The following is a 57,671-nucleotide window of genomic DNA, read 5'->3' as shown; positions in this document are numbered from 1 at the left end:
GCTGTGGCATTATCCAAATATTGAGGCTCTTTCACAGCGTTTAGCTGAAGAAGTGCAAGAAGGTTCACCAGTTCAAGATACAAAGGTAGTAGCTTCTAATGCCAACACTGCACCCTCTGTTCTAGATTTAGGTGCTGAGGCTGTTCTTGACCCCACCATCCATCCTGGTGCTGCATCTAATGTACTTGTAGGTGAACCCAAAAACATCTTTTTGACTGGAGGAACAGGCTTTTTAGGAGCTTTTCTCATCCGGGAATTGCTACAGGAAACCAATGCGGATATCTATTGTTTAGTGCGTGCTGCTAATGCCGAAGAAGGCAAAAGCAAACTTCAAAAAAATCTGGAGCAGTATGCAATCTGGCAGGAAGAATTTAACTCCAGAATTATTCCGATTGTCGGTGATTTATCTCAGCCTTTATTAGGTATTGCTTCAGAACAATTTCAAATTTTAGCTGCCAATATTGATACTATCTATCATAGCGCTGCTTTGTTGAATTATGTTTTTCCATATTCAGCATTGAAGGCAGCCAATGTTTTAGGTACTCAAGAAGTTTTGAGATTGGCTTGTCAAATTAAAGTCAAGGCTGTACATTACGTTTCTAGTGTGGCTGTTTTTGAATCTACTGCTTATGCTGGCAAGGTTGTTAAAGAGCAGGATGATTTCAATCATTGGGAAGGTATTTATCTTGGTTACTCACAAACAAAATGGGTAGCGGAAAAGTTAGTTAAAATTGCTCGTGACCGGGGACTTCCTGTAACTATCCACAGACCACCACTAATTTCAGGTGATAGCAAAACAGGCATTTGTAACACACATGACTTTATCAACTTGATGACCAAGGGCTGTCTACAAATGGGATATTTCCCTGATGTAGATTATATGTTGGATATGTCACCTGTGGACTATGTAAGTAAAGCCATTGTTTATCTATCACGCCAGAAAGAATCCATAGGTAAGGCTTTCAACTTACAACATCCCCAACCCGCCGCTTTAAAAATACTAGTTGAGTGGATACGCTCTTTTGGTTATTCAGTTGAGATGATTCCTTACGAAAAATGGCAATCAGAGTTAATCAATAATGTCACTTCTGCTGACAATCCTTTGTACACTCTGCGACCATTTTTACTGGAACGCTGGTCTGATGAACAACTGACTATTCCTGATTTGTACTTACAAGCTAGAAGACCCCACATTAGCTGCCAAGATACTCTTCATGCACTCGCAGGTAGTTCTATTGCTTGTCCTCCAATTGACTCTCAATTGTTTATGACTTATACCGCCTACTTGATTCAAAGCGGCTTCTTGAATCTCGCTTAGTAATTCACAACTTGCGTAGGATGTGTTATGAACGTAACGCACTGTCCCGGATACTTTCGGTGTGTTACGGCTTCCATAATGCACCCTACAAAATAATTTTATTTAGTCCATGTTTTTTAAAACTCAGTACTACTGAACAGCCAATATTTCAGATGCCAGCAACAACTTATACACTAACAGCGGCAATATAATTGCCCTGTTTTTTTATGCTCAATCATGTAAATTTTTAGTATTCACCCCTTGACAGAAGTAATTGAGGATAGAATGGTTAGTGTCGGGCATAAAAGTTTGATTTTACCTGCTGGCTTTTGATCGCTCACAAAAGCCAAATGCTAGCAGTCTGAAATAACCAAACTTATTTAATGCCTAACTTCTTCGATGCATAAGTCCTAAATTTGCGTTTGGACTGCTACATCTATCCAATGCACTAAACAAGCATTTGAAAGGGTAATAACTCAAGATATTTCTTGTAGGTTGAGATATTACGCGTACTTAATTGTAGAGCGAGAATCACTGTAAATGCAACGCAGCTTGATCAAGTTGAATTCACCAATATTCTTACATGAACACAAAACATCAAAATCAGAACAGAAAAACTGCTTTTATTACTGGAGCAGCTGGTGGAATTGGCTACGAATTAGCATGTATTTTTGCTGCCCATAATTATAATCTTGTCTTAGTAGATAGAAACGGGCCAAAACTTGTAGAAATTGCAGTCAAATTTCAAAAAGAATTTGGAATTTTTGTCAAAACTATTGTTAAGGATTTATCTATATCAACGGCTCCTGAAGAAATTTTTACAGAGTTACAAAAAGCCGATATTAATGTTGATGTGCTGGTAAATAATGCCGGATTTGGTATCTACGGATTATTTCACGAAACAGACCTAGCTACTGAATTGGAAATGCTACAGGTAAATTTGGTGTGTCTCACCCATTTAACTAAGCTATTTGTGAAGCACATGGTTAAGCAAGGTGAAGGCAAGATATTAAATGTCGCTTCGGCTGCTGCCTTTCAACCTGGGCCTTTGATGGCGGTTTATTTTGCGACTAAAGCCTATATCTTATCTTTTTCAGAAGCGATCGCTAATGAATTAGAAGGTACAGGTGTCACTGTGACAGTTCTTTGCCCAGGCTCAACCGCATCCGCTTTTCACGAAAGAACCGGAATGGCTGACTCTAAGCTGCTCAAGGGTAAGAAAATGATGGATGCACGAACAGTAGCCGAAATTGGTTTTCACGCCTTAATGAAGGGCAAAACCATTGTTATCCCTGGTTTTATCAATAAACTACTGGCAAAAAGCGTCAGATTTGTCCCCAGAAACTTAGTGACAAAAATTGTGCGAAATATGCAGGAGGATAAGTAGGGTATGGGGCATAGAGTATTCACTAATGACAAATGACTAAGATTAATACTGCAAACATTTTAAATCCCAGCCAAAATCTGCCACCGCAACAGCAGCAACATAATTGTTAGCGGGTACTAGTTCAAAAAGGCTCCAGTCTTCAGATATCTCTAACTTGGCTGGTTCTGTGGGAGTTAGCGACACTTCAATTTGCTCTAACTGGGATAGTCCGTCTCCAGTTGCTTTTAAATAAGCTTCCTTACAAGTCCAGTAACGAAAAAATACCTCTTGCTGTTGGTTGGGAGATAGCGATCGCAACATCTCATATTCTCTCGGTAAAAAGAACCGTTTGGCAAGAGCTTCCAAGTCAGACATCGGGCGAATATATTCTAGGTCTACACCAATTGGGCGAGTACAATTCACCGCACACAAACCCAATTCTTGGGAGTGAGACAAGTTAAACGCCAGTCCACTATCGGCAAATGTATCTGCTAATACTGGTTTACCACGGTGTTGATAATTAAACTGAACTTGTGACGGCTTGATACCCAAATAGCGACCTAATATAGTTCGCAGACTACCACGACCAGCGATGAAATGCTGCCGATGCTTTGGAAAATAGAACCGTTCAGCACGAGCTATTTCGTCACTGGAAAGAGTTGCAGTTAAATTTTGTAGCTGTGATTCTGGTTGGTTAAGGTCTATGCGCCAGATATGAATCTCATCCTGTAATAGAGTTAAATCTGTTGGTGCAGGTTGCCAAATATCATTAGAACCGATCATTGGGTCAAAAAGTCAAGGGAGTTGTACTCTAATAGTTTGTTTAATTACGACGATTATTATGGGTGGATCTTTTTATGAGATTTTGCACCTCATTTACCTAAAATCTGCTGTATCTCTTCACTGGTAAATAGTTTATCTCCGAAAGTGTTAAATCTGGAACAAAAAAACCTTGCAAAAGCTTGTTAAAAACCTATTAGAACAACTTTTTTGGTGAGGATGAATGATTATTAATTTGCGGTACTTTGCCTTTTTTATACTACTACTGGCAGCGCTGCTATTAGCAATTAAGCAAATGAGCATTGCTTTAGATGAACTAGATATTGAACGCTTTACCCTCTGGACAGGTATTGCTTCTGTCATTGCTGGTTTACCAATGATATTGTGGTAGATTTCCAATCAACCCTTTCGGGGAATTAAAAATTAAGAATGAAAAATTAACATCCCCTTAAATAAATTTAGTTGCTTTGAAGTCAGGACGACGTATTTCTAGGCGATTCGCTTTTCCTCCAACCATTGTAAAACCCGATTCCATGCCCACCAAGGATCGGAATCCTTTACTTGACGTTGACACTCTTTGCTACTCAAATAGCCAACATGGCCGCCGTATTGAGTGAGGAACAAATCTATTGCGGGATTGCGATCGCACGCTTCTTGTAATTCCGGTATGATAGCTGGGTCGAAAAGTGGATCGTCAGCAGCATATAAAATCAAAGTTGGTTTCGAGATTTGCGGCAATATTTGTAAAGCACTACTCGCTTGGTAATATGCTTCCACAGAAGAAAAACCTAGCCGATTAATTACCAATTCATTGTCAAAACCCCAAATGCTATTTGCCCGTTCAATCGCTTCTGGATCAAGGCTTCCAGGATGGGCATCATGGATTCGCCATGCCAGTTTTTTTAAATTCTGTGCAATCCCCGCTTCCAAATATCTACCTAAGGGCTTTGTAACTAGATAAGATAGCGATCGCTGTGAATCCAAACTCGGACAAATCACCATACCACCGCCAATATCCCTATCTTCTAATCCTAAATCTTCATACTCCCTAATCACCTCACCAGCCACCTTCACCGCCCATAGCGCCAATTGCCCCCCTAAAGAAAACCCTGTAAACCAAAATTTCCCTGGACATCCCATTGCCTTTGCAGCGGCGGCGATGCGAACAAAATCTTCTCCCTCATACAAACCATCAGAGGTGAGAGCCGGGGACAACTCAGCTGTTTTGCCGTGGGCACGCCAATCGAATAACACCATCGCGTATCCTTGAGCGTAGGCTTTACGTCCTAGCACTTTCAAAAACCATTCCGTCTCTAACTCTCCAGTAATGCCATAAGTACCGATAATCGTGCTATGAGCGTTTTCTGGGATAGCAACCAAGCCAAAAATTGGCACACCTTGGCTACCAACAAAGATTTTCTCGTGATAAGACGGTTCTGGGTCTTTAGTAGTACTTTGCCAGTTACGTTTTCCCCACAAAGCAGTGTATACAGTCATCATCACACCGTTTTGTAAAAACCAAGACGGATTGTAGGGGGGAGTATAACACATCATAGACTATAAGATTTCGTGTAATTGAGTCTTGATTTCACAGTCATTTAATCTTAATATTTATGTAAGATTTAAAAACTTTTTCATCATTGATTCAAAAATCTTTGTATCTATCAAAGGTTGTTAATTATCCTTAATAAGTAGTAATAATTTTTTAAGAATGCCGAGGATTCTTGTCATAGACGATGACCCAGCGATTTCAGAACTAGTTGCCGTCAACTTAGAAATGGCTGGCTACGATGTTAGTCAAGCTGAAGACGGCATCAAAGGTCAAGCGCTGGCTCTCCAGCTACAACCAGACTTGATCATGCTCGATTTAATGTTGCCCAGAGTAGATGGGTTCACCGTTTGCCAACGCCTGCGCCGCGACGATCGCACCTCTGAGATTCCCGTGTTAATGTTGACGGCTTTGAGCCAAACTCAGGACAAGGTGGAAGGCTTTAATGCTGGCGCAGATGACTACCTCACTAAGCCTTTTGAAGTTGAAGAACTCCTAGCGCGGGTGCGGGCACTTTTGCGGCGGACTGACCGCATTCCCCAAGCCGCAAAGCATAGTGAAATTCTCAACTATGGCTCATTGACCCTCGTTCCCGAAAGATTTGAGGCAATATGGTTCAATGAGACAGTGAAATTGACTCACTTGGAATTTGAGTTACTTCACTGCTTACTGCAACGCCACGGTCAAACAGTTTCTCCCAGCGAAATCCTCAGAGAAGTTTGGGGCTACGATCCTGATGATGACATAGAAACGATTCGAGTCCATATTCGGCATTTAAGAACCAAGCTAGAACCAGATCCTCGTCATCCCCGCTATATTAAGACAGTTTATGGTGCTGGATACTGTCTTGAGTTACCCAGTATACCTCCATCAAATGAAGGGGCTTCAGTAACAGTGGTGGAGTGAAATTACACTAAATACCCTTAACTAAGCCACGATTTAGGCAATAACTTTCAGAAACTCTTATTCCTTACCGTTTAGTTAAGGTTATTGGTGAGATTTTTAGGTGTGTAGAGATGTTGCATTGCAATGTCTCTATAAAACATTATCGAGAATTTTTCAGACAAGAGTGAAAAGTCAGGTTAGTCCCAATACAGCACTTGTAGAGACGGCGATTTATCGCGTCTCAAAAACCCAAAATTGTTGTCAGTAGCCGCAATACAGTTCAGTTAAGAAAATAATCGTTGAGGCAGGCAGGGGAAGCAGGGGGAGAGAAAAATGCTTAACCCAAGCGTATTGAGGTTAGTCCTCTGGTTGACATCCAACGTGAAAAGTTAGTCAATCTGATGAGGGAACTCCAAGAAATAAATTATCCAATATTGTGGGGTGGGCAACATGAGCGCCCAGTTGATATGGCGGGCGAGACGCCCACCCCACAAGAGTCAATTGGATATTTTTTATTTGTCAGTCCCTAAGGCGAAGCAGAAAATTAAGGTGCTGTTTCTATGAAGAGTGCTGAGTACTTTTTCTTCACTCATTACTCATCACTCAGCACTCATTACTGTTTCGGTGAGTAAAATAGCAAATTTTGGTTTTCATGTCATCTTCTATAATTAATAGAACCTGCACACCTAATTTTAGGCATGAGACTGTGACCGAACCAGGAAGTTATAAAGATACTGTAAACCTACCCAAGACTAACTTTGATATGCGGGCAAACGCCATCAAGCGCGAGCCTGAAATCCAGAAATTTTGGGAAGAAAATAAAATTTACGATCGCCTCTTTGAAAATAACCCCGGCGAATTATTTATACTGCACGATGGGCCTCCCTACGCTAATGGCTCACTCCATATTGGTCATGCCTTAAATAAAATTCTCAAAGATATTATTAATCGCTACCAACTGCTAAAAGGTCGTAAAGTTCGCTACGTTCCTGGTTGGGATTGTCACGGATTGCCAATTGAGTTGAAAGTTTTGCAGAACATGAAGTCAGCAGAACGGCAAAACTTAACGCCTTTACAACTGCGGCAAAAAGCGAAAGAATTTGCCCTAGCGACGGTAGATAACCAGCGTCAAAATTTTAAACGCTACGGTATTTGGGGTGATTGGGACAATCCTTATCTAACTCTGAAGCCGGAATACGAAGCGGCTCAAATTGGCGTATTTGGTCAGATGTTCTTAAAAGGCTACATCTATCGCGGTTTGAAGCCGGTTCACTGGAGTCCCAGTTCTAAAACTGCTTTGGCGGAAGCTGAGTTGGAATATCCAGAAGGTCACGTTTCCCGCAGTATCTATGCAGCTTTCCCAATCACAAGTTTGGCGTCAGCTGTAAAACCACTGTTGGCGGAATATCAGTCAGATTTGGGTGTGGCTATTTGGACAACGACACCTTGGACGATTCCGGCGAATTTAGCAGTGGCGGTGAATGCGGATTTGAATTATGCAGTGGTAGAAGTTTCCCGCCCAGAAGCGGAGGCACAGAGTAATTTCAAATACCTGATTGTTGCTGCTGACTTAGTAGAACGTTTATCTTCAACCTTGGGAGTTGAGTTAACTCTAAAAGCCACGTTCAAGGGGAATGATTTAGAACATACTACTTACCGTCATCCGCTATTTGACCGGGAAAGTCCGATTGTTGTGGGCGGTGATTACATCACAACTGAGTCGGGTACTGGGTTAGTACATACTGCACCTGGTCATGGTCAAGAAGACTATATTGTTGGTCAGCGCTACGGTTTGCCCATCCTTGCACCAGTGGATGACAATGGCAATTTTACCGAAGAAGCGGGACAATTTGCGGGGTTAAATGTGCTGGGTGATGGAAATCAGGCAGTAATTGATGCATTAACGGCCGCTGGTTCTTTGTTGAAAGAAGAAGCATACCCCCACAAGTACCCTTATGATTGGCGGACGAAAAAACCAACAATTTTCCGCGCCACTGAACAATGGTTTGCTTCGGTGGAAGGATTTAGAGAAGAAGCACTAAAGGCGATCGCCACAGTAAAATGGATTCCAGCCCAAGGTGAAAATCGCATTACGCCAATGGTAGCGGAACGTTCCGATTGGTGTATCTCTCGTCAACGGGCTTGGGGTGTACCGATTCCCGTTTTCTACGACGAAGCCACGGGAGAACCACTGCTGAATGAGGAAATTATCAACCACGTTCAAGGAATCATCGCCAAAAAAGGTTCTGATGCTTGGTGGGAATTATCAGTTGAGGAATTATTACCAGAATCCTATCGTCAAAATGGCAAGTCTTACCGCAGAGGTACAGACACAATGGATGTATGGTTTGATTCTGGTTCATCTTGGGCTGCTGTCGCTCAACAGCGTTCAGAGTTACACTACCCTGCTGAGATATATTTGGAAGGTTCCGACCAACATCGTGGCTGGTTTCAATCAAGTTTGCTCACCAGTGTAGCGGTAAATGATATTGCACCTTACAAAACTGTGCTAACTCACGGCTTCGCTTTGGACGAACAAGGGCGAAAAATGAGTAAGTCAGAAGGTAATGTGGTTGACCCCAATACAATCATTGAAGGCGGGAAAAATCAAAAAGTAGAACCGGCCTACGGTGCAGATGTCTTGCGATTATGGGTATCATCGGTAGACTACTCCGGCGATGTCCGCATTGGGAAAAACATCATCAAGCAGATGAATGATGTTAGAGGCAAAATTCGCAATACAGCGCGGTTTTTGTTGGGTAGCTTAGATGATTTTGACCCGGAAAAAGATGCAGTCCCCTTCGAGGAATTGCCAGAACTTGACCGTTATATGCTGCACCGCATCACCGAAGTATTTGAGGAAGTAACGGAAGCTTTTGAGAGTTTCCAATTCTTCCGCTTCTTCCAAACAGTGCAGAATTTCTGCGTGGTGGATTTATCCAACTTCTATTTAGATGTTGCCAAAGATAGACTCTACATCAGCGCCCCGAATGCTTTCCGCCGTCGCAGTTGTCAAACAGTGCTGAAGATAGCAATAGATAATTTAGCTAGAGCGATCGCACCAGTATTATCCCACACTGCCGAAGATATCTGGCAATATCTCCCTTACAAAACACCTTACAAATCAGTGTTTGAAGCCGGTTGGATTCAGGTAGAGGAAAAATGGCGTAATCCTGAGTTAGCAGAATTTTGGCAAGCGCTGCGACAACTCCGCACCGATGTTAATAAGGTTTTAGAACAAGCCAGGATAGAAAAACTCATTGGTTCTTCCCTGGAAGCCAAAGCTTTGATTCATATACCTCACAAACAGTTAGGCGATGCTATCAAAGCCTTTAATCCTGTTAAAGGTAACGGGATTGACGAACTGCGGTATTTATTGCTGACTTCCCAGGTGGAATTATTAGATTGTGCTCAAGGGTTGCAAGGATTAGAATACACCGCGCAGACGGAAGACTGGGGAATTGGTGTGGTGAAAGCAGATGGTAAAAAGTGCGATCGCTGTTGGAACTACTCTACTCATGTGGGAGAATCAGCAGAACATCCCTTAATTTGCGAACGATGCGTTGCTGCCTTAGCTGGAGAATTCTAATAGACATCTCCAGAAAAGAAAAAAGACCCCTCTCCAAACCTCTCCCCGAAACGGAGAGAGGCTTTAAAACCCCACTTCCCTTGTAGGGAAGCAGGGAAGGGGTTAGGTCTGCGTGCAAATTTGTGGTCTCTAAATCTTTTCCGGAGATGTCTAATGAAGAGTGCTGAGTTCTTTAGCCCATACCTCGGCAAAGCAGGGCAAATTCCTACGTGCGAAAGTACTGAATATTCTTATTCACACTCACCATTCAGCACTGAGTATCGTAAATATACGTTAATTCGCCGAAATTCTCCCTATTTTTAACTAAATTTCTAGTCTTTCCCTCTCCAAATCGGAGAGGGATTATTTTACGTAGTCAAACGAGGGAGAGGTCTTTTCAGTCAGCGCTGGAAATAGATATTTTACGTAATACACATTATAGTCTTTTTGTAAAGTGCGTAAGTCCTAAGCATAATATACTTTAGAACAAAAAAATCTAGTATTTTTACTGAAGATGGCTACGTGTTTTAACTGTATCTTCTTTAAAGAAAGGGGAACCGCTAGATTATTAAGATAATATAAAGATATGGATTAATACGTAGAGTTTCGACTAGAACATCCATCAACTCAAAATTCAAGAGAGAAAAAGATATGTCAGATACAGTTGCTAAAGAATTGGCAGATTTTTTGCTGCAAATAGAACAGCGATCGCAGTTTCACGCAGGCTATCCATATAATTTAAGTTGTGACTACAGTGCGATCGGCAAGTTTTTCAATTTTCTGTTGAATAATGCTGGAGATCCTTATGTAGAGCCAGATTTTGGACTGCATTCTCGGAAGTTTGAGCAAGAAGTATTATCTTTTTTTGCTAACCTCTATAAAATTCCAGAAAATAAGTTTTGGGGTTATGTTACTGCTGGCGGAACTGAAGGTAATTTATATGGAATATTCTTAGCAAGGGAAATCTACCCTAATGGGATTCTTTACTCATCACAAGATTCTCATTACTCAATACCCAAAGCAGCCAAATTATTCCGCATCCAACATAATATTGTTAATTCGCAAATTAACGGAGAGATGAATTATGAACATTTTGAACAACTCATTAGCGAAAACCGCAATTGTCCGGCGATCATCAATTTAAATATTGGGACTACTGTCAAAGGTGCGATTGATAACTTAGACAAAGTTCTAGAAATTTTAGAGCGCAATCAGATAAAAGATTACTACATTCATTGCGATGCTGCACTTTCAGGATTAATATTACCTTTTCTAGATGGCGCTCCCCAAGTTAACTTTCAAAAACCCATAGATAGTGTAGCTATTTCTGCTAAATTCATTGGTTCTCCCGTGCCTTGCGGTGTTGTTTTAACTAAGAAAAAATGGGTAGAAAAAGTTGAAACAGCAATTGAATATATTGGTTCAACAGATACAACAATTCTAGGTTCTAGAAACGGTCACACACCTCTGATTCTCTGGTATGCAATCAAAACAAGAGGTTATCATGGATTAGCTAAAGAAGCAAAGACCTGTATTGATAACGCTCAATATCTTTTCCAACAACTTAAAATCAGAGAATACCCATGTATGCTCAATGATTTTTCCAATACCGTAGTGTTTCAAAAACCTTCTCAAAAGTTAATTAAAAAGTGGCAGTTAGCCACTTGTGAAAACTGGGTACACCTGATAGTCATGCAAAATATCAATCAGGACAAAATCGATATTTTTGTTAACGAACTTCTGTTAGAAGAAGGGTTAGTTAATAACGTAGAGAATTTCCAGCTACAAACAGCAGTACACTAATTAATGTAGATGTAGTTAAGCGACTTTATAGGTAGAGTATTCTGAATTCTGAATTTTGAATTCTGATTCATCTCTTCAAAAAGTTTTTTCCGCACAAGTTAGCAGCAAGTAGTATTTCTACTTCTGCACGTTCCATAGGTGGTAAGAAAAAATACCCTTGTCCATAGTCACATTGTAAAGCCTTCAATTGTGCTAATTGCTCTACAGTTTCTATCCCTTCTGCTGTTACAGACATATTCAAATTATGAGCTAATGTTACGATCGCTCGAATAATTTCTAAATTTTCTCCTCGACTACCTATACTGGTAACAAAGGAGCGATCGATCTTAAGAGTTTTGATTGGTAGACGGTGCAAATAACTCAAGGATGAATAACCAGTACCAAAATCATCCATGTGCATCTCGACATTCAGCGCTGTTAACTGAGAAAGTACAGTGATAGCCAATTCAAAATTATCCATCAGCAAGGTTTCAGTAATCTCCAATTTCAAACAGCATGGCTCCAGTCCAGTTTGCTGTAAAATGTGTTTCACCTCTTTAAACACATCTGGTTGCGTGATTTGTTTACCAGAAAAATTCACACTAATTGTCAGAGGTGTTGAGGTAGGAAATTGTTTATGCCATGTGTGCATTTGGTGACAAGCTTCATACAGTACCCATTGCCCGATACTTACAATCATTCCAGTTTCCTCAGCCAGAGGAATAAAATCTTGAGGAGAAATCAGTCCTCGTTCTGGATGATACCAACGTATCAGGGCCTCAAATCCAATAATTTTACCAGTTGTCAGTGAAACAATTGGTTGGTAATCAAGGCGAAATTCTTCTTGCTTGAGTAGCGCATGACGTAAAGCAGTTTCTAACTCCAAAAGCAAAGCTGCACCCTCGTGCATCTTGGGATCAAAAACCTCATAACGTGCCTTACCAAGTGATTTAGCGCAATACATTGCCACATCAGCATCGCGTAGAATCTGCGCTGCTTGCTCATAATCTGCTTTACTTAAAGCAATGCCAATACTAACATTAGTAAACACCCGATGCTCATTTAATTGAAATGGCAAAGCTAGCACCTTTTTAATTCGCTCGGCTACCTGTATGGCAGTACTAATATCCTCAATTTCTTCAATTAAGATTGTGAACTCATCTCCACCAAAACGGGCAACTATATCTCCGCCTCGCAAAACTGACTTTAGTCGATGAGAAATTGCAATCAAAAGTTGATTTCCTAGTAGATGTCCAAGGCTGTCATTAACAACTTTAAAGCGGTCTAGGTCTAAGAAAAGTACAGCAAATAAATAATCATTTTCCTGTTTACTATGTTCTATTGCCTGCTGCACCCGCTCCATAAACAATCGTTGATTAGGTAATCCAGTTAGCCCATCATGAAGACTATTATGCAGTAATTGTTCTTGTGCTTCTTGACGCTTGATAATGTCTTGTTGCAGTTGTTGATTAACTCTAATAAGTTCAATGGTGCGTTCTAGTACCAGCTGCTCAAGCTGATAACGATACTGGACTAATTCTTCCTCTGCTAGCTTTCGCTTCGTGATGTCACGGACGATCACAATATACTCCCGTAGCTGAGAATTAAATGGCTGTGAAATAGTCGATTCAACAATTCGTAAACCTTGGTTGATTTTTAAAGTTTGCTCACTTCTAATAGACCATTCATCCGGTTTACCGCGATAGCATATTAGAATTTGATTCAAATTTTGCCCAAGTAACTGCTGAACACTTGTTTGAAACAATTCTTCAGCAGCAGCATTTGTTTGAGAAATTGTACCGTCTTCATCTAAGACTAAAACTGTATCGGGAACAGTATCGAGAGTAGTAATAAATAGGTTTCTGGCTTGTTTGCGTGCTTCATCAATAGCAATGATTTGTGGTAAAGTTGTCCAGCAAGCGATCGCTACTCCTGTAAAAGAAAGCGTCACTAATAAAATCGCTAGTAAAGAGTTTTGAGGATTGTTAGAAAATCTATCTAAAAAGTCACGAATAATCCAACTGATAGTAGCAGTAGTACAAATTAATGACACTAAGACAATCACTTGTAATACTACAAAATCTGGGTTATTTCTAGTAGACCTAGTATCGTAACGCTGTGTCCACCAGTTCGGGTGTAATGGCGCAAATCTAAGGCGACGTAGCGCTAAATCTCCGCTCATCAGAATAATAGGTAATAATAAGCCCACTAAGAAATCTCTCCAATTCCAAGCTAAACCTCCCACTATTAGCACTACCGCTTCTACCAAGAAAAAACCCAGTGACCACCAAGGCCATAACACGTGGGGTTTACCGCGACACAGCCATAATCCCAGATGTAATCCCATAATTGACATGAGATAACATGTACCTGCCACTGTGACAAGTTGAGATACATTTCCCAAATTTAGACAAAGCAAACTGAGTATAAAGGTAACAAAAATTGCAGGACCAAGGACACCTTGACGAGAAACTAATGCAAATATGGGAGAAAGCTGTCGATCGAAGGCAAGTTGGTATAATATCCGAGGAGAGTTGGAAACTGCCGTAGCAGAACTTAGAAGGCAAGATATAGTAATCAGAAGTGTTACTAAAAAGGGAGCATATTCACCCCAAAAAGGCTTAGAAGCTGCCACCAGATTTAAGAATGTATCGTCACCTATTGTAGGATTTTGAGCCGAACACATTAATACCCAAGAACCACCTAAAAACACTGGAGGAATTAAGCAAGCAGCAACAGTTAAGAACTTTAAAGTTTTATATGGGTGGCGACTATCAGCAACAAAAGAAGAAGTAGTTTCACAAGCATAAATTGAATAGCTAGCTAAAAAAAACCACTTTGCCCATTCTTGAAAGCTCAAATTATGTGTGCTAGTTGAGATCAATTTAAAACTAGTAGATGAGAAGACTAACCATAATACGCCTTGAATACAAAATAATAATAGTAATAAAATCGCTGGGAATACAAAAAACAGATGCAGGAGAGCTAAAGCACGAGTACCACTGAAGGCTAAAATAAAAGGAATGGCTGTAAATAAAACTCTTAATAAAGTTTCTGGACAAGAAATACCTAATGTTTCAAAATTGACTTTAATTAGGTCGGTGAGAATAATCGCATACAATGCTGGTGCTGCTGCCCAGCTAAAAAAGTATCCTAAAGCTGCGTAACGGCCTAATATAGGAAATTTCTTTAATAACCTTGTGGTATAGTTTGGTGTTCCTCCAGCGATATCTGGCCAATGTCTACCTAAACTTTGTACCTGCAAGTTAAGTAAAAAGGAAATAATCGTGCCAAAAAACCAAACTAAGATAGCTTTTGGCCCTAACGCTGCATGAATGATGGGGGCAGTACCAATCCATCCAACATGACCTGTTAACCCAAAGCCCCAGGTTTCGAGATAACTCAGAGTCCGTGGTAGGCGTATTAGCAAATGCTGATTGTTCTCTACCCGCGCAGAATCGTTACTAACCATTAGTTTCTCAGTGAGTTTCTTAGTGAGATTTACTTACCTTTTCACTCAATAGCTGAATCTCACCAATTATAGCTTCCGTATAACTGCTGAACTTTAGAAAAGGATAAATTATTTGTCACTGAATTGTCGATTTTAGATTTTAGAATGACCCCATACCTACAAGAATTTTTTTTCAATAGAGAATTTTAAAATTGGGATTTGAGATTTGTTTCACGTAGCTTTTTCGCACCGAGTAAGTATAAATTCTCTTTCTTCAAAGCTTTATAAAAATCGAAATATTCAGATTTCCGACCTATTTAATAGATATATGGTGAAATTAATTATTATTTGCTGGAAACACTTGTATAAACGCTAGTTTTCACATTTCTACATTCATTTTCACTCATATTTATAATTTCTTGAAGAAGAATTCAGGAACGGAGCGGGAGACGCTCCGCCTCCGGTCAGAATCAAGATGCTACTCGAAAATACTCGCTATCGTTGCGCTATCTGCCAGTCGTACAAAATTTATTCTATTAGCGGATAGCTAAGGTTTAGCGCATTCTGACTTCTGACTACTGAATTATGTTCGATAAGTCGGAAATCGTGTAGATCATCAATGATTAAGTAGGGCTACAGCTTTTGCAACAACTCTTGAGTTAACTGAAAGAACGCTTTTGAACCTGCTGATTGGGGAGCATTTAAAACAGCTGGCATAAAACTATCAACAGCCTTAGCGACATTTACATCAACTGGTATTTGTACTTTGCAAATTTTTTCTACACCAAAATCTTCAACAACGCGGTGCATTACCTGTTTGTAGTATCTACCAGTGAGCAGGTTAGCGCTGGACATACTAAATACGATTCCCAGCATTTTTATATCTATTTTTGTTTCATGTCCATGACTGTCTTTTAATTGGGCAATCCGTCTTTCTAGCAGTTGAATACCCACAACAGATAATGGTTCTGGTTTAGCAGGAAGTATGTAGAAATCACTGGCAGCCAAAGCGCTACGAGTCAATAGATTATAGCCGGGGGCACAATCGAGCAGGATAAAATCATATTCTTGACGTACTGGTTTTAAGATGTTGTTAATCAAAACCCTTTCAAAGCGATTCCAAATCGTTTCAAAGTCTTGTTCACCCAAAGCAGTTGCTTGCTTATGCAGCATTTCTGAAACGACAAATTCATCATATAAATCAATATCCCCTGGTAACAAATCCAGTCCGGGAAGATTACAAACCGGGGATTGAATGATATCCTGAATGGTGAGTTTTGCTTGTGGGTCTGGATTGATAACTTCGTCTATCAGATACCTAAATGTCTTGCTTTGTTTACGGCGCTTGGCAAAATCTAAAGGCGACATCAAACTGAGTGTGGCGCTAATTTGGCTATCTAAATCAAGGACAAGCACCCGCTTGCCATGATTTTTAGCTAAACAGGTAGCTAAGTTGACGGTGAGGGTGGTTTTACCAACACCACCTTTCATATTTGCAGTAGCAATTACATATCCCATTGATTGAGTCCTCTATTGACGCATTCCCATCTAGGTAGCGTATACCTCTATTGAATAATTAAAACTTCCACTCAATTTAATATTTTTCGGCACTCAAAAGAGTGGTTGCAGTAAACTTTCTTTGATTGAAGTAATCAGATTATACCAGTGAGTGCCTTACTGGTGCTTGAGAGGCTGTTTGAAAAGTCTAATTTAATACTAGCTCTGGCGAATATAATTCGCGGCTACACAGACGAAACCCACCTCCGTGGGTTAAAGACATTGATTTTGTGTTAGTCCGTGGAGGCGGACAATGCCAGTGTAGTAGCGAATTATATTCGCCCAAAACTTTTCAAAGATCCTCTAAGGATGCTGTAGGTTTTTTAAACCCTCTAGAGGCGCAGAGTCAACGCAGAGGGACGCAGAGTTTTGCCAAAGAAAATCCGCTACAAATTGATGAAATGCTTTATCTAGTCTAGGTTGACGGTAGCTGAATAGTTGTTGCGAATAAGCTTTGTAAGCGATGTTGTTGAGCGCCAATTTGGTAGAGTAAATCGCCTTTTCCCAAAAGATAAGCTGCTGTTGTTTGTTTTCCTCCCAAGACTATAGTTGAGTCTGCTTCACTAGCGGTACGTAGAGCAACTCTTCCTGGCAGATTGGCGCGGATAATTGGGGTAACAACACTGGCTTCTGGACGTTGAGTAGCAATTATTAGATGAATTCCCGCAGCTCGCGCCATTGCTCCCAAACGTTTAATACTTAGTTCTAATGCTTTGCGAATTTCTTTTTCTGCCATAAAGTCGGCATATTCATCAAAAATGCAGACAATGCGAGGTAAAATCTTACTAGAGCGGAGATTATAAGTAGTTAAATCAGCACATCCAGCCTTTTCAAACTGCTGGTAACGAGATTCCATCTCTGTAACTAATTCTTCCATAAGTGCGATCGCGCGATCGCTATCTTTGACGACTGGCGAATACAACCAAGGCATTTTCTCAAACTCTGGAAAGGTAACTCGCTTGGGATCTACCAGGGCGATTTTGAGATGTTGCGGGGAATGACGATATAGTAAGCTGAGGAGGAGCGATCGCAGAAACTCACTCTTACCGCTACCAGTTGTACCACCAACCAAAAAGTGACAAGTATTCGGATCAGATAAATCAGCCTCTACTAGTTTCCCCTCAATACTTACCCCAATCGCAATTTTGACAGGTATTGTAGGAGGTAAGAATTGGTGTAGAATATACCCTTCAAAGCTAGCAATTTGTCTATCTGGACGGGGCAAATCAATACTGACATACCCAGCTTGTGGAGCAATCAAAGGCGGATTTACTAACCCTAGATGCACTTGCAAATCAGCTGATAATTTCAAAAGAGCGTTAATTTTCACGCCAAGATGGGGTTTAAGTTTCACTCGGATAAAAGCTGGCCCAACAGCAGCGCCGTGGTAGTCTACATTAATACCAAAAGATTGCAAAGTAGTGACCAACTCTTCACCAATAGCATCAGCATTAATAGATTCCCCTTGATTGCTTGTAGTGCCATTATTCGAGGAACTAGGTGGCTGATTTACAACAAGCGAAGGAAAAAAAGTTTGACACTTTTGCTGCTGAGGGCAAATTTTGCACAGATGAGGCTGGGTTGTAGATGGTGGTGGATTGGAATCAGGCGCTTCCCAAGTCAGCCATTGCTGCATCTGCTGTAATTTATAGGGAATCAACTGATGCACTGTATTTTCTAGCTGTTCCCAAGAATATTGATACTCTTTAAACTCTGGCAAAACACAGTAAACTGCTGAGTCAACAGGTACTTTTTTCTTTTGCCAAAGCATATAACTATAAAGAGAAACCTGAGCCAATTGTGCTGATGGGTCTACAGGCTGATAGGTTTTAAACTCAAGTACACACAGACGTTTAAGCTCAAAGTTATAGACTAAGCAATCAAACTCTCCTCCTACTCTTTGTTGTGTGCCATCAGGTAATTGAAAATAATGCTCAAGCTTACGTTCTTCTGCAACAAAAGTATTGCGAATAACTGCTTCGGGACTACAATAACGTCGATTTATTACAAGTAATTCTGCAAAGCGTCGGATTAATCCTTGCAATCCTTGCCAAACTTTGTATAGAGGTTGTGCTGTACTAGCATCTTTTTCAACAGATTTTTCTAGATAAGCAGAAAATTTAATTTCATAAAAAAGCTGTTGGAGATGAGAAGCAACTTCGTTGATATTTAATTGGGATGCAGTTGTTTTAAATATTTCTTGAAATCTTGGCTCAATCACAGCTAAATTTATAAAACTATCAGCTAATTGATGAAAAATATTACCAATTCCAACCTGATTTTCTGCTGGGGTAAATAAAGTATTTCCGCCAAATAGCTGATGTAAATAAAATAACCTTGGACACTCAAAAGCGACTCTAACCTTAGTAGCAGTTAAAGATGAGTTTACAGATTTTTGTGTTGATTGCGGTGAAGCATTAGGTATCATATTAAAAATATTACTTACTGAATTAGGGGTATAAATTTCTAATAAGCGGCGATGAACCGCAGCCAAATACACTGTATCCATTGCTGCATATTGTAGCTGCTTGCCACTAAGAGGACGCTTTCCCCAGTCACTTCTTCCTTCTTCTGTATCTACATTGGAAAAGTGGCAGATTTCTGTTGCTAAAGTTTTGAGTTTTAAGTTGGATGTTTGTAATGTTTTGAGGGTAATCTTTCTTGCTAACTTGAGAGTACAAGTAATATTTTGTGCAGAATTACCACCCAAGTACTTTAAATCAAAGCTTGCATTGTGAAATACTTTTTCAATTTGGGAACTGCTCATGATTTGGTTAACAAATAGTGCAGCCAAATCAGGTTTATCCAACACATCGATAATATAAGCAAACTCTCCTGTAGAATCTGTGGGTTCTGCTAATATCTGAATTAATGATAGTCTTGGATAATAAGTATTACAATCAGCTACTTCTGTATCTAGCCACAGCACTTTAGCCAAAGCGAATTTTGCAATTTGGGTCTGGATTTCAGCAGATTCTTTCAGGTAGTGCATTAGCTAAACGTCTATCAACAGTTATCTATTAGTGACCAAAGAAATTAATTGGTCTTGTAATTTGGCTTTTGGGTCAATAATTTTTACTTTCTTTTCCTGACACAATAAATCAATTAAGTGTTGAGTATCAGTTTCTTTTACAGAAGGAAATTGACTACCAGCCTCCTTAATTAAAGTTGGCACTCCCATAAAGCCTTGGGTTTTGACTAGATTTAATAAAAACTCTTTTACTAGTCTTAAATCTTGTTTACTATTTGCATTCCCATTATTTATTTCAGAGGGTTGTTTAGCAACAATTCCTAAATCTTGCAATAAAGTACATTTGTGCAAAATTTCAGACTCACGAATTAAAGATTGTAGTTTCTGCAAAGTAATAGTTTTACCTGCAACTACTAATTCTTGAGATAGCGCTGAATTAACCAAGCTATGATATGTTGCCAAGTAGTGAACTGAAGACACATTTGGTTTTATATGCTGATGGTTAGTATATGTAAAAATCTGTCTGTATATTTTATTTCCGGCAAGGTTTGGCTCTCCTACACTTGCAAGACGAATTAGTTGCAGTCTGTGACATAGATTTCTAGAAACCACTCTCTGGCAAGCATTCATTACATCATAAAATGGTCTCATTCCTGGATCTTCAGTCCAGACTAATCCTATCGTGTCTCTATTATCAGAATGTTGATAACTTAAGGAATAGCTGGCATAATTTCCACTTAAGAGTTTAGGCTTAATAGTCTGTACTTGCAATGCTTCCAAAGCTTCTTGTAACATCCGAATTAAATCAGGTGCAGCTAATAAGGTTATTTTGGTAATTTTGCACTGAACTTTTTTATATTCCTGCTGCCATAATAATTTTAATTCTGCTTCGATTGTACCTGGTGGTGGAGGTGGTGGTGGTGGCAGAGTCTCACCATCTAACCATTTTGGCTTTGGGGGTTGTTTATCTCTGAATAGCCATTCCTTATATTCTTGGAATAGTTGTTTCCCTAACGTTAGCACTAGACGAGGTGAGGCTTTACGACCGGGGAATGCTTTCTCTAGTATCTCTGTATTCAGAGGGTAAATTGGAGAATTAGGTAGAGAGTAAGCTTGATGGTGCAACTTATAAAGTCTAGAAGCTAATAGAGCTTCGGCTTCATCTAAAGTGATGCGTTTAAGAGGTACTTTTACACTAGCCCTATCCAAATCAGCAGGTTGAATTCGCTTGTAATTTTCATTCCAGGTACTAGTCCTGACGCTGATGATAATCAGGAAGCCTTGCCACTTGCCGTTATAAATCGTAGAGTTCACATTGAATAAAGCTTGTAGGTCAATAGAGCCATCTGACAAACGAGCAATGTTATCTAGTTGATCAAAACACAAAACAATGGGCTGAGTTTTACCAGAGATTTTACTAAAATTACCTAAAATACCTCGTGCCGTATCTTCATTATCAATAGATTTATTAATTTGTAACTTTTGCAGGCTTTCTTCATCTAGACCATCTCCTTTTAACCATTCACAGGCTAAAGAGTTTAAGTCTGGATTAGTTAGGTCATAAAGGACACCAAAAAATTCATTAGCGTTGTAAATTCCTCTAGTACCTATGTTTTTTTTGAGGATGTCAATAAATAATTTGCGATCAGCCTTAGAGGATGTTTTCGTTTTTCCAAATAAACCTTGTATTCTGTCAATAAAACCTCGTTGTTCACTTTGTAAGTCGTGGCCAATAGTAGACAGAAAGCTTTTGAGCCAAAGAATTAATTGGGAATTTGCTTGTCCTGCTGGAGCATTAACCAGGCTATCAACAGTATGACGTAAGATGTGTCTCCAGATATGGTCACTCTGAGGAAACGGCTCAATGTATACGAAGAAAGCTTCATTATTTAGCCTTTGTTTCAGCCGACCCATAAAATGAGTTTTGCCCACTCCAGCATCACCATAGAGAATCAGGGTACGGGTTTGATGGTCTTGATAAATCTGATCCAGAACACTTTTGATTTGAGTTAGTGCCTCTTGATGAATAGAGTCAACAGTAGTAAATTGCTCCTCCTCTTCCCAAAAGTTACCTGCTGCAAAGTTATCGAATGGGTTAAGCGATTGTTTAATAAGTTCGTCAATTGTTGACATACTGACATCTCTACTTTCTTTAAAGTTGGTCTGCTTATAATTTGGGAAAGACCACTAATTTACTGTGATGAAAAATAAGGAACCACCGCTTATTTGAGAAATTCCAGCATCAACTTGTTCAGTAGTATAATCGCGTGGCTCTGCCAATGTACTTAACTCAATTTGATTAGCTTCTTCAAGACGATATAGTACCTGGTCTAATTCATCCCGTGACAATGGCGGTTGTAATTTTTCCCGCAGATGGAAAATGGGCAAATAGTTCTCAGTACCCAATTCTCGGTCTAATTTCTCAATAATTTGTAAAATTTCTTCATCACTGATTTCTTTATCAACGATGTTGACGCTAGGTAGTGGAGTAGAAACTTCGTCTGCTTTCACCCGCAGAGTTTTCCTTAAAAAGCGGAGGTAATTACCCAGCAATTCTAAGCTGATGACGGGGTTAGAACCTTTATTCGGACTGTAATCATCCCGTAAATACTCGATTCCTCGTTCAGTCAGCCAAACTTCAGCTTTTGCCCTTTTAATGCTCTTTTCGGCTTCAATCAAACCCCTTTGGCTCAACCCTTCTAAGATCGCATCTCGTTCAGCAGCTTTTGGTGAGGTGATTTTGCTGGGGGCGATTTTGCCAGAAGCTTTACTGATCTTCTCCAGTACCTTCAGTTCTTTGTCTGCGATGGGCACTTCACCTGGATCTTTCAGTAGGGCTTGACCAGGCGGTAAAATTTTAACTGCGATAATCTCGCGGGTATAGTCTACCAGTTCGCGATCGCCCAATGCTTTACAAATTTTGTTTTTATCAGTTTTAAAAACATCGAAGGCACTAAGACTAAGACCTGCTCGATAATCGGTAAATCCCAATAACTTTAAGAGGAACTTTAACTCATTCGTTTCCATACGGTTAGACTTGCCTGTATATTACTTAGCAGTACTCTAGCTCAAAAAATTACACATATTCTTCATCGTAACTATAATTAGTGCCAATGAGTACGGCACACGGATATGTAGCGATCGCAATTGTCCAAATTTTTGCGTCCTTCTGGATAAAATCTTTGGGACAACCTGAAATCTTCGGGAGTTCTATAACCACGCCTTTTGATCCTTATCTTTGTGCTTGCCAATTTGCCAAAATAGAGCTGTAGGCTAGAATAACCACGCTTTAAGATAGCTTAATTGCCTACACTCACGAGCAAGGGTCGGCTGATTAATAAGTTAAGAGGAAGGGAGTATGGACAACAACAACTGGTTACAACAACTAATGATGGTCGGTCTTGGCACAACGTCTATAGTCGCAGAAAAACTACGGCAAGTCAGCGATGATTTAGTTAAAGATGGTAAGCTCAATCCTGAGCAAGCCAAGGCGGTAATAGATGATATTGCCCAGCAGTTAAAGTCGGAGCAGGGAAACTTCGATATCCAAATGCAGCGGCAAATGCGAAATATGATGCAGGATTTGGGAGTGGCTCGCCAGTCGGAAGTGGACGAACTGCGGGGTAGAATTGACCGTTTAGAGCGTCAATTGCGCGATTTAGAAAATAAGCTTTGGCGTTAAAATGCCCTTTCTGATTTAAACTAATTGTGTCCTGTTGGTAATGTTTTTGCCAGGATACTTAAGTAAGGAGAACTGATTTTGAAACCAATTTTCCTCAGCGTGGCGTTCATGCTGGTGTGTGTTGTGCTTTTATTTGTGGGGCAAGTAGGCAGTAAACAGAGTACTGCCATTGCTGCTGAGTTAACCCAAACTCCGCCAGCATCCACAGCTGTAACTGAAAACAATATCTTAATTGCGAGTAATACTATGTCAGATGCTAATGCTGTAACTACCCCCTCTGGATTAAAGTATGTGGAGTTAAAAGAGGGGACTGGGGCGACTCCTAAACCTGGACAAACGGTTGAAGTTCACTATGTCGGCACTCTAGAAGATGGTACTCAGTTTGATAGTTCACGCGATCGCGGTCAACCCTTCAGCTTTAAAATAGGCGTTGGACAGGTTATCAAAGGTTGGGACGAAGGAGTTAGCACCATTAAAGTCGGCGGTCGTCGTAAGTTAATCATCCCATCTGAGTTAGGCTATGGCGCTCGTGGTGCTGGTGGTGTGATTCCACCCAATGCAACTCTAATTTTTGATGTGGAATTGCTGGGAGTTAAATAGGGACTAGGGACTGGGGATTGGGTACTGGGGACAAGGAGGAATTATTAAAATAAGTTTCTATTCTCTCTGTTCTCAATGCCCAGTGTCCTATCAAATAAATCAAGTATTTCAGAGTATAGAAAATAGCTATTTGGTAAAAATACATCATTAATGAGTAAATCAGGCTCATTCATTGCTCAAATAATTATTTGGTATAGCTAAATTTTTAAATTTTGAAACTTTGTAAACTGTGGATTAAACAAAAGTTTCGCTGTCCCTGTAGGCCCGTTGCGGTGTTTAGCTATAATTACTTCTGCAATGCCGCGATCGGGAGTATCGGGAGAGTAGTATTCATCGCGGTACAGCATGATTACTAAATCCGCATCTTGTTCAATGGAATTGTGAACAATAATATTATTTGCAACAAAATTATGCAAACCTGGAACCGTAAGATCAAAGACTTCTTCCTCGCCGCTATATTCAATTGAAAGTATCTCGTCCCAATAAACATCACTTGTAGCAAGAGTAATCAGTTTAGATGATTGAACAACGTTGCCAACTTTTAAACATCTTTCTCGACTTAAATTTACTTTATAAAGGGTAGAGCCACAATAGGATATTCCAATGGAGGAATGTAATAGCCGTGTGGTCAAGCCAACAGATTGCATTGCAGGTACAACCTGTGTTTTCCAAACATCTTTGGGAATTATATCTCTGTTAGTGTTATGAATACACTTTTCAAGGTGTACAGCAATTTTTTCCAATGAACTTAGCTTATATTCTCCTACTGCTCCAACGTTTTGAATGAATAACTCAAGGTCAGGCTTGCCAGTGATTGTTACATGATATTGGTTTCTACCTTTGCCAACTTGAGGAACTGTCCTTAGTGTTGCATTAATACCAAGCCTTAATAAAAGTGTCTGTACATCAAAAGCTAGTCTCTCGCTACTGCTTGCATAAAATGCAATAGGTCTTGCCTTTTTTCCTGCAATTAAGTTGATACAACCATCTGTACTCCAAAGGTGTCTTAGAAAACACGCTATTAACTCTTGGGGTTGTGAGAACAATTCTTGAGGTACAAATTTTTCATAAGACCTTAAACCAAAAACACCGAGAGAGTCTAGCCATTTGGCTATTGGATTTCTTACACGATGAGTTAGATTCTGTGCTGCGGATAAATAAACTTGATACCACCCACGTTCAGGTGAAATTCTAGGAGCAATTGAATCTCCAAAAACTTCTGTTGCCAAGAAAGCAACATTCTGAGCTAAATCTATCTCTCTGGTAGTGTACTGTATGGCATGACGTGGCAATGTACAACCGTCGCCAATTAAATGCCCTAATAATGCAACTTCCGCATAAGTCATGGTTTGTTTACCAGAACTATGGATATGTCTTGGTAAACATAAATGTTGTTTAGGAGTTAATTCATCAAGTCTTTTCCAGCCATTAATTGTTAAAAACTTGTGATTACCTGTGGCACGGATTTTTCGACCCAATCGAGTTGTTAAAGTAAACAGAGGCTTTACACCGGTGCAAAAAGCATTGCTAACAATTGCTTTTTCTAGCTGCATTGTAGCTTCGTTCAACGCCCAAACTGCAAAACCAGATTTACCTGCTAATTCCTTAATTGGTACTTGCAATCCTGTATCTGCTAATGTCACCAGACTATCGCCTGCTAAACAACCGGATTCTCTCAAATCTGACAACATCGGACGCTTGTTAGTGCGTGCTTCCACCCCTCGACTCAACTGAGATAAAGCAATAACTGGTACAGATAATTCCCGCGCTAAACCTTTGAGTTGACGAGTGATTTTTGATAATTCTTGTACGCGATTATCGCCTGCTCCTTCCATCAATTGCAGGTAATCTATTACAATTAATCCTAATTCAGTTCCAATTTCAGCTTGTAGTCTTCTTGACTGACTACGCATTTGTGTGACTGTAATATTCGGCGTGTCGTCAATATAAATTGGCATCTCCGAAAGGATACCAATAGCACGGCTTAAAGGTTCCCACTGCGTTTGACTCAGGCGACCAGTTCGCAAATAACTACTTTCAATTTGCGCTTCGCTAGCTAATAGACGTTGCGTCAGTTGCTCTTTGGACATTTCCAAGCTGAAAAAAGCAACTGGTAATTTATAAGAAGCGGCAATATTATGAGCTAGGTTTAAGCAAAATGCTGTATTGTGAACACAAATATCATTGGCAACAAAGTTGTGTGTTTCTGGAATTGTTAAGTCATAAACTTGCTTGTTTCCTGCTGACTCAATGGCAACTATTTCATCCCAATAAACATCACTTGTTGCTAACTGTTGAAGTGGTAAATTATCTAAAGCTGTGGCTAGTATCCAAAGTCTTTCCCGCTTTAGGGCACGTTTGCCAACATGCATATTTGTATAGCCTTGAATACCTGCACGTCTAGCTAAATTACTCCAAGTTTCATTACCTTTCGCTACTGCTATTTGTTCCCAAATCTCTACAGGTATCAAGTCCCGATTAGTTTGATATCTTTTTTGAGATATTGCATCTGCGACTTTTGCGATCGCTTCTTCTTTACTAAAAATACCTATTTCTGCAATAAAAGTTTTGATAGATAAGGCATCAGTAATATCTAATTGCCATGCTGTTCTGCGGGTGTTATTATACTTGACAGACTGCTTTCTAAGAGAGGCAATGATGCCAAATCTTAGTAAAAGATGTTGGATTTGCCTTGCTAATTTATTGCTGACTGTTGCATACCCTAACTGTGATTGTCCACTAGTAAGGAGCGTAGCCCATCCATCTGTAGCAAAAAGACGATTAAGGAATAAGGCTATTTGCGATCGCTCTAATTTAAAAACTATGCTTGGGATAGTTTTAGAATGAGCATCTTTACCCCACAAACCTAATTCTTCTAACCAAAGTGTCAGCGAATTATTTCGAGATTTGCTCATGCAGGCAAATCCATGAGATACAAACTCTTCTGACTCTAATTGTAAAATTTTGCATAATGAACCAAAAGTTTCTAAATTTGGTACACACTCCCCTTGCTTCCAAGCACAAAGTAAAGTGGGACTGACTCCAACTAGTTGACTTATTTCTTTTCCTGTCAATAACTGCGATTGAATTGCTAGTTTAAAACTTTCAGCAAAAACTTGTCTTTGAATAGCAATAAATTCTAAATCTCCTCGAATACAAAGTGATGGTGTGCGTTTTCCTTGAGAAGTTTCCCAACGAACTATTAAACCACCAAAATCTGCAACTGCTTGCGAAAAATCTGCTTGCAGTAATGGATTACCATTTGTAAATCGGGGATTGGAGTTGGTTAATCCGCCATCGCCAATTAAATAAGCTAATAACTTAACTTCGCACTCACGAATGGTTTTTGTACCAAATACATCTATTTTTCGGGGAACAGCAATTTTATCACCGACTTTCAGATTTTCTAGTCTTTGCCAGCCTTTAATAGTTAAATAGGGATGCGTGATTGTGGTTTCAATAGTTCGCCCTAAGCGAGTAGTGACACGAAAAACTGGCTTGATACCATCATCTACAAATGCAGATGGTTGAGTAAAGGTAAATTTCCAATCATTGTTTAACGTCAATAATGAGCCATAACGTTGGTTATATAATTCTTCAATTGTGGCAATCTGTCCATCCCCAAGGATAATTTCTGAATCAAAACTTAGGCATTTTCCCATTGATGGGCGACCTGCGATAATAATCAAATCAGAACGCTGAAAGCCGCTGGTCATGGCATCTAAATCGTAAAATCCGCACGGAATTCCAGGTAAAGCGATGCCTTGATTTCTATCTTCAATATCCTGAAAATTATTAATTAGAGTATCAGAAATGTGAACTAAACCCGATTGGGGACGCTCTTGAGTAACGCCGAATACTTTCTGTTCTGCTTGATCTAAAACCTGTGGTAATTCGGTTTCTGTCTCGTAACCAAGATGTACAATTTCATTGCCAGCTTTAATTAACTGTCGCCGCAGGTATTTTTCCATCACCAACCCTGCTAAGGCGTCGATGTTAACGGCTGACACTGTGCGGTCTACCAGAGTTGCTAATTTATTTCTGCCACCAATGCGGGCTAGCATTTCATTGTCGGTTAGCCAACTGGTAACTGAGAGTAAATCTGTGGGTTTACCTTGGGTGTGGAGCCTCACAGCTGCCTGATAAATATCTTTGTGAGCGCTAATGTAAAAAGCTTCGGGAAGAAGGCGATCGCTAACTCGACTAATCGCTTCTGGATCTAGCAAAATACCACCCAAAATCGCTTCTTCCGCTTCTATATTTTGGGGTGGGAGGCGTAGTTTACCGCCGTAGGCATCGCTACCATCGCCTTGAAAACTCCGTTCTTCAGCCATAAACGATTTTAGTTTTGATATTTTGCTAGAGACGCGATTAATCGCGTCTGTACAGGAGTTAGGAGTTATTATCCACTTTTACTTCCCTTGCTCCCTCATCGCTCTCCTAAGTTAGCTAGCCACGACTTGAATATTGACTTGCGCCGCTACTTCAGAATGCAGCTTAATTTCAGCTTGATAAGTACCAAGGTGATTAATATCAGGGATAGTAATACCACGCCGATCAATTTCTTGACCGGTGGCTGCCTTAATTGCATCTACAACATCTTGGGTGGTGATAGTACCGAAAATTGCTTCGTTTTCACCAACTGGCTTGGCAATTGTCAAGCTGCCAACTTTTTCTAAAGATTCTTTTTGCTCAAGAGCTTGTTGTCTGAGTTCTAATTGCCGTTGACGCTCTTGTTCGCGACGGCGTTCTACTTGCTTGAGAATACCAGGAGTGGCATTGGTTGCCAATTTCTGAGGAATCAGATAGTTCCGAGCGTAGCCAGGAGCTACTTCTACTAAGTCGCCAGATTTGCCCAGCTTGCTGATATCCTGATTTAAAACTAACTGCACACGTTTCGCCATCGTTTTTCGTTTTTCCTGTAAAATCTGATTAATTTGGGTTTGGGCAGCATAGCTCACAATCTCAGTGCTGTATTCCAAGCTTTTTGGCCTAATACCCTAAAGCTTACAGATCGTAGCGAAAGAAAGGGTGCGATCGCAACTATTCGCCCTAGAAAGTTGGAGGATTAGGGACTGAGGTTAATCAGTGCTGAGTGCTGAGTAAGGGATGAGGGAGATGAGGGAGTGAGGGAGATGAGGGGACAAGGAGGTAAACAAAACTCTTAACTCCTAATTCTTAACTCTTAACTCCTAACTCTTAACTCCTAACTCTTAACTCCTAACTCTTAACTCCTAACTCTTAACTCCTAACGCCCAATGACTAAAAGTTATTTTTCATTTCCCGTATACGTGCAAAGGTTTCCACTCCGTCGCCACTCTTAACGGTTGATTGTAATGATGGCTGATCCCAACGTAAAAAGGGATTGGTTCGCTTCTCGACTCCTAATAGCGAGGGTATGGTGGCTTCTCCTCGACTACGGTAAGCCTTGACTTCATTGAAGCGTCTTTGTAAGTCGGCGTTGTCGCTATCCACAGTTAGGGCAAATTGCAGATTTTTTAAGGTGTATTCGTGGGCACACCAGATGTGTGTATCATCGGGTAGAGAACGCAGTTTGCTTAAAGAGTCCACCATTTGGGTCGGTGTTCCTTCAAACAAGCGACCACAACCACCAGAAAATAAGGTATCGCCGCAAAATAAATCACCTGTCTCACCAGCTTTTTCAGGGGGAAAGTAGTAAGCGATATGAGCGCGGGTATGTCCGGGGACGAAGATAACTTCAGCTATGCGGTCTGCAAACTGGACGCGATCGCTTTGTTGCAAAAACACCTGCTGTCCAGGAATTCTCCCACGATCTTCGGCTCCTCCGTAAACTATCAGTTGGGGAAATTCTTCTATTAATTGCTTATTACCACCCACATGATCGTTATGGTGATGAGTGTTAAAAATTGCTACCAACTCAGCTTTTAATTCTGCCAGTTTCTTTAATACTGGTTGAGATTCTGCTGGATCGACAACAGCAGCAATATTTTGTTTGCGATCGTGTAGCAAGAATATGTAGTTGTCTGAGAGTGCTTCCAGACGGATTACCTGCATTACCTCTGCCTCCCTTACAACATAAATGTTTGGTATTGAGTAGCAATCCTACATTCCAGTGAATAGTAATGCTACCTGCACAAGCTATATCAAGTATTTATACTTTGTTCATTATAGCTATATGCAATATTAACTATGATCATTATACAGCATAAAATTCTATCTACACAGTAATTATACTTAAAAAAGTGAAATTCAGATAAACTTACTCAGTGAAATTCCTCTGGGAATAGTCTCAAATACAAAGTTATATTTATTTCATTATTTTATTATTTTTTTAATAAAAAATAAATTGTTTAGTTCCTAATTTTGCTCATCTCTACTCTATCAGATTTAGTTAGAACTAAAACTAGAGTAAGATTTTTTGAGAATAAATACATTTTTAGTTTCCAAAGTAAACAATAATTGTTAATTTAATTTATGTCGACAGAAACTAGAGGATTTATTACAATTCTAACTGGTCTTTATTCTTTTCAAGACTGCATTCATTTTTTAGCAGCGATTAGGAAGTTTCATCAAGAGCCGATAATTATTTTAGTTGACCAAGTTCCGGTAGTTCTCTATCCGTTATTAAAGGCTTTCAAAAATGTAATTTTAAAGCCTGCCCCTACAAATGAAAATACTGTTTTAGCATCAAGGCAAGCCAAACTGGCTTTATATGCAGCCTCGGAGTTTGATAAAACGATTTACCTCGATTCAGATATTTGCTTACTTTCTGATATCAACGACGTATTTGAGTATTTAAATGAATATGATTTTCTGTTAACTGAAGATGTACAACCTTCTATTCTAAAAGCTACAAATTTACTACGTGGAAAGCAAGAAGACCTCTTACCAAATGTTTTGCCAATTTTACAATCTGTAGGCTTACCATTGCATGCAGATAGTGTCCAGTATAATGGCGGTTTTATGGCTTTTCGCAAAACAGAAGTAACCAAAATATTCTTTGAAGAATTTCAACGTTATTTTGAGATTGTCAAAAATAATCAAGATAAATTACTTCTAAAAGATCAAGGAGCCTTTGCATCTGCGATCGCATCTGTACAACCTCATAAAAAAGTCTTACCACCTACCTATAATTATCTCAGTAAGTGGCAGGATGATTATAATATTCAGGATCAAATTAAGGTTCTTCACTGTACCTATCCTTATCGACCTCAGTATGCTAAAAATATTACTCGTTCCTTATATACAAGGGTTTTTGACAGATTCGCTCAAGTATTTTTACCAAATCAAGTTACAAATCCTTGGCGCACTAAATAAAAATAAGTCTAAAAAACGTGAAAAATTTTTCCAAGATATCGCTGTTAGTTTCAGATTTATCAAGTGCAGCTATTTTGCGTGCATACTTGATAGCAACAGCCCTCAGAACTTTAGAATATGAAGTTGAAATTATGGGGTTTTTATTTGGAAATAACTTGTATCGAAATTTACCATCAGAATTAAAAGTTTATAATTTACCAGGCAAAAATTTCCCAGAGTTTTTTGGAGAGATTAGTAAATTTTTACCAAAGATTAATGGAGATATAGTTTATGCTATCAAACCACAAATAGCGAGTTTTGGAGTAGCTCTAATAAACAAAATATTTAGCAGAAAACCGTTAATTTTAGACATAGATGATTGGGAACTCAGTTGGTACGGTGGCGATGACTGGCATTATAGTCCCACACCTAAAAAATTAGCCAGGGAATTATTGAAACCAGACGGCGCACTCAGGAATCCTTATCATCCTTTGTATGTGAAATGGATGGAAGGATTAGTAAGTCATGCTGATGCTGTGACGGTGCATACTGAATTTTTGCAGCAGCGTTTTGGCGGTACATTTGTTCCTAATGGTAAAGATATTTCTTTATTCGATCCCACTCGATATGATGCTGAGTCCAGCAGAAATCGTTATGGTTTATCTGAATATCGTATTTTAATGTTTCCTGGTGCGCCAAGACCATACAAAGGTCTAGAAGATATTCTCATGGCACTGGATAAAATTAATCAACCAGACTTAAGACTAGTGATTGTAGGTGGTAGTCCCTATGATGATTACGATCGACAACTCCAACAAAAGTGGGGACGCTGGATTATTAAATTACCAAAGTATCCAGCTGATGTTATGCCTGATTTAGTAGCAGCGGCTCATATTGTGGTTGTTCCCCAGCGAAACACCCCAGAAACTCGCGCTCAATTTCCCCTGAAGTTGACAGATGGAATGGCAATGGCTAAACCTGTATTATCAACGCGTGTTGGAGATATTCCCAAAATTTTAGGTGATACTGGTTATTTAGTCGAACCTGCCTCTCCTGAACAACTTGCTGAACAAATTCAATTAATTTTTCAGAATTTAGAGTCAGCAAACCAGCAAGGTATCAAGGCAAGAGAAAGGTGTGTGGAACACTATAGCATAGAAGCGATGGCTTCCACCCTCAAGTTAGTAATTTCTCGGTTGTAAATCTTGATTGGGGATTAGGGATTAGAGATTGGGAACCCAATCAAATATCTTAATCATATTTTTTTCCCAGTCCCCAGTACCCAGTCCCGTATTTATTTGATGATTAGCTTTATTTAGCAAGTAATTTTGTGAATAATATTAATAAGTAAAAGTGTCATAAAAATATCCAATGTCTACCAGAAAACTACTACTAAGATTCGCTAAACCATATCCAGGGTTGATTTTGCTAACAATATTGTTAGGATTTTCTGGAGCTTTATTTAATGGGATCAGCACAGCTTTAATTGTGCCAGTGGTTTTAAAAATTGTGGGACAAAAAATAGATTTAAGTACGGCTCCCCCCATCTTAAAAAAGATTATGTCTCCCTTTGATAATACTCCAGAGCCTTACCAAGTAGGAGTAATGGCTGGAGCGATTATTTTCACAATTCTTTTAAAGAACTTAGCTAATTATGCCAGTTCCTTAGCATCAAGCTCTTTAAGTCGAAAGTTGACATCAGATATGCGCGAAAACGGCTTAAGGCTATTATTAGATGTTGATATAGATTATTATGCCAAGACAAAGGTTGGTGATTTAATCAATCGTCTTGGTGGAGAAGTTGGCAGGGCTGCTAGTGCTATAAGTAGTACGGTCAAGATAGTTATTGTAGGAATCACAATTTTAGTTTTTGTCGGATTATTGCTGTCAATATCTTGGCAGTTGACAATTATTGCAACGCTTTTGCTATCGTTAGTGACGTTAGTAAATCAGTATGCGATTTCTCGGTCTAAAAATTTTGGGAAGCAGCTGAGTGAGATGTCTAGAGCATACTCAATCTCTATACTAGAAACCCTGAATGGAATTCGACTAGTAAAAGCAACGGGAAATGAAGAAAAAGAATATCAACGGATTAAAAAATTAATTCGCGATCGCGAATCAGCAGATTTCAAATCTCAGGTTAATTCGGAAGCGATTACACCCCTGAGTGAGGTGATGGGCATTACAGCTATACTGCTGATTGTAATTTTGAGTAAAACCTTCTTTGCTAATCAAGTTTCTTCTCTTTCTACTGTACTTCTGACATATTTATTAGTGCTGCTGCGAGTACTGCCACTGATTTCTCAGTTAAATACTATTCGCAGCAACTTTGCCAGTACTGCCGCCAGCGTGGATGCTGCCAATGAGTTTTTAAGCCTGCACGATAAGCCGTTCATGGGCAAAGGGAAGCTTCCCTATACAAAATTAAAAGAAGGGGTGTCTTTTAATTCTCTTTGCTTTGCCTACCCTGGTCATGAGAAGTTGGTACTCAAAGATGTGAATTTATATTTACCGCACGGTACGACCTTAGCATTGGTAGGTGGTTCTGGTGCTGGTAAATCGACTTTAGCCGACCTTTTGCCCAGATTCTACGATCCGATCGCTGGCAGTATTAGCATTGACGGCATCGATTTGCGGGAGTTCGATCTTGTATCCATGCGAAAGCGGATGGGAATTGTCAGTCAAGATACCTTTCTTTTTAATGACTCGGTGCGAAATAACATCGCTTATGGACGAGCAGAGGCTACTGATGATGAAATTCTGACAGCAGCCAAGCGGGCCAATGCTTATGAGTTTATTAGCAAATTGCCTCAGGAATTTGAAACCTTAATTGGCGATCGCGGCGTCATGTTATCTGGTGGACAAAGGCAAAGATTAGCGATCGCCCGTGCCCTCCTGCAAAATCCCGAAATTCTGATTTTAGATGAAGCCACCAGCGCTTTAGATACGGTTTCCGAACGCTTAGTACAGGCTGCACTCGATGATCTAAGTCGCGATCGCACCACCCTAGTAATTGCTCACCGCCTTTCCACAGTCCAAAAAGCTCATCAAATAGCTGTATTAGATCAAGGACAGGTAGTAGAGATCGGAACCCATGAAGAACTTTTACAAAAGGGTGGCTACTACTCACGTTTGTACTCAATGCAATTTGCAGAACGTCCTGAAACTGCTGCCAAACACAATCAAAGCTTGCTCCGGATCTCTCACGAAATTCGGACGCAGATGAACTCGATGATTGGGTTCCTACGTTTATTACTTGATGATTTAGTAGACGATTCTCAAGAACGGCATGAATTAATTGAAGACTCTTATAAATCAGCCTTGAGAATTCTCAACACCATTGATGTTTTTGAGGATGTCATTAACTTGCAAATTCGGGGGCAAATGCTCTCAATTTCTGACCATAATCAAAATGTTATCAGTAACCATTATCAAGTTTTTAATCAAATCTCTGTTGAGTTTCGGACTTATCTTAACCTCATCCTTAGCTCTCTCCGCTCTCTAGCTGATAATTTGACATACACCACAGAAGAACAAAATGGATTAATTACTGAAAGTTATGAATCTGCTATATATCTGCTCGATAGTTTAGGAAAGTTTGAGGATAGTATTAATGTTTAAAATTCTGAAAAATCCTAATTTAAAAAAACACTATATTTTTTTCATCAGTGAAGAGTTGCCGCAGCCAGAGGCTCATCTAGTACAGTCTACAAATGCAGCTAATGCCGCCGCCAACTTGGGATACTCAACAGTTTTGGTGTACCCAGATAAAGGATCAAAAGCAATTAACCTAGTTAATCTAGCTCGTCCTTTTCAACCGAGACAAACACCCATAGAACTTATTAAGTATTACAATCTCCATGATAAATTAAAAGTTGCTCCCTTACCGATGCCTTGGCCTATTGACCATTTTCGGAGCAAATTTACTGACTCTAACACCATTGCCAGTAAGTATTATTTACCGTTTCACATACTTCCAACTACTAAACTTGTCCATAGTCGCAACTGGAACTTTGTCAAAGCTGCCATCAAAAATGGCGTTCCCGCAATTTATGAACATCACCACCACGAAGACAAGCCATTTGAGCCAGAAATTGTTACAAATCCGCTGTTACAAATTGCTGTCACCGTTGTAGACACCATCCGCGAAAGTATGATTAAAAATGGGATGCCACCAGAAAAAGTGATTAAGCTACACAATGGTTTTAATCGCTTATTTATGGAGAGACAACCGGAAAAAGCGGCAGAATGGCGTCAAAAACTCTTGCAAAACGACAGCCAAAAGTTGGTAGTTTATGCGGGAGCGCTACAGCAATTTAAAGGAATTGATGTACTAATTGATGTAGCTAAAGAAATGCCTAATGTGCAATTTGCCTGTGCAGGTGGTAAGCCAACAGAAGTCGAATATTATCAGCAATTGGCAAAAGAAAAGCAGGTTAATAATATTAAATTTTTGGGATATATTTTGCATAATGAGTTAGCATCTTTGCTACAAGCAGCCGATGTTTTAGCTCACCCCCATTGTTCGGGAAAAGCGGCAAGTTTTACATCTCCTTTAAAGCTGTTTGACTACTTCGCTTCTGGAACTCCTATTGTATCGACGGAGATTCCATCATTAGTTGAGTTTCAAGATACCCAAGCGATCGCTGCTTGGTGTGAACCAGATAACCCCAGCAAATTTACCGAAAGTCTGAAGCGGGTTTTAGAAACTCATCCCAGAAAAATAGAGGGTTATCCAGATAGTATCGAGTTTGTCAAACAGTTTTCTTGGGAAAATCGAGCGGCAAAAATTCTTAGTTATGTTGATAAATCTCTACTTCCCCATTTATCGCATAAGGAAGAATGAAGGAGGTTAAGTAAAATAGCTAATGACTAATAACTAAAATGACTATTACAACTGTTGGAATGATTAGCAGCTATCGAGGTTTAGAAACTAGAGCCGATTGGCTATGGCAACAAACCCCGCATCAATTTGGAACTTGGGGCAATATACAAATGCAAGCACTAGCAGAAAAACCAGATTTTCTGCTAATGTATCAATTTGATTTTCCCCAAGCATCGCCACAAAAATCTTGGTTAGATAGTTTTCGCAAACGCCAGCAAAAACCAGTAGTTAATATTAATTCTCTACTGCGTGGTGTGAGTAAAGAGCGGATTATTTATTTACTACGAGAACCGCCTTTAGATGAAATTGTAGAAATAACTAATTATAATTACCAACAATCCCAGAAGTATTGCGGCTACATTTCTGGGCCTGATGATTTTGCTCCCACCCCCGACTATATGCCTGCTATTTGGTATCACTCAAATTCATTTCAAGATTTGAATGAAATGCCACCGCCCCAAAAGGTTGCTCCATGTAGTTGGATTACTTCAGGAATTAGCCGCACTGCTAAACATCGTGAGCGTTTAGACTTTTTGCAGTCACTACAATCTAGTGGTATTAAGTTTGATTTGTATGGGCGTAACTTACCAGGATGGGCGAATAAATCGGGAGAGCTAGGTAACAAATGGTATGGCATGGCACCATATTATTACAATTTGGCAATTGAAAACTATGCTGATAATAATTGGTATGTAAGTGAGAAACTTTGGGATAGTTTGCTTGCTTGGTGTTTGCCAATTTATTATGGCGGTCCGGCAGCTGATAAATTATTGCCATCGGGTAGTTTTTTAAGATTGCCCAGTTTAGATGAAAAAGGCATTGCTTACATCAAAGAAGTGACAGCTACACCTGATGCTTGGTATGCTGCCAAAGATGCGATCGCAGAAGCACGTCAAATTATCTTACATAAACTAAACCTGCTTAACTGGTTATCAAACTTTGTCGATCAACACTCATAAATTATGAATGGTATTTGTACCCTTGGCAATGATTATGTTTTCGATCAGCTGGTAGCTTTGCTCAACAGTATTGATGTTATTTTGGGGACGGAAACTCCCGTTTGTATCTATCCTTTCGACGATCGGACACAGCGAATTGCTGATGAAATAGCTAAACGCCCTAATGTATTTCTTTACGATAATCAAGAATCAATCAACCGTTGGGATCAATTTATGCTCTCAGCAGCACCAGAACGATTGAATCGGAGTAAATCACGGTTGTATGGCGCTCACCGTCGTTTTTGTGCCTTTGATGGGCCATTCGATAAGTTTATTTATTTAGATGCAGACACTTTGGTGATGGACTCACTAGCAACAGTGTTTGAAAAGCTAGATACTTATGATTTTGTTGTTTACGATTTCCAATTTAAAGACGTTAGCAAAATATATAATGTTAATTCTCCAAAATTACTAGAAATTTTTGAGCAAAATCGCATCGATTCCGAAATATTTTGCTCAGGTTTTTATGGTGCAAAACGCGGAATATTTAACTCAGAACAAAGAGATTTACTAATATTCTATTTAAAAAATGGAGAGGCAGAAATTTTGTATGGCGGTGCTGGTGAACAACCACTACTCAACTACATGGTAATGAGGTCTAATCTTGCTATTTATAACTTTGCCCGCCAACTACCAGATAATGAAAAGACGGGATGTTCTGCCACATCTAAGCACTTTGAAGAACGAGAACACCTTCTTTATGACAAAGGTAATCGACTAACCTACCTTCATTACATTGGTATTCCTCCTAATATTAATCAAGCAGTCTGCGCTGGAGAAAATATTGATTTTCCCTATCGAGATTTATTTCTCTATTATCGTTACCTGCATGAGCCAGAGAAGCGTCCAGTATTTATAAATCCTCCTAGAAGTTACAATGACGCTCCAGTAACAAATTTACTTACAAGAGCTTTGCGAAAACTTAAGTTAATTAACCAAGGATAATTTATGAGTAGGGGCATTTATATAGTTGCCAATGATCGAGTTATTGATAATGCTATTGCTTTACTTAATAGCATTCGTTACTATGACCAAGAAGTTACCGTTTATCTCATACCTTTTAATGACAATTATCACAAAGTAGCAGAACAACTTGCTACCTTACACAACGTCCAAATTTTTCCAGATTTAGAACTTATTGATACATTTACCAAACGCATCGGAGAAATTTTTGATCGCGATTTCCTTGCCTTACCCAACAAAATGCGTAAATTAGTGGCGTGGTTTGGGCCTTTAGATGAATTTATTTATATTGATACGGATATTGTCGTTTTTGAAAAAATCGCCGACAATTTAGACAAACTTTCAGAAGTCGATTTCTTCTGTTGTGATTACCATCATGCTAATGACAAGCTGCGAAATATCTTTTCCCCATTTGTGAAAGAGCAGCAAATTTTTTCCGATGCCCAACTTCAAGATGTTTTCAACAGTGGTTTTTGGGCTTCGAGAAAAGGAATTATTACTGAACAACAGATGGATGAAACTTTGCGCGAGTGTGCAACACATCGCGAATATTTCGATTTTTCTGAAGGAGTTACAGACCAACCAATTTTAAATTATCTTGTTCTCAAACTAATTGCCAAACGTGGAAATCTCGTCAAAATTCCTGGGGGAGGCCCTGGTAGTTGGGCTGGTTCGCAAAATTTCCAACAGCGAGAATATGCTCTTTATGACCGAGGACAGAGACTAAAATATCTCCACTGGGCTGGTACACGGATGAAAACTGGAAGTCCTTATTGGCAATTATGGGAACACTATCGCTATCTCCATGAGGGTAAATTCGCTTTCATCCCCAAACTGACTCGCCGTTTATTTCCCTTTGTTGTTGCCCGCACTTAATATTTAGGAGTATCCCAATGATTGATGGCATTTACATCCTAGCCAATGATGTTGTCTACGACCAATTGATTGCGTTGCTCAACAGTATAGAAGCCAATGCCGGTAGGAAAATTCCTATTTGTATACTTCCATATAATAATCGCTTAGACAAGGTAAAAGCAGAGATTGCATCTAGAGATAATATCACTTTGTTTGAAGATGCTGATTCCATCGCTTATTGGGATAACTTTGCTACTCAGATATGGAAAAATTATCCTAGAGCGCAAAAAACTTGGCGAGAGTGGGGTTTTCCAGAACTCTATGAGTTACCAATGCACCGGAAATTTTGTGCTGTGGATGGCCCCTTTGATAGATTTATTTATTTTGATGCAGATACTTTGTTAATGGGGCCCGTAGATTATGTATATGAAAAATTAGATAATTATGATTGGGTAGTCAATGATTTTCAGTATAAGTCTGATTTGAAATTTATTTTTGATGGTTCACCAGAGCTTATGCAGCAAGTTTTTAAATCAGATAATTTGCAATCTAAAGTATTTTGTGCTGGTTGGTTTGCTACTAAGAAAAATGTTTTTTCTGCAACTGTCAGAGCCGAATTAATTGAAAAGTTAACGGCGGGTGAAGCTGATGTCATGGCTTTTTTAGCACCTGACCAATCTCTATTTAACTACATGGTATTGAGAAGTGGAATTTCTTATTATAATTTTGCTTTTTATGACTGCGAACAGGCAACTGGTAATCACTGGAGTTCTCAATTTGATGCAGTAGATAATATCCTCTACGACCAAGGACGGCGGCTGACTTATATACACTATATGAGTATCAGTACCTCAAACTTTACTCAACTTTGCGCTGGTGAAGATGCTAATATTCCATATCGAGATGTGTTTTTGTATTATAGGTATTTAAAATCGCCAGAACAAAGACCAAAAAGCTTTAGGTCTCAGAGTCCGCTAATACGTCTGAAAAAGACTACTACAAGTTTTTTCAATCAGAAAATCAATAATATTAAGCTTAACTATCGTAATTTAAAGGATAGAATTACTAAATAAGTAAGCTTGTTAGGCTGCTGACAAATGTAGGTCTACAAAATTTTATAGTTGTGCGTGCAGATGCGCGACAACTCATCTAAGAAAAAGAATCTAAATCTAAAGATTGCATCCCTTCACGTTCTATAAAAGTCATCATACTTCCCAACTGCAACCAAACTAATAAACAAGTAAAGAGACTAATTGGTAGACCGACTCCTAAAGCTAAAGAGGAGGGAAAGCCAAATATCTCCAAGCCTGAAGAGAGAAATAGGCAAGTACCGCCAGTTATGCCAACAAATGGTACAAATAATTGTTTCAGTGAGGAACGCGGTTTAGTATTTTCTATACGCTGGTTTGGCCATTTCTGCACAATGACTTTTAAAGTGCCAGATAATGCTAAACCAGATGTTAATGCTGTCAGAAAACCAACCAGTAAAAGAAAATAAGGCGGTTGCTCAGGGAAATAGTACATGAAAACTCCTGATTTATATTAAAGATTTTTTAGTTTTTATTTGTTGACTGGTTTTCAGCAAAAGATCCAAGTAATGTAGCTTTTGGGAGGATAGCCGCTGCGCCTTCTCTAGATAACTCTGTTAAAATACCGATCGCTACATTTAATAAACGATCTGGTTTTAAGTCATCTTTAACCAGGTTCCACAGACGTTGGACGTCTTCGGTGTGCAGGCGGTCATCTTCGGTGAGAGCAAGCACTAACTGTCGCCTCAGAAACTTGCCTTCTTCCGACATTAAGTATTGGAATCCCATCTGAGCTGTGGGCAATACATCAAAGTTGTTATCGGTACGAGCGATCGCAATTAAATTCTCTAACCGCTGCCACTGAAATTTACCATCTTTGAACAACACATTCAATAACCGCCGCCGTAATTCTGGTGATTCCCCTGTCAGCAACCGCCGCGCTATGTAGGGATAACCCACTTCCACAATTTTGAAATCTGGGTTGAGGCTTAGGGCAATACCTTCTTGAGTTACCAGGGAACGAATAATCAAAGCAAACTTCGCCGGGACTCGGAAAGGATATTCATACATCAGTTCCGAAAATTCATCGGTAATAGTTTTGAAGTTAAAATCCTTGACATTTTTACCAATAGCGTTTCCTAGCACTGCTTCTAATGCTGGCACTATCGGACAAATATTCGTGTCTGGAGTCAGAAACCCTAATTTTACAAAGTCTTCGGCTAAGTCGGTGTAGTCTTTATTCACCAAATGCACTAACGCATCCACCAGTGTTTCTTTGGTGCCTTCTTCCAACTGATCCATCATACCGAAGTCAATGTAAGCCATACGACCATCAGGCACGGCAAACAAGTTGCCAGGATGAGGGTCAGCATGAAAGAAGCCATATTCTAAAAGCTGTTGCAATCCTGAGGTAACGCCAATTTGGATAATTGCTTCTGGGTCTAAACCTATTTCGCGGATGTGTTGAGTATCCGTCAGCTTAAAGCCATCAATCCATTCCAGGGTTAAAACGTGGGTATTGGTATAACGCCAGTAAATGCCTGGAACTTTTACTTGCGGGTCGTTGCGGAAGTTGCTGGCAAATTTCTCGGCGTTGCGGCCTTCATTAATATAGTCAATTTCTTCAAATAACTTGATGCCAAACTCGTCCACAATTAAAGTCAGGTCATGGCCGAGATTTAAAGGCAACCAAGGAGCTAGCCAACTTGCCGCCCAACGCATCAGATATAGGTCGCGTGTGATTACCGGGTGTAAGTTGGGGCGTTGCACCTTGACGGCGACTTCTTCACCGCTAACTAGACGACCTCGGTATACTTGACCCAAGCTAGCAGCCGCTACTGGATTAGGTGAGAGTTCGCTAAAGCTTTCGTGAATAGGGCGGTCTAGCTCAGTTTCAATTATCTGGTAAGCGATCGCATTATCGAAAGGCGGTAACTGATCTTGTAACTTGATCAGTTCTTCTAAGAAGTCTTTGCGTATGAGGTCTGGTCTGGTCGAGAGGGCTTGACCAACTTTAATAAAAGTCGGGCCGAGGTTGGTGAGCAGTTCTCGCAACTGGATAGCTCGTTTACCCTTGTTCTGCTCAACTCGATCTTGCCATTCGTCCCACTTCAGATTGAATATAAATCCTGCAAAAGAGGAGATAATTCTCAGCAGTCGCCCCCAAGCTAACCAGGGGCGGTAACTATAGTAGCGAGCGATCGCATCTGGATTATAGAGTTTTAGCTGAGTAGGTTGATACTGACCCACGCCTTTTTTTGCCTTTTCAACTGAAAAATGTACAATGATTGTTTTTCTCTTGACTCACAAGTTAGTTGCAAGTTCAGGATAGCGGTAGTTTTTTATCTAAAACAACTAGAACTCTACCTTTTGGGATAGTGTTCGAGGCAATTTTACTATCTATATACTGCCTAGATTTGTTTATCTTTTTCTTAATTATACTTTATAAAACTACAACTAATTATCCAGCCTCTAGACGATTTTATCTTTTCTTAACTATCCTTTATATAAATATAGATATTTGTTTATGTATGCAAATAGAAGGAAGAGATGAGAACTCAGTAACCACTTACAACATTAAGATCCCCGACTTCTCACAGAAGTCGGGGATCTTGGTATTATGTTTATTTATACCCTGCGATTTAAGTGGAAAATACAATATTCAGTGTGTCCACAAGAAAAATTACAACGTTAAGTAAAAATTTAGTAATTGGTAGTGGTTTCGCCCCAATTACCAATTACCAATTAGCTACTTTTAATTATCATGTAGTGCTATTTAGATTTGGCCTCCAAGTTTTCTAAACGGCTTCTTAATTCCTGGTTTTGTTGTTTGAGTTGGTCGAAATCTTCACGCAATTGACGCAGGGTTTTTTCTGAACCAATGTTCTTTTGCACCTTGGAAATTTCTTCTTCAGCAGAACGACGTACACGCCCATCAGCGGTTTGTTCAGCTAGCGATCGCAAAATACCCACCGCTTTGGGTGTTTCCATTTGTCCTAATGATGCGGCTACGGCTATTTGGGTTAAAAAGAAGGTTTCTTTGGCTAGTTCTGTTAATTTTTCTAAAATACGTTCCAAATTAGCCGGACTTTGACCTACAGAAATCTTTCCCAAAGCGCGAATTGTCGCTAAACGTAGGGGTTGTGGTACACCGAGTTTGGTGTATTCGATGAGTAGATTTAAAGCTGCTTCTGAGGTTTTGAATTCAGCTAAACCAGCAACAGCCCCACTCCGTACAACTTCATTCCAACCTGCTTTTTCTTCTAAAACTGATTTCAGCAGCTTTAGTACCTTGTCTTCCTTGGGTTTGTCTTCCAAGTTTGCTGATGCGATCGCCCCAATTACACGAGAAGCAGCAGCTTCCACGTAATAGCTAGGATCGCCCTTTTGCAAGATTCCTCTCAAAAGTTTATAGCTTTCAGCAGTTTTTATTTGATTAAGTGCTTCCACTACAGATCGCCGCACGTAAGCATTTTTATCTTTTAACCCAGCGACTAAGGCATCAAAAGCTTGATCTAAATTGATTTTGGCTAGTTGCTTCGCCACTTCCACACGCACACCCCACAATGGGTCATTTTTGAGCGACTTAGACAATACAATGATTGCTTCCAAGCCGCCTTTTTTCGCCAAAGCTGTTGCTGCATAAATACGTGAAATCGGGTCAGGATCAAATTCTAACTGCGCTTTTAACTCCGCGATTGGATATTCCAAAGCTACTGTTTTTAGGTAATTATTTCCAACATCAAAGCTGATAAATTGGGGCTTATTTTCTAGGGGAAAATAGAAGCTTTGTTCGCGTTCATTCACGCGCACTCTGAAAGTGCTGAGTTTTCCTTTATTCCTAACTCCTAACTCCTCACTTTTCACTTCTTCTTGGGTATAGCCAAAACCAATAGGTATTTTTAAATCAAACAAATCCTTACTGCCATTTTTACCGTCAGCAGCTTGGGTTTGAGTTATTGTTATTTTTGCCAAATTGGCATCCCCATCCCAAGAGTAAGCTACTTTAAAATCGGGATGACCACCACGATAAACGTATTGGTCAAAGAGGAACGAAAGATTACGTCCGGTAGCTTTTTCAATCGCTCTGAGTAAGTCTATTGTCTCTACGGTTTTGTGGGCATTATCTTGGACAAATGTTTGAATTGCCTGCCAAAATAATTCATCTCCCAATTGGGCCCGAATCATGTGATAAACACAAGACCCTTTTTCATAAATGTGGCGATCGTAAAGTTCAATAGCTTCTCGGTAAACGTGCGTTACCATTGGCCTGCGATAACGGCTGCTATCTTCACTTAAGTAACGACGAGCTTCCAATAAACGATAGTAAGCTGCTTCTGGGAGACTATATTCCTGTTCTGTCCACATTACCTCAGAATAAGAAGCCATCCCTTCTTTAATCCAAGCATGAGACCAATGCTTAATCACCACCAAATCACCAAACCATTGGTGCGCGAGTTCGTGGACAACTAAAGCTTCGGTGTTACGGTTATCTAAGGCGGCGCGTTCATCCAGCAAACATCTATCTGTTAACAGGGTTGTGGAGGTGTTTTCCATCCCACCAAAGATGAAGTCATCGACGCAAACTTGGGCGTATTTCGGGAAAGGGTATGGATAACCATACTTTTGACTCAAAAATTCGATCATTCGGGGAGTTTTTTCCATGCTGCGTTTAGCATCTTCTTCCCGTCCCTTTTCTACATAGTAGGTGACTGGTTTACCCTTCCACTCATCCCGAATTTCAGCAAAATCACCTACTGCTAAAGTCATCAAGTAGGTAGGATGAACTTGTTGTTGTGACCAATGATAGATTTTGTAATCACCATCTTCTGTGGTGTCAATTAATTCGCCGTTGGAAATTGCCACGAGAGGGTTGGGAACACGGACGCGAATTTCCGAAGTAGATAGTTGTCCTGGATAGTCAAAACAGGGGAACCAAAAGCGAGAGTCTTCGTCTTCTCCCTGAGTCCAAACTTGAGTAGGCTTGTTTGGGTAGTGCTTGTCTGGTTGGATAAAGTAAATACCGCGTTGCGGTTTCACCACGGAGTAAGCGATCGCAATTAGCAAGCGTTTACCAACCTGGGTCGCCTCAGAAAGTTGAATTGAAAGCTGTTCCCCGTCATAGTCAAAATTTTGTGGCACTTCGTCCACCTGCACAGACTCGATATTCAGGTTGACAGCATCCAAAGTTAAACGATCAATGCCATTACGGATTGGTAAGAGGCGAATGCTACAACTGCCCTGATAGCTTTGCTTAGGAATATCCAAACTGAGATCGAGAAAAATATGCTCTACCTGTCCGGGGCGATCGGGGTTGTAGTGTGGTCTTGCTCCCGGTAACTCAAAAGGTTTGTGTCCGTTATTATCTGTATCAAAATAAGACTTCGACATTGATCCTTACTGACCTTGTAATCCTGAAAAGTCTGGCTTGGTTGGATGTTGTTAAGCTAAATAGCGGTATCTATATTTCCCAAATCAATAGGGCATTATGGAGGTGAGAATTCACCTTGGGGATTGGGGGATTGAAATGAATCTCACCCGAACTTCCGAAGATCGGCTAGCGATCCTGGGAATTTTTCCATATCCCTACCGCATTTATTTTTCCTGATGTTCTGCACTTTTTTGTCATTGAGTCAAGAGTCTCTTGCACCTCGATAAATTCTCATTAAGTACAAATACTCCTAATTATTCTTATAACTTAGGATAGCTTGCTGCTACTAATCAGGCTATTTTGTTTGAGAGGAACAGCATATCATTTGCGGATTTGCTCATCATCTCTTGGAATTATTTTTGAGAGTAATTCTTAGACTGCTAACTTATAGGACTACTAATTTTATCAGTAAATACCGATCAATGAGCGGAAAATATTAATAAATCCGAAAACTCTACAATGACACTTGTATAAATCTCGGTGACAATCTGAGCAAAAGAGGATAACAAAATGCCTGAAAGTAAATCAAAATTTCTCATTCCTGCTGTTGGTGCTGTTGTAGTTGTAGTAGGAAGTATAGTAGCTTATACGTATTTTAAAGGCGGCCCATCTGGAGGTAGTTCAGACGCTCTAGGTAGTGCTAAGGTAGTACCTTCAACAGCATTGATGGCAACTTATATTACTACTGACCCTGAAGCTTGGGCAAAATTACAGCAGTTTGGCACTCCAGAAGCACAAAAATTAGTGGCGAAAGGTCTGGAAGATTTCAATAAGCAAATGTTCAGTGACAGTAACGTTTCTTATGAAAAAGACATCAAGCCTTGGGCTGGTGGTGTGATGATTGCTGTACTGCCACCAAATCCTGTAAAACCGGCACAGTTAAATGTGCCCTCTGGCGCACCTAATGTACCAGCAAATTTACAGCAGGAAGCAAATATCCTGATAGTAATGGGAATCAAAGACAAACTCAGCGCGTTGAATTTTGCTAACAAATTGAAGTCAGAAAAAGGGGTGAAATTACAAGAATCTGACTATCAAGGTCAAAAAATTGTCGAAACTACCCAAAATGGCAAGCCGACATATAGCGTAGTTTTAAATAATAGTCAGCTGGTATTAGCCCCCGAAAAGCAAGCTGTAGAAAAAGCAATTGATACCTTTAAAGGACAGTCTTCTTTCGCGAGTAAAGAAGGTGCTAGCAGCATTCTGAAAGGAGTGGATGTTAAAAACAGCCTCGCCCAAATTTATGTACCAGACTATGCCGGAATGGTACAGCAATTAGTAGCTGCAAATCCGCAGGCAAAGCAATTACCCCCACAAACCTTGACGCAACTAAAGCAGATCAAATCTGTAGTAGCGGGTATTGGTGTTGATGATGCGGGAGTGCGGGTAAAAGCGATCGCTAATTTAGATCCGCAACTAAATAAATTTCAGTATCAATCAAGTCCTGGGAATATAGTCGGGCAATTTCCGACAGATACCTTTGCTTTGATTAGCGGTAATGGCATTAGCCGTAGCTGGGAAACGCTAGTAGAACAGTCAAAAGATTATCCAGAAATGAAGCAAGCTCTGGAACAAGCGCGAGGACAACTGAAACTCGTCAATATTGACCTGGATAAGGATGTTTTTGGCTGGATGAATGGGGAATTTGCCCTTGGTGCGATTCCATCAAATCAAGGGGTGTTAGCGAGTGTTGGTTTTGGTGGTGCTTTAGTATTTGATACTAGTGATCGCAAAACTGCCGAAGCCACCTTGACAAAATTGGATACCCTTGCCAAAACCCAACAAATCAACGTCGCCAATAGAAATATCGGTGGTAAAGACGTAACTGAATGGCAAATCCCCCGACAAGGAGCTTTATTGGCACATGGTTGGCTAGACCAAGATACTGTATTTGTAGCTCTTGGTGGCCCAATTGCTGACGCAATTAGCGATCGTAAAAATCCATCTCTTGATACTAGCGACACCTTCAAGGCCGTTACTGGTTCTTTGCAAAAGCCCAACGGCGGCTATTTCTACCTGGATATGGATAAAACTAAAACTGTGCCCCTGATCAATAGTTTTGTATCATCTAACGCCGATACCGTCACTATTCTGAGTTCTATTCGTGGCCTTGGTTTTACCGCCAATAGCCCTGATAAGTCTACCAGTCAATTAGAGATGTTGTTAGCTCTCAAGTCCACGGCAAAATAGGGCATTGGTCAATTCAATTTTGGATTTTAGATTTGAGATTTTGGTGAAGCAGCGCGGTCTTCTCCCAAAGGGAGAGGCTAACGCCAAGGGGGTTTCCCCCATGAGCGACTGCTGTTAGCGCAGCGTTAGCGAGGTACGAGCGTCACCCGTTCGCGCAGCGTCTCTCCTTGGGAGAAGGGATTAAATTTCAATCTAAAATCCAAAATCTCAAATCTAAAATTCTTGCTCCCCCATTCCCCATTCCCCATAATGTTTTTCAATTTGCATCTAGACTAGCCTCCAGCAACTATGTCATAAGTAGAAAAGGCTCTTAAATGCAAACTGATTTATGACTGCTGCTGTAAACACTAATCCTGGTTTAGCTTCCCGCTTGGTAAATGGCATACTGGCAATCCAGCCTTTAGCTAACCTAGCCAAGCATCAAGCTAGACAAATGATGATTAAACGTGCCGAAAGAATTGGTGTACCTTGGACGCAAGAAGTCAAAACACTACAGGCGCTTGATTGGAAGGACGATCTCGCTCAAGTAAAAAATCCTCAGCTTTCCTACCCCGATTACTACGTCACCTCATTTCATGCCTACGAAACTGGAAATCTCAGTTGGCAAGCCGCTTTTGAGGTAGAACCTGCTGCTTACGCTGTCCACGCGAAGATTTGGCAGGACGCTGAAGAAGCCCAAGGCGATCCTATGTTACGCCAGAGTTACCACAATATCCTGAAAAGTCAAATTTCCAACGAGCCGCAAGATATCTTAGATGTCGGGTGTAGTGTTGGCTTGAGTAGTTTTGCCCTACAAGCAGTTTATCCCCATGCCAAAATTACAGGCTTGGATTTGTCTCCTTACTTCTTAGCCGTTGCCAATTACCGCGCTGGGCAACGTCAAGCTAAAATTAACTGGCTTCATGCCCAAGCGGAATCTACCGGGCTACCTGATGCCTCTTTTGATTTAGTTTCCATTTTCCTGATGTGCCACGAATTACCCCAAGCGCCAACCCGACAGATTTTAGCTGAAATGCGGCGTGTGTTGCGTCCAAGTGGCTACTTGGCAATCATGGATATGAATCCCAAATCTGAAGTTTACAAGAAAATGCCAGCCTACATTTTGACTTTGCTCAAAAGTACTGAACCGTATTTAGATGAATATTTTGCTTTGGACATTGAGCAGGCTATTGTTGAGGCGGGTTTCCAAACTCCTACTATCACCAACAACACCCACCGTCACCGTACAGTGATTGCTCAGGTGAGTGGTTGATTTATCTCTAGTGTTGTGGGCAGTAATACCACCCTTGCTGCTGCTAGGCTACTACTACTGTCGGGTGCCATTTGCCCCACCTCTGTTAAAGTTACTGATGTTCTTTATCATCGGGGCAATATCTGGAATCTTAGCCCTCAGCCTCGAATGGGTTTTTGAAACTGTTGTAGCGAACTATTTTGTAGACTGGCAACAACGTTGGCTTCCTGATATAGCCTTGCGGCAGCTTGTGGAAGTAGGCACAATTGAAGAAGGCTGCAAGTTAGCTGCGGTTTTTATCCCAACCTACTATCTGCGACGCAAATATCGATTACTTCACTCTACGGTTTTCCTCTTCACCATAGCCGTTGCCCTTGGATTCACTGCCGAAGAGAACTGGATTTACCTTTTCCACGATACCGCATCAATTCTTGACCGGACTATTGGCACGCCAGTCCACGCTATGTTCTCTGCTCCTTGGGGATATGCTTTAGGAATTTATATTTCCTCTAATACTCGTTTAAATCGAGACAAGAAGTTTATTTTTAGGGCTTGGCTAAATTCTGTAATCTGCCATGCCCTAGTTAATGTCTTATCTAGTTCTTGGCGTTACTCACTACCCCTACGTTTCCTAAGTTATGGTTTATTTCCGTTTCTGTTGTGGATGTTTTGGCGACTAGAACAATTACTGCGAAAAGTGCAAGGTAAACCTGTAATTAACCTAATTTCAGACCATATACCTCAGCGCCGTTACTGGCAGAGAAGTTTAGTACTGTTTGCCCTGGTGCTTGGTGGAAATGCTATTTTTGGTCTGTTTCTCTTAGCCAGGACTGTTAGCCCTTTGAGTCCGTCAAAGCTTTTTGACAGTGATATTTTGTGGTTTATAGTTAGTCGCTCTTTACTAAATCTCTTTTTTGGAGTTTTAGCGTGGGGCATTTATCGCTATTTGCGACATTCCGCCCGTCGTCGGTATTTTTAAAATATGATTAAAAAAAGGCTAGGGGGTTTCTATGCAAACAACTCCAGTGCGTTGGACGACTGCTGACCTAGAGCTATTTGCTAGCGATCGCAGAAATCGCTATGAGATTATTGATGGAGAACTATTTGTGACTAAATCACCTAGCTGGGATCATCAATCAAGTTGTGGCAATATTGTTACAGTTCTTAACAATTGGTCAGATGAAACTGGTTTAGGTAAAGCTGCGATCGCACCTGGAATTATTTTCTCAGATTCGGACAATGTGATCCCTGATGTGGTGTGGGCAAGTCATGAACGCTTAAAAAACTTGCTAGATGAAGCTGGACACCTGACGGGCGCACCAGAGTTAGTTGTAGAAGTTCTGTCACCCGGCGAGAAAAACGAGAAACGTGACAGGGAAACAAAACTAAAGCTGTACTCGGTACAAGGGGTTCAAGAATATTGGATTTGCGATTCTATACAGAAGAAAGTTGAGGTTTATCGACGTGAACAGGCTGCATTAAAGTTAGCAGCTACTTTATTTAGTCAAGATGAATTGACAAGTCCTTTGCTGCCTGGTTTTAACTGCTTAGTTAGTAAACTTTTTTAACTGGGCATTGGGCATGGGGATAAATTCCCTATGTCCTATGCCTGATTTTCAATTAGCTAAACTCGTGCTAGTAGTGGCTGATTCACGGCTGGGCTGACTGACTCTGATTCTGACTCCGTGCAGTAGATTTCGCAGGAGTTATTGGGACTTTCAATCAGTTTTACTTTGTAAAGTTTAGCTCCCAATTCTTCAATCGGCGATCGCAGTAAATTACTAATGTAAAGTGCGATATTTTCAGCAGTGGGCACAACTTCGGCAAAGTAAGGAATGTCTTTGTTTAAAAAGGTGTGATCGAATGGCTCTACCACATAATCTTCCACCGCTTGATTCAGGGCACCTAAATCAATAATCATGCCAGTACGCGGGTCAATTTTCCCTTTGACAGTGATTTCTAAATGGTAGTTGTGTCCGTGACCATGAGGACGAGCGCACTTACCATAAACAAGCGTGTTTTCTTCGTTACTGAGATTAGGATGAGCTAGCCGATGGGCGGCGCTAAAGTGAGTACTGATGGTGAGGTAAGCTTCCATTGCGTTTCCCATATAATCTGCCCAAAGTTCAGGATGTTCAAATAACTGCACACGGACTAGAGGCAAGTGTGGTGCTAGTCGTTGCCAGATAATCCGTGCAATATTCTCAGTGGTGGGCAGAGTTTGTTGAAATTCTGCCCACGCATCGTTGAGATAGGAGAAGTCCAATTGATTGGTAACTTCCTGTTTAATTACGTGTTTCACATCAGACAAGTTCAGCACCATACCATATTCATCCAATTCCCCGGCTAGGGAGATGAACAAGACATAGTTATGTCCGTGTCCCGGAAATCTAGAGCCAGCACCAAATTTCTCAATATTCTCAGCTTCACTCAGTTCTGGCAACCAATAGCGATGACTTGCTGAAAACTGGGCGCGGCGATTAACAATACATGGCATGAGTACACTATGAGCAGAATTTAAAATTTCTTAACCTTTTTCTGTTTCCAGCATAAACTAATTTCTTAGTCATTAGTCATTGGTCATTAGTCATTGGTCATTAGTAATCCGGCGAAATTGATCCATACCAAATGCCCCATAACTATGTAACAGAAGCTTGTGCTTCACAGTGTAATCCCGTAGCTATACGGAATAGTTCTTGACCTGTGTGTAAATAACGCTCATCGTAATTTAAAGGAAAGTAACCTAATTCATCGAGTCCATCTGCTACTTGATTGAGGCTGTAGTAAAGATGAGCCGCCGTTCTTGCTAAACTAGGCGGATTCGGCAAGGAGCGAAAAGTAATTTGTGCCTGCTTGAGATCATCTCGACAGGCTTGTAAGTATTCCTGAAATTCATCTAACAACTCATCATCAAAGGGATCAGCGGCTAATTGATCCATTTGTTCTTCTAACGAATAAAGAATGTTACAAAGTAAGCGATTAACTGGTTGGTAAACTTGGCGCAGCCATACTTCAACTTGCTCATCAACATCCCGTCCAGTTTTTCGTCTTGTCTGGTAATGATTTTGCGCTGATGCTGTACGTTGTTGGCGATCGCTATTTAATTTTTGAGGGTCATCTTGCAGTTCTTGGTCATAATTGCGGCGATTTTGGTTATCGCCTAAGACCTCATAAGCTGCATTGATGCGGATAATTTGCTCGTGATCGGCTGTATCCTGATTACTGTCGGGATGAAATAACTTAACCAAGCGGCGATAAGCTTGCTTAATCTCCGCAAGGCTTGCACTTGGACTAACTTTGAGAGTTTCGTAATGGTTAGAAACGTGCTTAGAATTGACCATTAATTCAATGTAGCGTTAACTAACGCTAGCGGCTAACCTTGCATCCAGGTCTTGGAACAACGGTGTACTTAAATACCTCTCACCAAAACTGGGCTGAATCATCACAATTAAACGCCCTTTGTTTTCTTGACGTTGACCAAGACGAATTGCTGCACATAAGGCGGCTCCACTGGAAATACCAGATAGTAACCCTTCTTCTTTTGCCAAACGCCGACTGTAGGCGATCGCTTCTTCATCGGTGACAGTAATCACTTCATCAATCAATTTTATCTTTAACACTTGAGGAATAAACCCAGCGCCAATCCCCTGAATTTTGTGGGGGCCAGGTCGTCCCCCAGATAAAACTGGGCTATTGGCTGGTTCAACTGCGATCGCTTTAGAACTAGGCTTGCGTGCTTTAATCACTTCTGCAACACCACTGATCGTACCACCTGTGCCCACTCCCGCCACGATTATATCTACCTGTCCATCAGTATCTTCCCAGATTTCCTCTGCGGTTGTTTCCCGATGCACTTTTGCATTGGCTGGATTGCGGAACTGCTGCAACATATAAGTATTTGGCGTAGTATTAACCATTTGCTCCGCCCTCTGAATTGCTCCACTCATGCCTTCCATTCCTGGCGTTAGTTCTAGTTCTGCTCCATAAGCCCGCAACATTGCTCGTCGTTCCGCACTCATTGTCTCTGGCATTGTCAAAATTAATCGATAACCCTTAGCTGCTGCTGCCATTGCTAGGGCAATTCCTGTGTTTCCAGAGGTGGGTTCTACCAATATTGTCTTCCCAGGAGTAATTAGTCCGTCTTCCTCTGCGGCGTTAATCATACTCACCCCAATCCGGTCTTTGACTGATGCCGAGGGGTTCATACTTTCCAACTTCACCACAATTTCCGCAACACATCCTTCTGTTTGGGGAATGCGGTTCAACTGCACTAGAGGTGTACGACCAACCAGTTCTGTAATGTTACGAGCTATTCTCATAATTTAGTCCTTAGTTATTAGTTATTAAGTAAGTGGGTATTAATAATGAAAGGTTTGTAATCAGCGACTACAGCCCATTCTCAGGGGAAAAGTCGCTTCCTACGAGCTAATTTAATTATATTTACATCACGTAACATAGTTTGATTTATTCCTACCCACTTACTTTGTTATTAGTCATTAACAAATGACCAATTACTAAATGTAGTACATGATATCCAACTGCCGCCGCGAATCTCGTTTTTCACAAAGATCCTGGAGTGTATATTTTTGCAACACTGAATTTGCCGCGTGACTTGCTTCTTGCCAAATTTCTTCTATAACCGAACTGTCTAGCGTTTTGGGATTAATATTTTCTTGACCAGTACCCGCCTCCAAACCTTCTAAACATTCTAAAATCTCAAAAACGATGATTTTCCGTGGTTCTCGCGTTAACAGATAGCCACCTTTTGATCCGCGCTGACTCTTGACTATACCGCCACGCCTTAAGGTTGCTAGTAGCTGTTCTAGATAGCGATCGGGTATATTTTGTTGTGCTGCAATTTGTCGAATTTGCAGCGGTTCGCCGCTTTCGTAATGAGCGGCCATTTCTAATAGGGCGAGAATTGCGTATTCCGATTTACAAGATAGTTCCACAAGCAGCAATAAGTTAGGGGTTAGGAATTAGGAGTTAAGAGTTAGGAATCATTTAATTTGGATTTTAGATTTTTCCTTCAATCTAAAATCCAAGTTGCGCTGTAAGCGCACCAAAGGTGCGACCCAAAATCTAAAATTGCCAGAGTTAGGATATTAGAGTACTCCAAGTAAAAAAATGCCCAATTGTCATTGCGAATGGAGCGCAGTGGAATAAAGCAATCGCAAGGGTTGGGATTGCAACTCTGGGAGACGCTGTGCGTAGCAAGATCCCCGTAGAGGTACACTTTGCTCGCAATGACAAATTCTGGATCATTTATTTCGTGGAACACTCTTACACAAAATGTAACTTTATACTGCCAACTTCTATTAGAAAAGCCGACTCAGAAAAAGTTGCTCACGGCGTAAGTCACTTGTAGAGTGGGCATTACAATGACCACCCTACTCTGGTCTATTCATATAAAACCCGCCATAACTCCTAACTTTTTCTAGTATACTCCGGTTAACTACTGGGGATTATCCATTGCTGCACTGAAAATAAAAAGCCCCGCCATGAGGCGGGGACAAATAGATTTAAAAATTGTTAGTCGATAGTCAACACTCTAGAAGGTGAAAGTTGTTCTGAGTGTACCGATAATTGCATCGTCGTTAGCGCTGTTTTGACCAGGAGAAGTCAACCAGATTACACCAGGGGTAATGGAGATATTATCCGACACACGATACTTGTAGAAGCCTTCAAAGTGGTAGGGTATATCATTATTACCACCAAAACCTGGTCGGTTAAAGGAATAGGGTTCTGCACCAGCGAAGATACCTAGAACGTTACCTTTTTTACCGAAATCAGGTAAGGCTACTCCAAGACCATAGCTCCAAGCGTTATAATCATCATTTGCACCGAAGCCAGTGACCTCGTGGTAAGAGACGAAGCCACTAACTGATAGCTTGTCACTGGGTCTAAAGGCAGCCTCGACACCGTAGGAATTGCTGGAGCCTGCATTCAGTAAAGCGTTAGCTTGATTAGTACCTACTGCTGGTCCAATTCCGTTTCCGTTTACCGCAGTTGAGTTGAACAACGAACCACCACCAGCATTATACCCGTGGACGTAAGTAGCAGCTAAAGCCACGCGATCGCCAACACTAAAGTTCAACTGTCCTAAAGCAGCATAACTCCCGTTCGTCAGACCTGAATTAAGACCAGGATCATTAGCATTCGATGCCAAGTAACCCGCAGTGATTGAGCTATTTCCCAGAATGCCGCCACCTTTACCAAGGGGTACATTCAGCGCTATGCCTGCACCGCCACCAATCCGATAGATGGGACTTTCAGAAGCAAAGGTAGATAAAGCACCGTTACCGCCGTCAGTGTTGTCGAAAAAGTAAGGATTGTTGACAGCAGCATAATGGCTATGCTGTCCACCACTAGCTGCAATGTAAACGTTGGCTGGACCAATGGGAACTTCATAAGTCAAGCGATCTATACGGACAGCGTTGTTACCACTGCCGGCACCAACTTGAAATGTTTGTGTGCCTTCAGCAGTACCGATAGGATTATTAGCGTTGTCAAATTGTGTAAAGGCCGCTGCATTACCGGCTGCGAGACGTGTGTGCAAAACGTCTCTACCAGTGAAACTGGTTTGCAAGTCCAAACGTACCCGATCTTGGAAGACGGTATTATTGTTATCACCTGTCCTCCCGCCAAACACATCAGTAACACCAAAAATGGCTTCACCGACTAGTTTTGTGGTAGTGGAGAACTGATTAGCTTCCAATTCAGCAGTCCGCGCTTCTAGGGAATCTACGCGACCGCGTAGAGTTGCCAATTCTGCGGAAAATTCTTCTTGCAACCGTTGCAAGGTAGCTAAGTCTTGCTTAGTCACCAAGTCAGCTGTAGCTGTAGCAATTAATTCGTTAACCCGATCCAAACAGGCATTTAAACCAGCGGCAAATTCATAACGGGTTAAAGCACGATTACCGCGATAAGTAGCATTCGGATAACCTGCGATACAACCATAGCGCTCAACCAACGACTGTAATGCTTGGAATGCCCAGTCGGTAGGTTGTACGTCAGAAAATTGCGAAACTGATGTTACTTGAGACTGAGAGTTATTTTGGTTGCCTTCGTTACTGTAGCGATTAACTTGATCTATCGTTGTTTGAGCCAACATTTCTGGCTGTTGAGCAACTTCAGATACACCTAGTTGTTTAGCTGGTGATACTTGGGTGGTTGTGCTTGGAGCCGCCATTGCTGTTGTCGAAACTAACAATGTTGCTCCCAAAACTGCTGGGCTAACCACTAAGGATTTCCACAAGAGATTAGACATCTTTACTTTACTCCTCACACCTTGTTTGATAATTGGTTTCGTTGCACCTAATTCTCAAAAATGCAACATCTCATTGAAACCTGTGGATGAGGCATAGTTGCCACTACTACAATTTTAGTTTTTGCAAAGCTAATAAACGATTAACTTGGGGTTAAAAACTTATGTGATTAACTTATGCAAAAACATATCTTTATATCATAACATTATAAAACATCTGATCTAGATGGCAAGATTAGAGCGATCGCCTTAATAACTGTCACACCTACCGATCTAAATATCTAAGCTGGGAGTAGCGTTTAAGGCATTCGCTCCTACTTGGCTAAATTGCTGAAAGCTTTAGACACTGAGCAGCTTCTCATAAAAAATCACTACTTCTACTTAGCCTTAGCATAAAGCTCACCTCAGTTAGAAGACAGTGCCTTGGCTATACAACCATAGGCAAAGCCTTCTCACCGAAATAGTGCCTCGGCTTAGGTAACTCGGCTTAGAGTAAAAAAACTAAGGGACTGACAAATAAAAAAATATCCAATTAATTCTTGTGGGGGTGGGTGTCTCACCCACACTATGGACTGGGCGGGCAAGATGCCCACCCCACAATATTATCGGATAATTTATTTTTTAGAGTTCCCTAATAATCGCACTGGCTCAACCCTAGCTATCCGCTAACAGCACTCAGCACCCTGAATTAGTTGATTTGGGAAATCGCCCGCGCTACATCAAAGTCTGGTTGCGTCAACCCACCTGCATCATGTGTTGTGAGTATAATCTTCACTTTGTTGTAGGAAATCTCTATGTCTGGATGATGTCCGGCTGACTCAGCTGGCTCTACTAGTTTATTGACAAACTCAATTGCTTCAATAAAATCTTTGAATGTGCGGGTAATCTGCAATTTGGAGTCTTCAACAGTCCAATCTGTCAAAACCTTTGCCTGTTTTTGAATTTCCGCTTCGGTGAGTAGTTGTGCCATATCAAAAAATTCCTAATTAATTTGTTACATTTCGCATTTAACTCATCCCCCGGCTTGAAGCTGGGGGGAAATCGAAGTCATTAGTTATTAGTCATTAGTCATTGGTGCTAATGACTAATAACTAATGACTAAATCGGCGGGCGGCTATCCCGGACACCCCTCTTGTTGGGATGGGAATCCCAACAATTTTTGTTGAGAAAGGCAAACTTCTTTTATTCTCCACACAAAAAGTATAGGAGGATAGATTAGGACAGTAATATGTGTGTGCATATTTAAATCAGACTTGGTAGATAGACGCTATTACTCAAATCCGATCAGTCCCCAAAGTTTGATGTAAGATATTCGTCTTTAAAAAAACTTAAATGTGTTGGCTTTACCTGCACTCTAAGAGAGGCTGTGCCAACGATAAAGCTTAATGACTACCACAGCCATCTCCATCTAAGTTTTCAAAAGCAACCAGTAAAAGTCACCCATAAAAAAACTATCCGCCCTGATTTAGATCGGATGGTCTAAATCAGAGCGGTCTAGCGGGTCTTCAGGTTGCAACCAGACTGCCGGAAGGAACTCCGAGCTTGCCTAGCTACTTGAGCTAACTTAGTATCTCAAAGATAACTAAGGCTAACTTTTAGAGAACAGCCCCGGCACACAGCCGGCTAACTGCAACCTGATGACCCATGCATTTACTACTTTCTATCATGGGCATCACCTCCTTATTGCCTAAGCGGTCTTAGTTTTCAAAGGGCAGAGTATTTACTCTGGGTTTATAACCTTCACCTAAGATAACACATAAATTTAGAGATATTAACTATATACAGAAAAAATCTCCCACCTTTTGGTGAGAGATAACTGGAGAATGGGGAATATTGACACTTTCTTGGTTGATTACAAAGAGATTATTTAATCTTGGTGGTGTCAATTTTCATCCACTACAATCCTAATTCAGGACATAGCCGGATTTTAATTCTTAGAGAGCGTTACCGCGAGGTAGAACTTCCTCAGGGAATACAAATTGTTCGTGGGGTTGATCTTGAGGAGCCATCCAAGCGCGGATACCCTCGTTCAGCAAAATGTTTTTGGTATAGAAGGT

40 protein-coding genes and 1 pseudogene (1 of these 41 running past the window's edge) are annotated in these 57,671 nt (G+C 40.5%); 20 read left to right on the top strand and 21 right to left on the bottom strand.

Features of this window, described 5'->3' with window-relative positions; all coding sequences use genetic code 11:
- Both V7L07_RS29145 and V7L07_RS29140 read left to right on the top strand, forming a co-directional pair.
- Nucleotides 1–1,318 carry the 3' portion of a thioester reductase domain-containing protein gene (locus tag V7L07_RS29145; protein ID WP_335062669.1) on the top strand. 197 nt of this gene lie to the left of the window's left edge, so only the last 1,318 of its 1,515 coding nucleotides appear in the window; its start codon lies beyond the left edge, outside the window; it ends in the stop codon at nt 1,316–1,318.
- Nucleotides 1,319–1,880: 562 nt separating this feature from the next.
- On the top strand, nt 1,881–2,684 hold the full coding sequence (locus V7L07_RS29140; RefSeq protein WP_335062667.1) for an SDR family NAD(P)-dependent oxidoreductase: 804 nt from the start codon (nt 1,881–1,883) through the stop codon (nt 2,682–2,684).
- Between the two features lie 42 nt (nt 2,685–2,726).
- On the opposite strand, the gene hetI is transcribed toward V7L07_RS29140, so the two are convergent.
- Nucleotides 2,727–3,446: a 4'-phosphopantetheinyl transferase HetI gene (gene hetI / locus V7L07_RS29135; protein WP_335062665.1), complete on the bottom strand. Its 720-nt coding sequence runs from the start codon at nt 3,444–3,446 to the stop codon at nt 2,727–2,729.
- Nucleotides 3,447–3,666: 220 nt separating this feature from the next.
- On the opposite strand from hetI, the gene V7L07_RS29130 reads away from it, so the two are divergent.
- Entirely contained in the window at nt 3,667–3,834 is a 168-nt protein-coding gene (locus tag V7L07_RS29130) for a hypothetical protein (RefSeq protein ID WP_335062664.1), read from the top strand.
- A 98-nt stretch (nt 3,835–3,932) separates the two neighbouring features.
- On the opposite strand, the gene V7L07_RS29125 is transcribed toward V7L07_RS29130, so the two are convergent.
- The gene (locus V7L07_RS29125) at nt 3,933–4,997 is read right to left on the bottom strand and encodes a YheT family hydrolase (protein WP_335062663.1); all 1,065 of its coding nucleotides are present in this window, start codon (nt 4,995–4,997) and stop codon (nt 3,933–3,935) included.
- Nucleotides 4,998–5,154: 157 nt separating this feature from the next.
- Between V7L07_RS29125 and V7L07_RS29120 the strand changes: the two genes are divergently transcribed.
- The 3 genes from V7L07_RS29120 (at nt 5,155) to V7L07_RS29110 (ending at nt 11,248) form a co-directional block, all read left to right on the top strand.
- Entirely contained in the window at nt 5,155–5,898 is a 744-nt protein-coding gene (locus tag V7L07_RS29120; RefSeq protein WP_179066820.1) for a response regulator transcription factor, read from the top strand.
- A 685-nt stretch (nt 5,899–6,583) separates the two neighbouring features.
- The gene (ileS, locus tag V7L07_RS29115; RefSeq protein WP_335062661.1) at nt 6,584–9,466 is read left to right on the top strand and encodes an isoleucine--tRNA ligase; all 2,883 of its coding nucleotides are present in this window, start codon (nt 6,584–6,586) and stop codon (nt 9,464–9,466) included.
- A gap of 630 nt (nt 9,467–10,096) precedes the next feature.
- Complete coding sequence (locus V7L07_RS29110; protein WP_335062658.1) at nt 10,097–11,248, top strand: histidine decarboxylase; 1,152 nt, start codon at nt 10,097–10,099, stop codon at nt 11,246–11,248.
- 67 nt (nt 11,249–11,315) lie between these two features.
- Here the strand turns inward: V7L07_RS29110 and V7L07_RS29105 are convergent, their stop codons facing one another.
- The 6 genes from V7L07_RS29105 to V7L07_RS29080 form a co-directional block, all read right to left on the bottom strand.
- The gene (locus tag V7L07_RS29105) at nt 11,316–14,699 is read right to left on the bottom strand and encodes an amino acid permease (RefSeq protein WP_335062656.1); all 3,384 of its coding nucleotides are present in this window, start codon (nt 14,697–14,699) and stop codon (nt 11,316–11,318) included.
- A gap of 612 nt (nt 14,700–15,311) precedes the next feature.
- Entirely contained in the window at nt 15,312–16,196 is an 885-nt protein-coding gene (locus V7L07_RS29100) for a ParA family protein (RefSeq protein ID WP_179066817.1), read from the bottom strand.
- A 454-nt stretch (nt 16,197–16,650) separates the two neighbouring features.
- On the bottom strand, nt 16,651–19,227 hold the full coding sequence (locus V7L07_RS29095; protein WP_335062655.1) for a DNA translocase FtsK: 2,577 nt from the start codon (nt 19,225–19,227) through the stop codon (nt 16,651–16,653).
- A gap of 21 nt (nt 19,228–19,248) precedes the next feature.
- The gene (locus V7L07_RS29090; RefSeq protein ID WP_335062653.1) at nt 19,249–21,339 is read right to left on the bottom strand and encodes an AAA family ATPase; all 2,091 of its coding nucleotides are present in this window, start codon (nt 21,337–21,339) and stop codon (nt 19,249–19,251) included.
- Nucleotides 21,340–21,393: 54 nt separating this feature from the next.
- Nucleotides 21,394–22,233 (bottom strand): transcription factor RcaD, encoded by an 840-nt coding sequence (locus V7L07_RS29085; protein ID WP_335062651.1) that lies wholly within the window; start codon nt 22,231–22,233, stop codon nt 21,394–21,396.
- A 49-nt stretch (nt 22,234–22,282) separates the two neighbouring features.
- The gene (locus V7L07_RS29080) at nt 22,283–22,426 is read right to left on the bottom strand and encodes a hypothetical protein (protein WP_335062649.1); all 144 of its coding nucleotides are present in this window, start codon (nt 22,424–22,426) and stop codon (nt 22,283–22,285) included.
- Between the two features lie 138 nt (nt 22,427–22,564).
- Here V7L07_RS29080 and V7L07_RS29075 point away from each other — a divergent pair, with 138 nt between their 5' ends.
- A complete protein-coding gene (locus V7L07_RS29075; RefSeq protein ID WP_179066815.1) occupies nt 22,565–22,888 on the top strand; it encodes a phasin family protein in 324 nt (107 codons plus the stop codon).
- A gap of 78 nt (nt 22,889–22,966) precedes the next feature.
- Nucleotides 22,967–23,488, top strand: a complete 522-nt coding sequence (locus V7L07_RS29070; protein ID WP_335062648.1) for an FKBP-type peptidyl-prolyl cis-trans isomerase — start codon at nt 22,967–22,969, stop codon at nt 23,486–23,488.
- 197 nt (nt 23,489–23,685) lie between these two features.
- Here the strand turns inward: V7L07_RS29070 and V7L07_RS29065 are convergent, their stop codons facing one another.
- The 3 genes from V7L07_RS29065 to gloB all read right to left on the bottom strand — a co-directional run bounded on the left by V7L07_RS29065 (nt 23,686) and on the right by gloB (nt 29,524).
- Nucleotides 23,686–27,822, bottom strand: a complete 4,137-nt coding sequence (locus V7L07_RS29065; protein WP_335062646.1) for a replicative DNA helicase — start codon at nt 27,820–27,822, stop codon at nt 23,686–23,688.
- A 111-nt stretch (nt 27,823–27,933) separates the two neighbouring features.
- Nucleotides 27,934–28,392, bottom strand: a complete 459-nt coding sequence (rplI, locus tag V7L07_RS29060; protein WP_196529173.1) for a 50S ribosomal protein L9 — start codon at nt 28,390–28,392, stop codon at nt 27,934–27,936.
- A gap of 358 nt (nt 28,393–28,750) precedes the next feature.
- A complete protein-coding gene (gene gloB, locus V7L07_RS29055; RefSeq protein WP_335062645.1) occupies nt 28,751–29,524 on the bottom strand; it encodes a hydroxyacylglutathione hydrolase in 774 nt (257 codons plus the stop codon).
- 420 nt (nt 29,525–29,944) lie between these two features.
- On the opposite strand from gloB, the gene V7L07_RS29050 reads away from it, so the two are divergent.
- From V7L07_RS29050 to V7L07_RS29015, 8 genes are all read left to right on the top strand, one after another.
- The gene (locus tag V7L07_RS29050) at nt 29,945–30,787 is read left to right on the top strand and encodes a putative nucleotide-diphospho-sugar transferase (protein ID WP_335062644.1); all 843 of its coding nucleotides are present in this window, start codon (nt 29,945–29,947) and stop codon (nt 30,785–30,787) included.
- 17 nt (nt 30,788–30,804) lie between these two features.
- Complete coding sequence (locus tag V7L07_RS29045; protein WP_335062642.1) at nt 30,805–31,968, top strand: glycosyltransferase family 4 protein; 1,164 nt, start codon at nt 30,805–30,807, stop codon at nt 31,966–31,968.
- 169 nt (nt 31,969–32,137) lie between these two features.
- A complete protein-coding gene (locus tag V7L07_RS29040; protein ID WP_335062640.1) occupies nt 32,138–34,387 on the top strand; it encodes an ABC transporter ATP-binding protein in 2,250 nt (749 codons plus the stop codon).
- Nucleotides 34,380–35,612 carry a glycosyltransferase gene (locus V7L07_RS29035; protein WP_335062639.1) on the top strand — a complete coding sequence of 411 codons (1,233 nt, stop codon included), beginning with the start codon at nt 34,380–34,382 and terminating at the stop codon, nt 35,610–35,612. The genes V7L07_RS29040 and V7L07_RS29035 overlap by 8 nt, the downstream gene beginning before the upstream one ends.
- 38 nt (nt 35,613–35,650) lie before the next feature.
- Nucleotides 35,651–36,610, top strand: a complete 960-nt coding sequence (locus V7L07_RS29030) for a glycosyltransferase family 10 domain-containing protein (protein WP_335062638.1) — start codon at nt 35,651–35,653, stop codon at nt 36,608–36,610.
- 3 nt (nt 36,611–36,613) lie between these two features.
- Nucleotides 36,614–37,594 (top strand): Npun_R2821/Npun_R2822 family protein, encoded by a 981-nt coding sequence (locus V7L07_RS29025; RefSeq protein ID WP_335062636.1) that lies wholly within the window; start codon nt 36,614–36,616, stop codon nt 37,592–37,594.
- 3 nt (nt 37,595–37,597) lie between these two features.
- Nucleotides 37,598–38,488: an Npun_R2821/Npun_R2822 family protein gene (locus V7L07_RS29020; protein WP_179066804.1), complete on the top strand. Its 891-nt coding sequence runs from the start codon at nt 37,598–37,600 to the stop codon at nt 38,486–38,488.
- 17 nt (nt 38,489–38,505) lie between these two features.
- Nucleotides 38,506–39,540 (top strand): Npun_R2821/Npun_R2822 family protein, encoded by a 1,035-nt coding sequence (locus tag V7L07_RS29015; protein ID WP_335062634.1) that lies wholly within the window; start codon nt 38,506–38,508, stop codon nt 39,538–39,540.
- 76 nt (nt 39,541–39,616) lie between these two features.
- Here the strand turns inward: V7L07_RS29015 and V7L07_RS29010 are convergent, their stop codons facing one another.
- The 3 genes from V7L07_RS29010 to V7L07_RS29000 all read right to left on the bottom strand — a co-directional run bounded on the left by V7L07_RS29010 (nt 39,617) and on the right by V7L07_RS29000 (nt 44,886).
- Nucleotides 39,617–39,991: a hypothetical protein gene (locus tag V7L07_RS29010; RefSeq protein ID WP_335062633.1), complete on the bottom strand. Its 375-nt coding sequence runs from the start codon at nt 39,989–39,991 to the stop codon at nt 39,617–39,619.
- A 29-nt stretch (nt 39,992–40,020) separates the two neighbouring features.
- Nucleotides 40,021–41,745: an ABC1 kinase family protein gene (locus V7L07_RS29005; protein WP_335062632.1), complete on the bottom strand. Its 1,725-nt coding sequence runs from the start codon at nt 41,743–41,745 to the stop codon at nt 40,021–40,023.
- Nucleotides 41,746–42,267: 522 nt separating this feature from the next.
- The gene (locus V7L07_RS29000; RefSeq protein ID WP_335062631.1) at nt 42,268–44,886 is read right to left on the bottom strand and encodes a M1 family metallopeptidase; all 2,619 of its coding nucleotides are present in this window, start codon (nt 44,884–44,886) and stop codon (nt 42,268–42,270) included.
- Nucleotides 44,887–45,436: 550 nt separating this feature from the next.
- On the opposite strand from V7L07_RS29000, the gene V7L07_RS28995 reads away from it, so the two are divergent.
- From V7L07_RS28995 to V7L07_RS28980, 4 genes are all read left to right on the top strand, one after another.
- Entirely contained in the window at nt 45,437–47,116 is a 1,680-nt protein-coding gene (locus tag V7L07_RS28995; RefSeq protein ID WP_335062630.1) for a DUF3352 domain-containing protein, read from the top strand.
- A 328-nt stretch (nt 47,117–47,444) separates the two neighbouring features.
- Nucleotides 47,445–48,368 carry a class I SAM-dependent methyltransferase gene (locus tag V7L07_RS28990; protein ID WP_335062628.1) on the top strand — a complete coding sequence of 308 codons (924 nt, stop codon included), beginning with the start codon at nt 47,445–47,447 and terminating at the stop codon, nt 48,366–48,368.
- Entirely contained in the window at nt 48,361–49,326 is a 966-nt protein-coding gene (locus V7L07_RS28985) for a PrsW family intramembrane metalloprotease (RefSeq protein ID WP_335062626.1), read from the top strand. Before V7L07_RS28990 ends, V7L07_RS28985 begins: the two co-directional genes overlap by 8 nt.
- Nucleotides 49,327–49,357: 31 nt before the next feature.
- Nucleotides 49,358–49,915 (top strand): Uma2 family endonuclease, encoded by a 558-nt coding sequence (locus V7L07_RS28980; protein WP_335062625.1) that lies wholly within the window; start codon nt 49,358–49,360, stop codon nt 49,913–49,915.
- A gap of 56 nt (nt 49,916–49,971) precedes the next feature.
- On the opposite strand, the gene V7L07_RS28975 is transcribed toward V7L07_RS28980, so the two are convergent.
- The 7 genes and pseudogenes from V7L07_RS28975 to V7L07_RS28945 all read right to left on the bottom strand — a co-directional run.
- The gene (locus V7L07_RS28975; RefSeq protein WP_335062623.1) at nt 49,972–50,844 is read right to left on the bottom strand and encodes a 6-carboxytetrahydropterin synthase; all 873 of its coding nucleotides are present in this window, start codon (nt 50,842–50,844) and stop codon (nt 49,972–49,974) included.
- A gap of 142 nt (nt 50,845–50,986) precedes the next feature.
- Nucleotides 50,987–51,688 (bottom strand): J domain-containing protein, encoded by a 702-nt coding sequence (locus V7L07_RS28970; protein ID WP_335062621.1) that lies wholly within the window; start codon nt 51,686–51,688, stop codon nt 50,987–50,989.
- A 15-nt stretch (nt 51,689–51,703) separates the two neighbouring features.
- Nucleotides 51,704–52,666: a cysteine synthase A gene (gene cysK, locus V7L07_RS28965; protein ID WP_335062620.1), complete on the bottom strand. Its 963-nt coding sequence runs from the start codon at nt 52,664–52,666 to the stop codon at nt 51,704–51,706.
- 195 nt (nt 52,667–52,861) lie between these two features.
- Complete coding sequence (locus V7L07_RS28960) at nt 52,862–53,299, bottom strand: RrF2 family transcriptional regulator (protein ID WP_335062619.1); 438 nt, start codon at nt 53,297–53,299, stop codon at nt 52,862–52,864.
- Nucleotides 53,300–53,898: 599 nt separating this feature from the next.
- Nucleotides 53,899–55,617, bottom strand: a complete 1,719-nt coding sequence (locus V7L07_RS28955) for an iron uptake porin (protein WP_335062617.1) — start codon at nt 55,615–55,617, stop codon at nt 53,899–53,901.
- Between the two features lie 685 nt (nt 55,618–56,302).
- A complete protein-coding gene (locus V7L07_RS28950) occupies nt 56,303–56,584 on the bottom strand; it encodes a 4a-hydroxytetrahydrobiopterin dehydratase (RefSeq protein WP_335062615.1) in 282 nt (93 codons plus the stop codon).
- Nucleotides 56,585–57,548: 964 nt separating this feature from the next.
- Nucleotides 57,549–57,671 (bottom strand): annotated as a pseudogene (locus V7L07_RS28945) (photosystem II D2 protein (photosystem q(a) protein)); the annotation flags it as partial.

Source organism: Nostoc sp., from assembly GCF_036916985.1.
Taxonomy (GTDB): Bacteria; Cyanobacteriota; Cyanobacteriia; order Cyanobacteriales; family Nostocaceae; genus Nostoc.
This window is presented reverse-complemented; position numbering and strand designations above follow the sequence as displayed.

Excerpts from the sequence above, each read along its gene's own strand:
- V7L07_RS29140 (WP_335062667.1), top strand. The coding sequence starts at position 1,881 with ATGAACACAAAACATCAAAATCAGAACAGAAAAACTGCTTTTATTACT.
- hetI (WP_335062665.1), bottom strand. The coding sequence starts at position 3,446 with ATGATCGGTTCTAATGATATTTGGCAACCTGCACCAACAGATTTAACT.
- V7L07_RS29130 (WP_335062664.1), top strand. The coding sequence starts at position 3,667 with ATGATTATTAATTTGCGGTACTTTGCCTTTTTTATACTACTACTGGCA.
- V7L07_RS29125 (WP_335062663.1), bottom strand. The coding sequence starts at position 4,997 with ATGATGTGTTATACTCCCCCCTACAATCCGTCTTGGTTTTTACAAAAC.
- V7L07_RS29120 (WP_179066820.1), top strand. The coding sequence starts at position 5,155 with ATGCCGAGGATTCTTGTCATAGACGATGACCCAGCGATTTCAGAACTA.
- V7L07_RS29110 (WP_335062658.1), top strand. The coding sequence starts at position 10,097 with ATGTCAGATACAGTTGCTAAAGAATTGGCAGATTTTTTGCTGCAAATA.
- V7L07_RS29105 (WP_335062656.1), bottom strand. The coding sequence starts at position 14,699 with ATGGTTAGTAACGATTCTGCGCGGGTAGAGAACAATCAGCATTTGCTA.
- V7L07_RS29100 (WP_179066817.1), bottom strand. The coding sequence starts at position 16,196 with ATGGGATATGTAATTGCTACTGCAAATATGAAAGGTGGTGTTGGTAAA.
- V7L07_RS29095 (WP_335062655.1), bottom strand. The coding sequence starts at position 19,227 with ATGCACTACCTGAAAGAATCTGCTGAAATCCAGACCCAAATTGCAAAA.
- V7L07_RS29090 (WP_335062653.1), bottom strand. The coding sequence starts at position 21,339 with ATGTCAACAATTGACGAACTTATTAAACAATCGCTTAACCCATTCGAT.
- V7L07_RS29085 (WP_335062651.1), bottom strand. The coding sequence starts at position 22,233 with ATGGAAACGAATGAGTTAAAGTTCCTCTTAAAGTTATTGGGATTTACC.
- V7L07_RS29075 (WP_179066815.1), top strand. The coding sequence starts at position 22,565 with ATGGACAACAACAACTGGTTACAACAACTAATGATGGTCGGTCTTGGC.
- V7L07_RS29065 (WP_335062646.1), bottom strand. The coding sequence starts at position 27,822 with ATGGCTGAAGAACGGAGTTTTCAAGGCGATGGTAGCGATGCCTACGGC.
- rplI (WP_196529173.1), bottom strand. The coding sequence starts at position 28,392 with ATGGCGAAACGTGTGCAGTTAGTTTTAAATCAGGATATCAGCAAGCTG.
- gloB (WP_335062645.1), bottom strand. The coding sequence starts at position 29,524 with ATGCAGGTAATCCGTCTGGAAGCACTCTCAGACAACTACATATTCTTG.
- V7L07_RS29050 (WP_335062644.1), top strand. The coding sequence starts at position 29,945 with ATGTCGACAGAAACTAGAGGATTTATTACAATTCTAACTGGTCTTTAT.
- V7L07_RS29040 (WP_335062640.1), top strand. The coding sequence starts at position 32,138 with ATGTCTACCAGAAAACTACTACTAAGATTCGCTAAACCATATCCAGGG.
- V7L07_RS29035 (WP_335062639.1), top strand. The coding sequence starts at position 34,380 with ATGTTTAAAATTCTGAAAAATCCTAATTTAAAAAAACACTATATTTTT.
- V7L07_RS29030 (WP_335062638.1), top strand. The coding sequence starts at position 35,651 with ATGACTATTACAACTGTTGGAATGATTAGCAGCTATCGAGGTTTAGAA.
- V7L07_RS29025 (WP_335062636.1), top strand. The coding sequence starts at position 36,614 with ATGAATGGTATTTGTACCCTTGGCAATGATTATGTTTTCGATCAGCTG.
- V7L07_RS29020 (WP_179066804.1), top strand. The coding sequence starts at position 37,598 with ATGAGTAGGGGCATTTATATAGTTGCCAATGATCGAGTTATTGATAAT.
- V7L07_RS29015 (WP_335062634.1), top strand. The coding sequence starts at position 38,506 with ATGATTGATGGCATTTACATCCTAGCCAATGATGTTGTCTACGACCAA.
- V7L07_RS29010 (WP_335062633.1), bottom strand. The coding sequence starts at position 39,991 with ATGTACTATTTCCCTGAGCAACCGCCTTATTTTCTTTTACTGGTTGGT.
- V7L07_RS29000 (WP_335062631.1), bottom strand. The coding sequence starts at position 44,886 with ATGTCGAAGTCTTATTTTGATACAGATAATAACGGACACAAACCTTTT.
- V7L07_RS28995 (WP_335062630.1), top strand. The coding sequence starts at position 45,437 with ATGCCTGAAAGTAAATCAAAATTTCTCATTCCTGCTGTTGGTGCTGTT.
- V7L07_RS28990 (WP_335062628.1), top strand. The coding sequence starts at position 47,445 with ATGACTGCTGCTGTAAACACTAATCCTGGTTTAGCTTCCCGCTTGGTA.
- V7L07_RS28980 (WP_335062625.1), top strand. The coding sequence starts at position 49,358 with ATGCAAACAACTCCAGTGCGTTGGACGACTGCTGACCTAGAGCTATTT.
- V7L07_RS28975 (WP_335062623.1), bottom strand. The coding sequence starts at position 50,844 with ATGCCATGTATTGTTAATCGCCGCGCCCAGTTTTCAGCAAGTCATCGC.
- V7L07_RS28970 (WP_335062621.1), bottom strand. The coding sequence starts at position 51,688 with ATGGTCAATTCTAAGCACGTTTCTAACCATTACGAAACTCTCAAAGTT.
- cysK (WP_335062620.1), bottom strand. The coding sequence starts at position 52,666 with ATGAGAATAGCTCGTAACATTACAGAACTGGTTGGTCGTACACCTCTA.
- V7L07_RS28955 (WP_335062617.1), bottom strand. The coding sequence starts at position 55,617 with ATGTCTAATCTCTTGTGGAAATCCTTAGTGGTTAGCCCAGCAGTTTTG.
- V7L07_RS28950 (WP_335062615.1), bottom strand. The coding sequence starts at position 56,584 with ATGGCACAACTACTCACCGAAGCGGAAATTCAAAAACAGGCAAAGGTT.